A 57671-nucleotide genomic window follows, 5' to 3' on the forward strand; every position below is an offset into this window, starting at 1 on the left:
AGTTAATGTGGCAGTTTCACTCGTTGTTCAGTTTTCAAAGAACAATTTCTCTTGCTTGCGTTTCGTTCTTGTCTGCCGTATGTCTCAGCGGCGACTCATATAATATATCACAGGCGCCCAAGTAAATGCAAGTACTTTTTTAAAAAACTTTTTCAGTGCTTTTCAACACTGTATGTACCTGCCCTTGACGCGAGATATAGAATACCATGAACCAGACGGACAAGTCAACCCAAATACAAAAAAAACAGGAAAGCCCTTATTTCAGGCTTGTCCTGATCTCCTTTAGTCCATTAACACTGCCTTTCATTGCTTCCTAAACACTTAAACCATCATGTGCTGCAGACCGACAATAAGCGCAATACCCGGAACACCGAGTACAACCACCGTTGTTATCGTTGCCGGATTAATGGGGATTTTAATATCAGAAATAAGACCGGAGTAATTCAATAAATAAAGAACTGCACATGCACATACCAGATGCAAGGTGAAGCTTTTTGCCCATGACCATGAAAGACGATGTCGAACTATTATGGCAAGCAGCGCAACCGAAGAGAAGACCAGAACAACAAGTAATATGTTATTCATCATTGGACCGCCCTCCATTCCGACCAGCTCTTGCAAGCTCTTTTGGCGGTGCGGAGCAAAGAGTCATAACGCTTTTCAGCCGTAATGATGGCGTATATCGCATAATCAATCTGGTCTTTACCTAAAGCATAGTCAAAAAAGCGGTTTGCATTTTCCCATTCCAAATGGGCCTCATAAATTTCCTGGCGCAGCCGATCGGTCCACTGCAGGGCATCCATCTCCCCTTGTACCCCATTAACCGACTTTTTTTCCGCCGTCATACTGCCGCTTCTCCATTTATTGAGCTGTTTCATCCCCTCATGACCTCCCGCTTGTCCATTCAAAAGCCAAGGCTGCCTCTATTCCATATATAAGCTAAAAACCTTGCAAATAGAACTAGCGTCGATATCAATCAACCACAACAGCTTTCTAAGCGAAAAAGCAGTACGTTATTCTCGCATACCCTTACATGCTTCATATAAAAAAGCTGCCCCTATCGTTTTGAACGATAAGAACAGCTTTGCCTATCTTTAGCCCAGCTCTCTGCGGCCTTCCAATGCTTTGGACAGCGTAACTTCATCGGCATATTCCAAATCTCCACCAACTGGCAAGCCATGAGCAATTCGCGTGACCCGTATGCCAAAAGGTTTCACAAGCCGCGATATATACATCGCGGTCGCTTCTCCTTCGACATTCGGATTAGTCGCCAGAATAAGTTCCTGCACTCGCTCATCACTGAGGCGGCGCAGCAGCTCGGCAATTTTGATCTGATCCGGACCGATTCCCTCCATAGGAGAGATCGCCCCTTGCAGCACGTGATAATGCCCCATGAACTCCTTCGTCCGTTCCATCGCCACCAAATCTTTCGACTCCTGTACGACGCAAATGACGGAGTTGTCCCTGAGCTTATCCTGGCAAATACGGCAAGGGTCCGTATCGGTTATGTTGCAGCAGATGGAGCAATAAGTCAGATTGCGTTTCACGCTTACGAGCGCTTTAGCAAAATCAATGACATCATCTTCCTTCATGCGCAGCACATAAAAAGCCAGTCTCGCAGCTGTTTTCGGTCCAATACCCGGCAACCTGGTGAAACTGTCAATCAACTTCGCTATCGGTTCGGGATAATGCAACAGGTATAGCTCCTTTCAAATCAGAACGAACAGTGGCTTATTTTTAGAACAAGCCAGGGATTTTCATGCCACCTGTAAATTTACCCATGTCCTGGTTCGCAACATCGTCCACTTTTGAAAGGGCATCGTTTACAGCTGTAATAATCAAGTCCTGCAGCATTTCTACATCTTCCGGATCTACCGCTTCCGGTTTAATTGTAATATCAAGAACTTTTTTGTGGCCGTTTACAGTAACGTTAACTACGCCGCCGCCTGCTGTGCCTTCAACGGTTTTGTGGACAAGCTCTTCCTGTGCTTTCATCATTTGCTCTTGCATCTTCTTCACTTGCTTCATCATTTGATTCATATTGTTCATTATTATCACCTCTTATTTATAGTTAAAAATCATCTTTCACAACGACAAGCTCTTCACCAAACAGCTTTACCGCTTCCTCTACCCATTTAGGCTGGGCCGGCGCTGCGTCCGGCATATCCGATTGCAGTTCAAACGCTTCGTCCGGCGTACCTGAGCCACTATCGGTTGCAGACTGCCATTCTTTAATCATAACCGTCGCAAGCTGAAGCGGCTCCCCGAACACGCTTTGCAGAACCCGCTCAATAATTTCTTTATGCGTCGGCTTCTCCGTTGTTTCTCGGTGCATCGTGTTTTTGAAAGCAACCAACACAGTGCCGTCCACGACCGATACCGGCTCACCGTCCATCAACCACGCATGGACGGTGATTTTGGTTTCCTTCACCCGCTGCAGCAGCTCGCTCCACTTCATGCGGACTTGCCCCGTTTCACTGCTGCCAGCAGCGGTTAAATACGGCCCCAGCTTAACTGACGTGCGAACAGATACAGAGTTAGAACCACCGCTGCGGTTATTAAAGGCAGGTCGATTACCATTTGCCCCGGTCCGGGCTGCTGCACCGCTGGCAGCCGCACCTCCACTAACAGCCGGAACGCCATTTTGCAACAGCTGCTCCAGCTTGCGTTCAAGCTGCTCCACTTGCTGGCGCAAACGGCCCACCTCTGCGGAAGAACTCGCTGCCCCGCCAGATGGCTGGGCAGCATCCCCCGCAGACGCGACTTCGCGGCTATCGCTGATGGTGCAAATTTTCATCAGCGCGACCTCGAACAGCGTCTGCGACTGAGCGGCATGCTTCATTTCCGATTGATAGCTGTTCAGCGTATCAATCATGCGAAACAGGCGATCTGGCGTAAAAGCATCCGCCATTGCCCGGAAACGGTCCGCGTCAACGACGCGTTCCGTTGCTGCTCCGCCTTGCGGAGCAAGCTTAAGCACAAGCAAATCCCTGAAATAATAAATCAGGTTCTCCATGCACTTATCCGCGCTCTTGCCTGCTTGCGTCAAGCTTTCGACAAGCGGCATCACAGCGCCAACATCACGATCGCGAACCGCTTCCGCCAGTTCATAGTACTGGTCGGCCGCCATCCCGCCCGTTACATCGACAGCACCATCCAGCGTAATGCTTCCGCCTCCGAAAGCCGCTACCTGCTCAAGTAGGCTAATGGCGTCACGCATGCCGCCTTCCGACAGCCTTGCAATATAAGCAATCGCATCCTCTTCGGCGCTAATGCCTTCTTCCTTACAAATCTCATGAAGCCGCTCCGACTGCTCTGCAAGCGACACCTGCCGAAAATCAAAACGCTGGCAGCGGGAAATAATCGTTGCAGGAAGCTTATGCGGCTCTGTTGTTGCTAATATAAAGATAACATGTGCAGGCGGCTCTTCCAATGTTTTGAGCAAAGCATTGAACGCCTCTGAAGTAAGCATGTGTACCTCATCAATAATGTACACTTTATATCGTACTTCAGATGGGGCGTAGCGCACCTTATCCCGTATATCGCGAATTTCGTCGATGCCCCGATTGGAGGCAGCATCAATCTCCACGACATCCATAATATGACCAGCTGTAATACCGCGGCATGCGTCGCATTCATTGCAGGGCTCCACTGCCGGGCCAGATTCACAATTGACTGCTTTCGCCAATACCTTAGCTGTCGTCGTCTTCCCCGTCCCACGGGGACCGTTGAACAAATAGGCATGCGAAACGCGATCCTCTTTTATCGCATTTTGCAGCGTCTGCACAATATGCTGTTGTCCCACCATGTCCCGAAACGTCTGGGGACGCCAGGCACGGTACAAGGCAATATGAGTCACATGGACCGTTCCCTTCTTGTTTCCTTACAGGAATTCTGCAAAAATACTCTATCTCTTATTATACATGATCAAAGCCTCAAGCCAAACAAAAAACACCCGCAGCACCATTCGAATTCATCGAAAAGCGTCGCCGGTGTCTGTGAACATCCGAAATATAAAACTTTAATACCGTGCACCTGCCCTTGATTAATGTAACCCAGGCGGCACTCTTGCACCACAGCTCGAGCCAGGCACTCCCCCGGCACATGAACTAACTTACTTACGGCTGCTTCCTTCCGGACCTGACCGAGTTCACAAGCGTCCATTGCGGAGGACCCAACTGTCAACACTGCTCGCAAGCGCCAAACCCCGCATAGACATAACCTCAAACAGGAATTCAACCTCGCTAAAGCGGATTGCGAGTTACAGGGCACCGCTAACTCCCCATCTAGCACGGCAAAAATAAGTATAGCTGATAATGTTACAAAGCGCAACTTTTCTGGAGACAAGACATGATATGCAGCTTTTCAGCAAGCGTGAGCGTCATGGCCTTCTCAATAAGAGGAAGGACCTTTCAGCATAAAAACGGGCGTTACCGGCTCGTTTTTACCCGCACCTCATAGCGCGGCATATTATATTGCAAAGTTTCCTCTGCTTTATGCTGAAGCTGCTTCACCTGCGCATCGGACATGCCCGGTTTGGCGGTCAAATGAACGACCAAATGCTCCCCATTAAAATGAATCCAGCTTTTATGGACACCATCCATCTTCTTGATCAGCTCGCCGACAAACTTTCCGTCTGAGCCGTAATTTAAATACGAATGCTTATTCGGTATGTTCGGGTTGCTGTTAGACAGCCCCATATAACCGTCATGGCCATAGGATTGCATCTGCTGCTTATGATCAGGCTGACCACAGCCGACAGCACTTGTCGCTGCCAGCAGCAGGACACCTGCCAACAACAGCATGCGCGAGCTTTTTGAAAGCAATATGCTCCTTCTCATCAAAAAAACCTCCCTTATAACCATTAGAATGGCTAAGGGAGGTTCTTGTATTCTGCCAAATATAGACAAAATAGACATCACAGCAATTAGATGCCGTATTTCTTTTTGAAACGATCGACGCGGCCGCCCACATCCAGGAACTTCTGCTTACCCGTATAGAATGGGTGGCATTGGGAACAAATCTCTACACGAAGGTTCGGTTTAATGGAACCAGTCTCGAAAGTGTTACCACAAGCGCAAGTTGCTGTAGTGATATGGTATGTCGGATGAATAGCTTGTTTCATCTCTTTCACCTCTTTCTGCCCTGAGCCACAGGCGGGCCCAGAATTAAGTCATACATCTCTGCATTATAGCATAGCCCAGTCCATGTTGTAAAACACAAGGTGAAACGGTTGTCGCCGTCCTTTGGCGGCGCGGCACGTTTCAGTCCGAGAAATATAGAGAACGTATGGAGAAATCATATGCTTTCCTATATTTCAAAAGAAGGAGCTGCCCATTACTGGACAATCTGCTCCTTCTAGGGCATTAAGATTGAATTAAGCTCGCAGGCGGAACATGGGTGAACGAGCCAATTACGACATCTGGCAGCTCATCACGGAAAATTTCCAGCATCTGCTTCATCCCATAAATCTCGCCTTGTGCCGGCGGGATCAAGGATAAATAGCTTTCCGGGTCAATGTTCAGGTTCCGCATTTGGATGAGCTTGAGTCCAGTCCGCTTAACAAAGCCGATCATCGCCTCCATCTCTTCCTCACGATCCGTCACACCAGGGAAAATCAAATAGTTAATCGACGTATATACGCCCTTGTCCGTCGCATATTTCAACGACTTCTCTACATTGGCGAGCGTATAGCCACGCGGCTTGTAATAGGCATTGTAATGGTCATCAAGCGCACTGATGGTGCTGACACGCATCAGATTGAGGCCCGCATCGACAATTGCACGAATGTGATCCGTCAGCCCAGCGTTCGTATTAATGTTAATGTAGCCAAGTGATGTCTGGCTTCTTACCCGTCGCATCGCGTCGACAATAATCCGTACCTGCGTAGAAGGCTCGCCTTCGCAGCCTTGCCCGAAGCTGATGATAGAATCTTCATGGCGAAGATGCTCCAGCATAATCTCAGTCACTTCGTCCACTGTCGGCTTGAAGTTCATCCGTGTTTGCGGAGCAACAAAGCCGCTGTCGTCCGGCTGTTCAGAAATACATCCAAAGCATCCTGCATTACACGAATACGAAACCGGAACCGCACCTTCCCAGCGTTGCAGGAACGTATTAGACGACGTCAAGCATTCATAGCCAAGTGCACAGTTCGACAAATGCTTATATAGACGATTTTCCGGATATTTAGACGTAATGCGTTCAACTTGCTGCTTTACCTCATCACGGTCGCAATTCAGCGGATCCCAGCGCTCCGGGTTATCGGATTGCTCTGCTGCAACGTAGAATCCATTGTTTTTCCATACGACTGCCGTATAACCGAATAAAGGCAGTTTTTCATTTTTGTCTGCTTTGACATAGCCTGGCAGGGCAAGTCGCGTAAAGCCTTGCGGCAAAAGCGCGCCAACCGCCTGCTTATTGCCTGGAAGCAGCTGCATTTCGCCCGTATCCGGGTTCAGGCCCACTGCCTTCGTAAATGGCAAGCTTACAAGCGTCGCCCCTTCCGGCAACGGAATGAGCTCGTCCTCCATCATTTCGACAATCATATCGCCGCTGCGGCCTAAGGCTATATAGTGAGGATGATCAAAGACATTTCCTTGTTCATCAGCATATACAAGATTCATGATGTTCTCCTTTCAGGCAGCGCTAAGAGCTATGCGTCGTGCGAGGGGCTGCCGAACGGCGGCCCGCCGCTGGCGTTGATGATGACGACGAACTAGTACTGCTGCTTTTGATTCCGCTACTGCGCTGCGGCGGCTTCGTCTCAGGCATGGAATCGAGCGACATGAGAAATTCACTATTCGTTTCGCTGTTTTTCAGCTTTTTGAGGAAGCCGTCAACGAACTCAATCGAATCGTTCATATTTTTACGAACCACCCATAGCTTCTCCAGCTCTTCTTGCGTCAGGAGCATTTCTTCTCGGCGCGTACCCGATCTGCGGATATCCAGCGCTGGGAAAATACGGCGTTCAGCCAGTTTTCTGTCCAAATGCAGCTCCATATTGCCTGTACTTTTAAACTCTTCATAAATGATGTCATCCATACGCGAGCCTGTCTCCACAAGCGCTGTCGCAAGGATCGTCAAGCTTCCGCCCTCTTCCACATTCCGCGCCGCACCGAAAAACCGCTTCGGACGATGGAATGCAGCAGGGTCGATACCACCGCTCAGCGTACGGCCGGATGGCGGCACTACCAAGTTGTAGGCACGAGCCAGACGCGTAATGCTATCCATCAAAATAACAACATCCTTCTTGTGCTCCACCAGTCGCAGCGCTCTCTCCAAAACAAGCTCTGTTACCTTAATATGATTTTCCGGCACTTCATCAAAAGTAGAAGCGATGACTTCGCCCTTAACCGAACGCTGCATATCTGTAACTTCCTCAGGCCGTTCATCAATAAGCAATACGAACAGCTCAATCTCAGGATGATTGGTAGAAATGCTGTTGGCAATCTCTTTGAGAAGCAACGTTTTGCCGACTTTCGGAGGTGCAACAATGAGTCCACGCTGGCCAAGTCCAACAGGTGCAATTAAATCCATAATTCGTGTGGAAAGTTTAGAGGATGCCGTCTCAAGCACCAGTTTTTTCTGTGGAAAAAGAGGAGTCAATGCGGGAAAATGTAACCGTTCAGCTGCGAGTTCAGGACTCGTCCCATTAACTGCATTTACTTGCAGCAAACCAAAGTATTTCTCCGAATCTTTCGGAAGCCGGCATTTGCCGGATACTAGATCGCCTGTACGAAGATCGAACTTGCGAATTTGGGAAGCCGAAATATAAATATCCTCTTTGCTTGGCAAATAGTTGATAGGCCTAAGAAAGCCGAAGCCTTCCGGCAAAATTTCCAGGACGCCCTGCATGAACATCAAGCCGCTTTTCTCAGCCTGAGCCCGCAATATTGCGAAAATCAATTCCTTCTTCTTGAGTTGGCCATAATACGGAATTTGATACTGCTTCGCCAGCTTATACAAATCCGTCAGCTTCAACTCTTCCAGATCGGCGATCTGAAGATCTGTCATGTTCTCACCACTTTATTCAGTTTTATGGTACAGCATACCGCTAAAGTCCGATCTATCAGTATATACCATAGTTGGCGCCGGTTATTCCTCATCCCTATGGACCAGCGCCAAGCTCAGGTCTGCCTGCTTATTTAGGAGGTTTCCGTCTCGCGCCACACATCGGCGCCCAGTCTTCGCAAATTATCAACCAAATGATCGTAGCCACGGTCAATATATTCCACGCCGCTTATTTCGGTAATGCCTTCCGGTACGGTCAAGCCAGCAATAACAAGCGCCGCTCCTGCACGCAGATCTGCTGCTCGAACCTTAGCGGCGTTAAGCGGGCCGCCTTCAATAATGGCTGATCTTCCTTCAACACGAATGTTGGCGCCCATGCGCGCAAGTTCAGGGACATGCTTGAAGCGATTGCTGTATACATAGTCGGTTAAAATACTTACGCCGCTCGCTTGTGTCAGCAAGCTCGTCATAGGGGACTGCAAATCGGTAGCAAAGCCTGGATAAACCAATGCTTTAACATCAATAGCATTGTATTTTGGAGCGCCCACGATGCGGATAGACTCATCCATTTCGTATACGGTAACGCCCATTTCTTCCAGCTTCGCCGTCATAGCTTCCATATGCTTCGGGATGACATTGTCAATCGTGACATCTCCGCGCGTTGCCGCGGCGATAATCATGTAGGTTCCGGCTTGAATGCGGTCAGGAATAATGGAGTGGCGGCAGCCGTGCAGGCTATCCACCCCTTCAATCCGAATGGTTTCCGTGCCGGCCCCTTTAATTTTTGCGCCCATGGCATTGAGAAGAGTAGCTACATCTATAATTTCAGGCTCTTTTGCCGCGTTTTCTATTATAGTAGAGCCTTTGGCCCGAGAGGCCGCAAGCATAATGTTGATCGTTGCTCCTACACTTACCACATCAAGATAAATTTTTGCTCCCCGCAGCTCCTTGGCAGATATGCGCATCGAGCCATGCTCATTCGTTACGGTTGCGCCAAGCGCTTCAAAGCCTTTAATATGCTGATCGATAGGTCTTGGTTCAAAATTGCAGCCGCCAGGCAAGCCAATAACAGCTTCTCCAAAGCGTCCCAGCATCGCTCCCATCAAGTAGTAGGAAGCACGAAGTAGCTTAACCTTGCCATTGGGCATAGGCTTCGCTTTAAGATTAGAAGGATCAATGCGCATCATATCGCCTTGCCAGTCAATGACCGCACCAAGATCTTGCAAAATTTCGCTATAAACAGCAACATCACTCAAATGAGGCAAATTGTCCAGCACAACCTCGGACTCCGCCAGTATTGCAGCGGGAACCAACGCTACAGCGCTATTTTTAGCACCGCTGATTTGGACCGTTCCTTGCAGCGGACGTCCGCCGCGTATCATCAATTTCTCCATCAATTTTGTAGTCCTCCCGTTGTATCGAAAGAGAACAAAGGAAAAACCGCCACAGCGAGCACACGCCGCCGCATGCACACTGTTAGAAGGCGGTTCGTCATCCCGTGCTCCTGTTGTTACGCTTGATTGTTACTTCCGAACAAGCGGATTTTCTCTTGAAATACAGCTTGCTTTGCAAAGCGAGCAGGAGACAGGTATCTCCATGGATGAAAGCCTTGTCCATTCGCCGACATCATTTTCGAGAATTGCAGAGCTGCAAGCCACATGGTTCTCTGTGTTTACATTTATTTTACCAATACCTAATGCGATAGACAAATGAACAGCTTGATTCTGAGCCATTATACCATAATGGCGTCAGGAATGGTAAAGCTCTTTTGCCAAGACTCCAATAATAGAATAATAAAAAAGGGCCCGCTAATCAGGACCCTATCGCGAATCGACTGCTGGAACCGCCATCTAGCTGCATGTTCACCGCTATTCGCATTTCATCAATATCAAACGGCTTGGTGAAATGCATCAAGGCTCCGAGATCGGTCGCTTCCTTAATCATATCCAGCTCACCATAAGCCGTCATCATAATGACTTTTATGTCTTTATTAATGGCTTTCACATGCTTTAAAATTTCTAAACCGTCCATACCGGGAATCTTCATGTCAAGCAGCACCAAATCAGGGCTTTCCTTCTTCACAATTTCCAAGGCAAGCTTGCCGTTGGAGGCTTGAAAAGTCGCATAACCCTCACTGCTGAACACTTCCATCAAAAGCACACGGATTCCATTCTGATCGTCCACTATTAATAGCTTCTTTTGTTCCAAAATATAATACCTCCCACGACAGAGCGACAACAATTGGCCTGCTCTTCCATCATCGTTAATATATTCGCGGATCAAGTCGGAATATCCTTCTGCTCCAGGAAAAAAATTGGACGGTTTATACATTTATGTTACGAATACACTATCTCTCCGAAAACGCAAGCGCCGCGCGGACAAATCCGCGGAACAGCTTCTGAGGACGATTAGGTCTGGAAGTGAATTCCGGGTGGAATTGAACGGCTAGGAACCAAGGATGATCCTTCATTTCCACCATTTCTACTAGTCTGCCATCTGGGGAAGTTCCCGAAATGGTCAAGCCAGCTGCTTCCACTTGCTCGCGGAATTCATTATTGAACTCGTACCGGTGACGGTGACGCTCATATACCAGCTCATCGCCATATTCTGTAGCAGCGAGCGAGCCTGGAATAAGCTTACAAGGATATAGGCCAAGACGCATCGTGCCGCCCATGTCTTCAATGTCCTTCTGCTCAGGCAGCAGGTCAATGACAGGGTATGGCGTCGATGGGTTAATCTCCGAGCTGTTGGCGCCATCAAGGCCAACCACATGACGTGCATATTCAATAACAGCCACTTGCATGCCAAGACAAATACCGAAAAACGGCACTTGCTGTTCGCGGGCATGGCGAATGGCAATCACTTTGCCTTCAATACCACGATCGCCAAAGCCGCCCGGCACGAGAATGCCGTGAACGCCCTGCAAGCGATCTGCCACATTGCTATCCGTCAATTCTTCCGCATTTACCCAACGGATTTTCACTTCGGAATCCGCATCGATACCTGCATGAGCAAGAGATTCCACGATGCTTAGGTAAGCATCATGCAAAGCTACGTATTTACCAACAATCGCGATCTCTGTTGTTTTGTGCAGCGACTTCACGCGCTGTACGAGGCTTGTCCACTCCGTCATATCCGGCTCGTTCGTGCCGAGCTTCAAGTGGTTGACGACGATATCGTCCAAGCCTTGCTCGCGAAGCATCAAAGGCACTTCATACAAGGTGGAAGCATCACGGCATTCCACAACTGCATTTGCATCAATATCGCAGAACAAGGCGATTTTGTGCTTTAGGTCCTCCGCCATCGCATGCTCCGTACGGCATACGATTACGTTCGGCTGGATGCCGATGCTGCGAAGCTCTTTTACACTGTGCTGGGTCGGCTTCGTTTTCACTTCACCAGCCGCTTTAATGAATGGAATCAGCGTCACGTGAATGTACATTACATTGTCACGGCCAATATCGCTTTTGATTTGACGAATAGCTTCCAAGAATGGCAAACTCTCGATATCGCCAACCGTTCCGCCAATCTCCGTAATGACAACATCGGAAGCCGATTCTTTGCCTGCGCGGAATACACGATCCTTGATTTCATTTGTAATATGCGGGATAACCTGCACCGTTCCACCCAAATAGTCGCCACGGCGCTCTTTGGTAATAACGTTGGAATAAATTTTGCCTGTCGTTACATTGCTGTTTTTGGACAGATTGATATCGATGAAACGCTCGTAGTGGCCAAGGTCAAGATCCGTCTCTGCGCCATCATCGGTTACAAACACTTCACCGTGCTGATAAGGGCTCATCGTTCCCGGGTCTACGTTAATGTACGGGTCAAACTTTTGAATCGTTACTTTGAGGCCTCTGTTCTTCAACAATCGACCAAGCGATGCGGCTGTAATCCCTTTACCCAAGGAAGAGACCACGCCTCCGGTTACGAAAATATATTTTGTCACTGTGCCAATACCCTCCAAGCTCTAGTGTGTATTCCTATAGGATTCCCAATCTATCCAATAAACATAGGCGCTTTCGCGCCACAGCGGTTTATCTGTATCATCAAACGAAAAGCCAAAGCCTTCCGTCGCCGAACATGTTCTTCTACAAACAAAAAAAGTGACACCCGTAGAGTACGGGGCACTTTTCGTTTGGCGTATTATTAAGCGGTTGTCTTAACCGAATCTAAAGCCCATGCAATAGTTTACTCTGACGTATACAACCTGTCAAGTATAAACGGCGCTGCCTGTCGTACTTGGCGGCAACGAGCGTTCCACGCTGAAATAGAAGCGGCCTGAATAAGAGACCTTCTTATCCATTCTTATATTTCAAGCCTAAACGATTCATGGGTGAACAAGGACTTACTTGCTGCCCTCTTCCTCTTCATCTTCTTCAAAATCTTCCGCTTCCTCGCCTTCTTCCAGTTCCTCATCCGAATCATCATCTTCATCTTCCAGCTCTTCGCCTTCGATTCCGGTTTCTTCGTCTGCTTCGGCTTCTTCTTCAGCTTCCTCGAACTCACGATCTTCATCATAAACATCGTAGTCCTCTTCGTCCGCTGCGTAAGTTTCCTCTTCCTCATCCGCGAACAGATCTTCATCATCGAGATCGTCGTCGTCGTTAATGATTCTGGAGCGTTTGGCGTTGGAAATCGGGTCTTCGTTGCGCTCTACTGGATACCAGCGCTTAAGCCCCCACATATTTGTGCCGACGCAAGCGAAACGGCCGTCAATATTAATTTCAGTATATACTTGTGCAATAACTTGATTAATCCCATCGGTAGACAATCCGCGTATTTTAGCAATCTCCATCATGAGATCACGGTAGTAATACGGCTTATTAGTTGTCTTAAGAAATTCAAATGCCAAATCAACCATTGGCATTTCCTTAATCCGCTCAGGGTCCAGCTTCAAAGTGATGTTGCTGCCGCTCATATGGACACATCCTCTCTTGCCATCTTCATTCATTATCAAACTATAGTAAAACCTATTTCTTTCAAAAAAGCAAGCGTCAGCCTTTCCATTGTGGGACTTGTCCACAAAGCTCGCACCATGATAATGAATTTATTAGCGCTAGAGCGGTTTGAAGCGCTCTCCGCAGCTTGTACAACATGATAAAAAGCGAAGGAATCCCTTCGCTCTGACTGTATCCATCCGGGCCGCGCTGGCCGCTAACGTTCCGGAGAGGTAAGAGCCCCATAGAACTCTTACATCATCCTATGTGCAACCGTGCATTTTGACACGGTTTCACGCCTAATTATATCAAAAAAGGCAAGTGGCTCATGCAGCTTGCTCCCCTCCATCATACAATAGCTCAGCATCGTCCGTCGGGAGGGGACGCGAAATTTGGACACTACCGTTTTTCTCCATTGGTTGCAAGGCGCGATGGCCGGCTCGGAGCAGACGACACCAAAGCGCATTATCCGTTTTTACCAGCAGAGCGAGTACCAGCGGTTTATAAAAGACTGGTCGGAGCTGCCTGATGGCAAGACTGCGCTTAAAACCGTCAAACAGCTGCCCATCATACGCGCTATTTCCTGTCGTCTGCCTGTCGAAGAAACCCTCGCCCGATTCTCCACAGGGGTATGGATTGAGGATGATCGACGCATTACCGTTCATGCCGCTACACCCAAATCCTCAATGTCCGAAAAAGGAATCCCTTGGGGCGTCCAGCATGTCAAGGCTCCGCAAGCCTGGGGCATGACTACCGGCCATCGCATTAAAATTGGCGTCATTGATACCGGCGTCGATTTCAGCCATCCCGACCTGCGCCAGTCGCTGTCGCGCGGCATAAATTTGCTGAACCGCAGCATGCTTCCCCATGATGACAATGGACATGGCACCCATATTGCCGGAACAATTGCTGCCGCCAATCAGCTGCAGGGCATGATTGGCATCGCTCCGCGCGCACAAATCTACCCCGTGAAAGCGTTCGACCACAACGGCAGCGCCTTCGTCTCGGACATCATCCTCGGCATCGACTGGTGCGTGAGAAACCGGGTTAATATTATCAATATGAGCTTCGGCATGAAAACCCGCAGCAAAGCGCTGCTTACCGCCATTACCAATGCATATAACGCAGGCATTATAGTAGTCGCTTCATCAGGCAACGACGGCAAACGTCGCTCGGTTGATTATCCAGCACGTTATCCGCAAACGATTTCGGTAGGCGCTACTACCCGTCTTAGGCGTGTCGCCCCTTTCACCAATCGCGGTACTCATATCGATATTTACGCCCCTGGCGATAAAATCGTCTCCTCATGGCTGCGCGGCAAATACCATGAGATGAGCGGCACCTCCATGGCAACCTCTCATGTCAGTGGCGCTATTGCGCTGCTGCTCGCCTATAAACCGGGCTTATCGCCCGCCGACATTAAATGGATACTCAAGCGATCCAACCAGCCGCTGCGGGGCAGCAAAGCCCAGCGGCTCATCGGGGAGCTTGATATTATGCGCATGCTGCAAGCCGCCGACCGATGAGGTCAGCGGCTTTTCATTCCAGCCTTTCCGCTCAGCTGCGGCGCCTTGCACCCTTTAAGGCTTCACTGCCGCGCTGGAGGCTCCCTCAGACGCTGCAGCGGCATCAGTTGATGCATGGCCTGCCCCATCTGCTGCCGGTGCTGTGGCACCAGCTTTGCTTGCTAGGTCAGCAAGCCTGCGATTGATTTCTTTTTCAGCCTGATCCAGAATGGTCTTCGGCTTCCAACCCTTCTCAATGCCTTTGGCGAGCTGCTCGTTCCACAGCTTCTGCGCGTCAAAATCAAGCGCTGTGTATTTGCGCTCATACATCTTGCTCGCGAGCTCTACATTAAGCGGATAAACGATTTGCCCACCCAAAAATGTCGAAGGCTCAGGTTTTTGACTGCTTTTGGTCAACACGGGAGCATAGGCCGGAACCGCATTGCCAAGACCGTATTTCGCATGATCGGTTACGACGTAATTCATGAACGCCCAAGCCATCTCCTTATGCTTGCCGCCGGAAGGAAGTAAAAATACCGAACTGTTCTCCCAGCCGTTCAATTTCAGCGGCAGACGGGTTTGCCGCCACTTGCCTGCCGTTTCCGGTGCCCACTGCTCCAGAACTGAGTCTCCCCAGATGCCTAGGTACACCATAGCCAGCTTGCCATCCCGTACAGCCTCTTCACCTGAATCCTCCCAGATGTTGACGCCGGGCACATGCTCCTTCAAACGCTGCGTCAGCGCAATCGCCTGCTCGAAGGAATCATTATTGTAAGCGAACTGATTGTTATTATTAACCAAGCCCGTCCTCTGGGCGCTGGCAAACAGATTGATTGTCTCGCCGTACCACTGCGTAATCCGAACGCCCTTATTTTGCAGCGTGTTGTTCATCTTGACCCAGTTGTCTGGATCATCCATATACGTCGCCAGCTTATCCGGATCGGTAGGGAAGCCGTATTTCCTCAAAATATCCTCACGGTAGTAGGTCACCTTTGGCGATGAGGAGAGCGGCCAGCCGATAAGGCGCTTTCCGTCGAAGGAAAGGTTGCTGTCCCACAGCGACTGGCTGAAGCCAGCCTTGTATTCGCCAGCATTGTAAGGAGCGTCGAGCAGATTTTCCAGCTTGTCGCTGTCCCCAAAGTTCGGAAAGGCGGCGCTATCGAGCATAATGATATCTGGAACGCTGCCTGAGGCAAGCGCTTCGGTATATTTTTCAACCTGATCAGCGTAGGTAACCTCTGTCACCTTAATCGCAACCTCTGGATGCAGGTCGTTAAATGCCTTGATGGTATCCTCCCAGCCGCCATAATATGTCCAGAAGGACAAGCTGATTTTTTCCGCAGGCTTTACTGGAGACGCTTCCGGAGAGGCACCTTGCTGCTTCGTTTGGCCAAATGCCAAATAGCTCCCTATCACAAGCACAAGCAGCGCAAGGACCACCCACATCTTTTTCATCACAAAACCCCCATTGTAAAAACATTCTGGCTGCAGCTGTCGTTATCCCAATCAGAATACAGCTTTATTCAAGCGTTTAAGCAGTCGTTTGGCCTCCTTCCCATCGATACCGAGCCAATTTCCGCCCAGCTTGATATATTCATTTCCGGTAATCATCAGGCTAGTTTTACTGCTCCACCATTTGGCAGCGTTAAACTGAGGGCTTTCGTAACTGGCGTAGGTGAGCCGGAAATCCCCATCCTCAAACGTTTGCCCAAAAAGATATCTCGCCCGACGCATATGAAAATCAGAAGTGACCACGATAGCGGAGCTAATCCCATGCTGATCCATAAGCGCCCTTACGTAAGCCGCATTTTCTTTCGTGCTTCGCGCCTGCGTCTCCAAATAAACCCCGCTTGGTGGCAAAACAGCAAGGCGAAGCTCCTCTTGAATATAATGGTCGTTTGCATTGGAAATAATGAGTGCTTCCGCTTCATATTGCTGATAAATTTCTAGCCCCTTCGCCAGCCGCCCCTCCTCGCCGCTCAATACAATAATCGCCTGCGAGGCGGAAGCGTTCGGCGCAACCGCCAAAAAGTACCCGGCGCGCCATACGGCAACCGCCAGCAAAACGAGCAGCATGCCCAGCGTCCACAAGGTGATACGTTTCCTTCGACTCCATTGCCGATTCACGCCCCGTCCCCCTTAAAACTGAAAATAAATAAATGGTGTGGAGGCTGTAGGCATAAGCAACAGGAGCGCAAGCAGCACGAAAAATAAAATAAACAAGCCGCCAAAAGTCGTTAAATTGACGCTAGGATACGTTTTTAGCCTTACGCCCACCATATGGCCGGCCAAAACAAGCACAAGCACGAAGCCCAAGTAAGGATAGAACCACATGAGGCCGCCGGTGTCGATGAGGAACATTTTGCGCAGCACCAGCAAGGAATGCTCAAAGCTTTGAGAACGGAAAAACACCCAGGTGACGCAGACAAATACAAACGTAAGCGCCCACGCAGCGATTCGGTATAACCAGTGGTTGATTTCCTGTTTTTTAAGCACATGGTTGAAATAAAGCTTGTGAATGACGAGGGCAAGGCCATGCAGCAGCCCCCATAATACGAAATTCCAGCTTGCTCCATGCCAAAGTCCGCCAAGCAGCATTACGAGAATGAGATTGATATTGGCACGAATAGGCCCTTTGCGATTGCCGCCAAGAGAGAAATACAAATATTCTCGGAGCCAAGACGACAGCGAAATATGCCAGCGCCGCCAAAATTCTGTGACGCTGCGGGACAGGTACGGCATATTGAAGTTGCGCGGAATGTCGATGCCCATGCATTTTGCCGAACCGATCGCCATATCGGAGTAGCCGGAAAAATCGCAATAGATTTGTACCGCATACGCAATAACTGCGAGCCATACAGTAAGTGGCGAATATTCGCCGGGACTTGCAAATACCGGATCGACAAACATCGCCATATGATCGGCGATAATAATCTTTTTGACCAGACCAAAGATGAATATTTGTCCGCCCTCAATTAGATTGCTGCGCTTAATGACGATGTCACGGGCCATTTGCGGCAGAAAATGCCGCGGTTTGAGAATCGGCCCTGCGATCAAATGCGGAAAAAACACGATTAACAGCGAGAAGTCCCAAATGGACGAAGGCTTGATGTCGCGCTTGTACACATCGATCGTGTAGCTCATCACCTCGAACGTAATAAACGAGATCCCCACGGGCAGCACGATTGACAGCAGCGGAAACGTCATGCCAAACTGATCCAGCAAGCCATTTGCCGAATCTATGAAAAAATTAAAATATTTGAAGAAGCCAAGAATTGCGAGATTGGCAATGACGCTGAATATAAGCCAGCGCTTGCGCACCGCAGCTTCTGTAGCCCGGTCAATCGACACGGCACTCACATGGTTAATAAGCGTCATCACCAGCACGAGCAGGACGAAACGGTAATCCCATACGCTGTAAAAATAATAGCTGCCGATCAGCAAAACCGCTTTTTTCAGCGCATGTATTTTAATAGTAGATAACAGGATAAGCATTACGGCAAAAAACAGCAGATACTCCCAGCTTGAAAATATCATTTTCTCATCTTCCTTCGAAATAATTCGCTACTGCTTTGCTCACTAAATCATGCCCCGAGCTGTTCATATGCCCAGTTCCATATGTAGTGTTGGAGAAACCATAGGCTGGCAGCCCCGTATCCTGATAGGCGTTCACAAAATCCCGTCTCATATTCAGCATTGGAATTCCCTGCTCTTTGGCTGTGCGCTCGGCAATTTCTTCAAAATAACCAGGCTGCTGCTCGCCATCTAGCGACTGAAAGTCGATTTGGGGTAAAAAGACAAAAACAAGCTTCGGATATTTTTCCTTCAAAATACCGAATATCCAGTTGACCAGCTGTTCATCTCCCGCTTGAGGTGTGAAGTCTGGGCTCTTAGTATCCTCTGACGCAGCTTCATCCTTCTCCAGCAGCTTTTGCAAATGATCAGAGCCAACACGAACAACAGACAGCCGCAATAGGCCATAGAAGGCTTGAAGCTTTGCTGCAACCGCATTGCGGCTAATAAAGTCTTCATTAAAAACAAGCTTGTACGAGTCCCCGTCTTTCGTGGCAAAGTAGCTGGCATTTTCACCGTACAGATCCTTGAGATCATTCTCATTAATCTGGATGACAACGGCATCGGGATCGACGCGCTTCTTGTAGAAGTCAGCCAAATAGGCATAATGTGCGGGTGAGGCGGAGCTGCGTCCAGCATCATAGGTCATGACCTTGCGTGAATCCAGCTTAGGCATCCGTGTCTGGACTTGGCGAAAAAACTTCACTTGATCGCCAACTTGGAGCGCTTCCGTATAGGAATCGCCCAAAAATAATATCCGGTACTCTGCCTTGCGGGCAGCGGCCGTCTCATTCGGATCGGGAAAAGGCTGCGCGATGGCGCCTTCCGCATAAATTTTAGTGATGCCGTAGCCTTCCTGTCCGTTCACATACAGCCCCGGGTTCAAGATGCGCCCCAGTTCAGGATGCTGCAGGAAGCCTGTCGTACGAATCGTTGTAACCTCCAAAATGCCTTCCCAGGCAACCAGCGCCACAAGCAAGGCCAGCAGCGCTTTACCCGCAAGTTTGTACCTCATGATCCCCACACCCCATTATCAACTTCCACTGCGTAGATACTTTTTAAAAATAGTATGCTAGCGGACACGGACACCCGTGCCGTTATTTCGGTAAAATGCCGCCTTTTAGCCGCTAGCCGGACAGCAGAGCCGCTATTTGTCCATTTACCCTTCATTTTTCGGAGCTTTGAAGGGAATAGCGTCTTTCCTGTCCGCACAACTACCCATTCTTCTTGTATCTCTTACAATAGCGGCATCTCAGTCCGCTGCCACTATTCTTCGACCAAACAACCTTCTACCGAGTAACTACGACCGAATCTACACACAAACCCCTAACCTTTCCGCGCAGCGCAGCCCTCTCTTCACCAAGCAAAGCTCTACGATACCCCGCTATAAACCGCAGGGTAATGGACGGATTTCGTAAAGATGCCAAACGAATTAATAACCGCCTTGCCGCTGCCAGCCGTAACGCCGACCCAAATCTTTTTCACGTTGTCCTTCACGTCGAAGTAGATCGGGTCCGCCATATCGCGGGCCGACATATAAACACCGCCGTACGTATCGGCAAAATAAAAGCTGTTGTTGCTCATGCCGCGCAGCCAATTGCCCGAGCTGCTGAGCTGCTTGCCATTTTTGTCATAGCCGCGAACAATAACCCGTCCGCCAAGCTCATCCTGCGCCGCACGCTTAATAACGAACTGCTTAACGACCGAGACATCGACCATCGCCCCTACAGCGACACAGCCATTTGCAAAAGTAACAAAGCCTTTGCTGCTGCTGATGCAGGCAAAATTATTCGTCGACGTAGGCTCGCCACCCTTATTGCTCAAGAAGGACATGCCGTCAAGCGAGGCATCTGTATTCGACTTGCTCCAGCGCTCCGACAAATTAAATGATTCGCGCAGCGTGAACTGGTCAAAAAAGCTCGATTCCTGCGTCGATACAATTTGATTACCGAACTCCGATTGGTCATCCAGCTTGGCGTCGCCGTAGCTGACATTAAAGGTGTTGTTGTTGCTTTTATTTTTCAACCGGGCTATATAGACGCCATTCGTCTCATTGCGAACATAATCAAATGTATTGTTCAGCCCATGCTCAATGACAATCGGCACGCTCTCGGCAGAGCCTGTCGTATTGCGCTGGTTCAGCTCAAAGCTAGGCTTTACGAATACATTGTTGTTATTATTCGTGTAGGAGCCATCCTCCGTCGTAATCACAATGCCGTATCGGCTCTGCGACGTATTGTTGCCGCTCCATACCGCGAAGTTGCCGCCCGTATACAAATTTTCATTGTTCCAGCCCGATACTTTGGCTTTGTTTCGCTTATTGGTTACCTTTAGGCCGATTTGGTTGGAGGTAAGCTTGCCAAGGCGAATGTCATTGTAGGCAAAGCCTGTACCAATCCCAATCGTCTCTACGCCTACGGAGAAGTTTTCGGCACGCTGAATGTGAATACCCGAATTGTTGGCATTAATAATCCGAATGCCGATCGCCTTACGCGACTTGTCCTTGGACCAATCCGCCAGCTTGCCTCGCCGTACATTAAGGCCGCTGTATTCAGCTCCCGTCACTGTACTTTCCTCGCCCAGCGTCAGAAAAGGCTCATAGGCCGTTCCGGTATATATGAGCGGGGCACGCTGATCCACCGAAATATTCGCTGGAATCACAATTGCTTTAGAGGCGCGGTATTCCGTTAGCTCCGGGAAAAGCAGCGTTACTTGCCGGCCCTTATCCCGCAGCGCCTTTGCCTTGGCAATCGCTTTGGAAATCGCGCTCCAATCATCCTTTTTGCCGTCCCCTACTGCACCGTAATCCACTACATTAATAGAAGCGGCATCCGCACTGCTTGTCGCTGCGGCGGCGCTCGCCACTGGATTGCCCTCCACCTCTAGATGAAAGCCTGTGCTCCCGCCATTAGAGGAGGTTTGCACCTTATCTGACTTCAGCGACGGCAAAGCCAGCGCGGCTATAATAACAACCAATAAACTAATTCCCCAAATCCAGCTGCGTCTCATCGTGTTGTTGTTTCCCTCTCTCGTGAATCGGCTCATTATATCGTCCCATGCTTGCGCAGCGCTGCAACTTCCAGCTTGATGGTTTCATCGAAGCCAATCGGCTTGAAATCCAGCTCCTTCGCCGCTTTGGAGTAATCAAAGTTTTTATCCTCATTCAGGCGGAGAACCTTCTCATAATTAATGATCCGGTTCGGTATTTTTTCTCCGATTCGGCCTGCGAGCAGAGCAAGCTTATAAGGAATATGCAAAAATACAATCTTCTTGCCCAACGCCCCAGCGATCAAGCTAAGCAGCTCCTTGTATTTCAGCGGCGCTTTGCCTGCCACATCGTATTCTTGGCCGCGCGTCAGTTCCTCGCGATTCAGCATCGAAACGAGCACCTTCGCCAAATCATTGGCGTAGATCGGATGCATCAGGCCATCCCCTGCTCCCAAAATCGGATAAACGGGAAAACGCTTCATGATTTTGACGAGCATATGGATGTTGCCATCCTGATGATTGCCGCAAATCATCGACGGACGAATAATCGTATAGGTTAGACCGCTTGCACGCAGCAGCTGTTCATTTTGCAAATCAATATGCGAGGAGCTCTTGAACTTGCTGTAGATGCCTGTGCTGTTCACGTAATAAATGCGCTGAATACCATGCTGGAGGCAAGCATCGAGCACATTTTTCAATTGATTGCGCGGCGCAAGGTGCAATACCTCCGTAATCCCTTCATGGCCGAGAGCCTTCTGCACGCTGTCCGCATCACGCAAATTGCCGTAGACGAAACGCTCGCCGTCCTTCATCCAGGATACATCGCTTGATTCCCTGACCATGTAGCATACTTGATCGCGCTTAAAATCCCGCTGAAGCTGCTCATATAGAAATCGGCCCGTCAGCCCTGTTATGCCCGTTACCAGAATCATTGCTTTTGCCTCCTGCCTTAAGCTTTAATATCGCTTGCTTTGAAAACCTTGAAAATAGTGATGAAAATAATTTTGATGTCAAAGCCGAAGGACATCTGCTGCAAATAATGCTCGTCCAGACGGACCTTCTCGTCATCGGAGATCGAATCCCGGCCCGACACTTGGGCGTAGCCCGTCAAGCCCGGCTTAATATCATTGATTTTGCGGTCATTGCGCATCTCAATTAGGGAATATTGATTGTACAGCGCAGGCCTTGGGCCGACGACAGACATTTCCCCCTTCACGACGTTAATAAGCTGAGGCAGCTCGTCGAGGCTTGATTTTCGCAAAAATCTTCCCGTCTTCGTTATGTAGGATGCTGGATCCTGCAGCAAATCTGTTGCTACGTTCGGCGTATCCGTCCGCATGCTGCGGAACTTGTAAATCGCGAACAGCTGGTTATTTTGCCCCATCCGCTGCTGGACGAAAAACACGGGTCCCGGCGATTCCAGCTTGATCAAAATGGCCACCACCAGCATGACCGGGCTGAACACAATTAGCGCAATGCCAGCGGATATAAAATCGAATGCTCTTTTTAAAAATTGATTGTACATGCGTTTTCGCTCCTCCCCACACTATATAGCCTTTATCTCTACAATCTCTTAAACACGGCGTTCTTAACGTAATTCGTCAGGCACCATGAAGCTATAAAAGGGTTTAGCTTCTCAACATCGCGGTACAAACGCCACATTTTGTAGACGGCTTTGATTTTATTGTTCGAGATCGAGCCTTTCACGAGGCGATAGTAGCTCAGCTCGACGGGCAGGCCGTAGGCCAAATGCCCTTTTTTCAAAATCGACAGCCACATGCCCGTGTCCTGCTTTGCCCGAATGTTCGGCATCTGCACCTGGCCGAGCTTATGTCGATCCAGCATGACGGTAAGGCAGCCGATAATCGTATTTTTCAATAGCGTATCGTAATTAATAGAAGGAACCACTCCGATAACTCGCTCTGTCAGTTCCCCTTCCTCCGACATGACACGATAGCTCGTGAAGGAGAAACCGATATCCTGCGTCCGCATAAAATCGAGCTGCAGCGCCAGCTTCGTCGGGAGCCACAAATCATCGCTGTCCAGAAAGGCGAGGTAACGGCCACGCGACATATTCATCGCTGTATTGCGGGCTACCGCCGCTCCGCTGTTCTTCTGCAAGCGATGCAGCTTAATCCGGCTGTCGAGCGCAGCTTCCGCTTCAATAATCTCGCAGGAATTGTCCGAGGAGCAATCATCCACAATAATCATTTCCCAATCCTCAAACGTCTGGGCTTTAACCGAAGCAATCGTTTCCTTTATAAAACGCGAGCAGTTGTAGGACGGCGTTACAATCGTAACGACCGGGTCCATCAGATTAGACACGAATATCCCTCCAGCTTATCATTAGAGAACTTGCGGTGCGTGCAGGCATAGCTGCCTATTTCCTGAATAAATCCAGCGGCCTGCGCTCTTGGTATGCAGCATAGGGCAGCAGCCAGGCTATCGCCACATAGCAGAACAACAAGCGATTTTCATTCAAATCGCCAGAAACATTAGCGTTCAAGAATAGAAAAACGACCGAGAAAACAGTAACCAAAGTGAAGCGGTCTGTCATTTTTCCAGAAATAAAGCGTGCAGCTGCTCGAATCGCTCCCCAAAATATCGCCAGAAACAGCAATACGCCAGCAAGCCCCAGCTCGCTCCACAGCTCCAGAAAAATATTATGCGGATAATTCGAAACATCCTCATGGGCGAAGGCAATCGTAAAGCTGCCAATGCCGCCGCCGAAGAAAAAATGATCCTGAATCATTTGCCATGCCACCGCATAGCGCTCGACTCGTCCCTCCGCCGACTCTCCGCCCCCCGGCTGATTAAACAGCACCGAGATTCGATAAATGAAGGTATCCATGACGCCAGAAGCCACAAGTGGTACTGCGAGCACAGCGAGCAGCAAAATGATTGAAAAAAGCGTACCTACTCCTTTGGAGAAGGTGATTTTGCCCCGGTTCACTTTCACGGACAGGAACATGATCAGCACGATTGTTCCGACCAGCGTAATAAGCGGCGTCCGAGCCCCGCTGACAGCAACCGATAGAAAGGTCAACGCCAGAAACAGGCTGGCGAGAATTTTGGCGGGTGTCCGCAGCAGCGGATTGTATAAATATAAACCGATCAAGGCGATAACCGCGATGCCATTCGTTCGTCCAAGCGAGAGATAATCCGAGCCCAGCACTTCAATCTGCCCGATGAATTGACCAGCTTGCAGCTTCTCCAAAAACATCTGCAGGCAATAGAAGGTCATCAGCGAGGAGACGGCAATAATGCCGACGAAAAAACGCTCCAGCCCTTTTTTATCACGAATAAGCAAAAAAGGCCCGATGAAGGACCAAGCGGTCAGCAGCAAGAAACGGGATGTTTTCTGAATTGCGAATGAATAGCTTGTTGAATATGAAAAGCTGAACAACATGTAGCCAAGCAGCAGCACGAACAGCAGCAGCGGGATTAGCGCCGGCTTCGGCAGCTCTTGGGATTGCATAAGACGGATAAAATAAAGAAACATCGTGACAGCCATTAGAAAAAAGGTTAAGTCCACGGGAAACGATATGCCCGATTTAATATAGCCGGATAATAAAAATACGCCCAGCAGAAATTCCCCTGACGCGAGTATCGCAAACGGGGCAGCAAGCGCGCCCCACTTCCGCCCAGCGCCAGGCAAGAGCGTGGCCCCAAATGCATTTGATTTTAACATCAGTGACCACCCTCTCTTTCCTTCATAAAAAGTATGCAGTAAAGCTATACGGCATTGCGGCTGCGGGATGTGATCGTCCGCTTCACGAAGGCTTTAACCTCCGACAAATCAGAACGGATAATGCCTTCCAAATGCTGAAGCTCCAGCATGACCGGCTCAATATCCTGCGCCATTGGCTTGCCAATGAAAATGCGGTTGTTCAGCGTAGCCGACATGCCTTCAGCATCGGTCAGCAGCTCTTCATACATTTTCTCGCCCGGACGCAGGCCGGTGAATTTAATGTCAATATCGCGATACGGCTCGAAGCCGGATAAGCGAATCAAGTCTTTGGCCAGCTCGTAAATTTTAACAGGCTTGTCCATATCGAGAATGAACACCTCGCCGCCCTTGGCGAAGGCGCCTGCTTGCACGACAAGCTGGGAAGCTTCCGGTATCGTCATAAAATAACGGATCATCTCCGGATCGGTTACGGTAACCGGACCGCCCTCGGCAATCTGTGCCTTGAACAGCGGAATAACGCTGCCCCTGCTGCCCAATACGTTGCCGAATCGCACAGCTGCAAATTTCGTATTGCTATAAAAGCTGATCGACTGCACGATAATTTCTGCTACGCGCTTCGTCGCACCCATGACGCTCGTAGGGTTGACCGCTTTGTCTGTCGAGACAAGGACAAAGCGCTCAACGCCATGCTGGTCACAGGCTTCGGCTACATTTTTCGTACCCATAATATTGTTCATGACGGCCTGCTTCGGATTGCGCTCCATCAAAGGAACATGCTTATGAGCGGCCGCGTGGAATACGACTTGTGGACTGTATTCACCAAACAGCGCGAACAGCGTCTCACGGTCTTGTACATCGGCGATAATTGCCTCTGTCTTCAATTCCTTAAACGTCTTGCTCAGCTCCATATCAATTTGATAGATGCTGTTTTCCCCATGACCGAGCAGCAGCAGCTTGCCTGGCTTAAACGGCGCAATTTGGCGGCATAGCTCTGAACCGATAGAACCGCCCGCTCCCGTCACCAGTACAACCTTGCCTTCCACGTAATTCGCAATGCCTTCGAGATCGATTGCCACTGGGCTTCTGCCAAGTAAATCTTCTACTTCAACATTACGAATCGATGATGCCGTCACTTTGCCAAGAATAATGTCATCCAGCCGCGGCACAATCTTAAGCTCGCAGCCTGTTTCCTTGCAGAGATTGATTATCTCGGAAATATCCTTCTTGCTTGCTGCCGGAAGGGCAATAATGATGTGGTTAATCTCATGCTTCTCTACAACGGCGGCGATATCATTACGATTGCCCAATACGCGAAGTCCGCCTACACGGTTGCCCCGCTTCTGCTCATCATCATCAATGAAACCGACTGGGTAGCTGTTGTTGATGTATTTGTTTTGCTTGATTTCCTTGGCAACCATCGAGCCGCAGTCGCCTGCGCCGATAATCAATACTTTGAGGTCGCCGGTGCCTTTTTTGTTGTAGGTATCGCTTTTGAGACGCAGCGCGAAGCGCGTGCTGCCCTTTACGATTAGCGAAGACTGGAAAATAAACAGCAGCAGCGCTAGATCCACCCACTCCCACTTCAGAACGCTAAACAGCATTCCGCTGACGATAACGCCCAACGAGACCGCTTTGAAAATCGACACAAGCTCGCCGACACTCGAATACTTCCATATTCGCTGGTACAAATTGTAACGAAGCATGAATAAAATCGTTGATGCCGACAGGACTGGCGCAAAAATAAGCACCGCGTGCCAGTAGCTCGCTCCTTCGCCTTCATACATCAAAGCGAAGCAAATTAATGTGATGAGCGTACTTGTAATCATATCAACGAATAACAAGAGTGGAATTCTTTTTTTCCACATCTCTCTTCTCTCCTCCTATACCAACTTACTATAATTGTAGACTCTATTTGGTCAGCAGCTGCGAGTAGAAACCAAGCAGCTTGTTCTCTTCGTGCACCCAGTTCAGCTCTTCGCGTACGGCACGCTTTCCATTGCGTCCCATTCTCGCCGCTTTTTCCGGATCGTTCTTAAGTTCATTAATCGCTCGCAGCACCGCCGGTCCATCATTAGGATCAACCGCAATACCGCACCCATGAAGATTCACGAACGCTTCCCAGCTTGGAAAATTAGAGCAAATAATCGGAAGCCCCGCATTCATATACTCAAAAAACTTCGTCAGCTCTTTCTTCGCATAATGCTCAGTCGGTGGGAACAGCGCGAGACCCGCCAGCCAGCGGCTCTCGGCATAATAGGAGTCAATCGCATCGCGTGCAATAAACTTCTCCACGCCGTCAATCGTTACGCGAGCCGCCGCTTCCCCGGCAGCTTCTGCAACCCGGTCCGCAATCGGCTGCGCGCATTTGCCTACATAATGCACATGAATGCGCTTGTCCAGCTTCGCTATCTGAGCATGCAGCTCAGAGCCGCGATCCAGCGTGACGTTGCCCGTGTACAGCAGATGAATGGCATCATTCTGCTGCGCTGCGCCTGCTTCTGCGTTAGCAGCAGGCTTGTCCGCCATCGGCTGCAAGATCGGATAGTTCAGCACATCTACGCCGCGCAAATATTTATCCCGGTAATATTTTTCCGCCAGCACAATTTCGAACTGGTTAATGCAAAGCTTCTCAACGATGCGATAAATGCTCGCAAGCGTATTTCTTGCCCAAACGGGCAAATATTTTTTTTGCCGAATGCCCGTCTCGTAATCCTCGTGGATGTCATAAACGACATGATTGGATTTATTTTTGAGCAGCCAGCCTACCCAAATCAGCTCGGGATCGTGAAAATGATACACATCCGCCTCAAGCTGCTTCGCGAGCCGGTAAGCCTGCCAGCTGTTCTTCGTCATACGAACCCAACGGTTCGCTGCTTTCTTTAGCTTGATCAGCTTGAAAGCCGGCTTTACTCGGTCCAGATCCGGATGGTCCGTCGCAATCAGCGTCACATCATAGGCCGCATTCGCGAGCGAGGCGCATTCTTTATGGAAAATGCGGGTATCCATCGGATGGTGCACCGTTGTCATATGAACCACCTTATGTTGAACCATCGTAAACCACCTTCTGCCTGAAAAATTTAAGCTTGCCGTCTTCTGAGCACCTTGCCCAGCACCTGCTGCATTTTGCCGCGGAGCGCCGTTCTGCTCATATGTACCATCACACTAGGGAACAACAGCACAACCATCGCAAACCATACAATCGCGAACATGCCGGACACCACAAGGTTTACGAAGCTGATCCACCCTAGCGGCCTGATCGCTTCCGTCATGGCATACAAGCCAAGCAGCATCCACACACTGCCGAGCAGCGCTGGCAAATGCGCATTCCCCAGCTCGCGCCAAGTGCACGACAAAATCGATTTACACAAGTACAGCATATTGAAGTAGTGCAAGCTTATGGCAATCAAAACGCCGAAAGCGGCCCCAGGCAAGCCCCAGTGCATACCAATCACTGCGCCCGCAATAACGAACAGGACATAAAGCACCTGCCGTGAAGCGCGTTTGTACACGTACCCTCTTGCCAATACGAGAGAATTGCTGATTTTGTAAGTCGTACGGAATAACATGCCCATGCATAGAATTTGGAATGGAAAAACGACCTCTGTCCACCCGCTTCCCAGAACAACAGCGACAATCTCGGAAGCCAGCAGGTAACAGATGACGCTAATAGGAGCAACAAGCAAGGATGTATAAGAAATGCTTCTTATATAAGAGGCTTTTAGCTGCTGAAGATCATCCTGGAGCTTGGACATTGACGAAAACAACACTTTATCAAGCACTTGTCCAAGCAGCGTAGCCGGAAGCACCGCCAGCTGATAGGCTCTGCCGTACATTCCCAACGCGGCTGCGCCAAGCCCGCGGCCAATGATTAAATTGTCGCTTTGGACCGCTAAATAATTGCTTAAGCTGTCGATGGTTGCGCCACCGCCGAACCGCAGCAGCGATTTTGCCGCCTGTACATGTCCACTCGCCTTTTCCCGCAGAAACCGAGGCGGCTGCGTGGCAATGAGCATCGTAAAACGGATAGCCGTCTGTACTAAATGAGCGGTTAACAGCGCCCAAATGCCATAGCCATACACGCCGAGCGTAATGCCGACGATGCCGTAGCCCGCCGTATAAGATACAATTTGCGACAGCGATAGCTGACGGAACTTCAGCTCCCGTTGCAGCAAAGCTTCAGAAACAATGGCAACGCCATTGAGCGGAAATACGAGTGCCAAAATGCCCAACACGGCTGCAAGCTGCGGCATTTTGAAAAAATCCGCCAGCAGATCAGAGGACAGCCACAGTGCCGCTGCCACCACAATGCCAAGCATAGAGGAAATAAAGAAGGAAACCTGCAAGTCGACCGTGTGAATTTCTTTGCGCTGAATAATGGCCGGACCTACACCAATACTGGCAAACAAGGTCGAGAAGCTGACGATTACGAGCGCCAAATTAATGAGTCCAAACTCCTCGGCACCGACGAAGCGGGCAAGGACGACCAGGACGACCATCTGGATGACATTTTGCAATCCGGTTCCCGTGAATGCCCACAGAAAGCCCTTGCGGGTTCTGCGGGTCAAGCCGGCTTCCGACACATGATTATCCGAGTTGGCTGGCATAAGCGTTAATATCCGGGCGACCGATGGAAGCATAGACGAACTGCCGCTTCTCCATCTCTGCCAAATCAAATATGTTGCGTCCGTCAATCAGTATCGGCTGCTTAAGCCGCTTTTTCACTTCATCCAAGTCCATCTTCACTACCTGCGGCCATTCGGTTAAAATCACGCAAGCATCACAGCCGTCGACCGTTTGCAGCAGATCATCGGAATAAACAACGTCCGTGCCAATGACCAGCTTCGCTTGCTCAACCGCTACCGGATCATACGCATGCACTTCGGCACCGCGGCTGATAAGCTCACGAATGATTGGAATCGACGGCGCGGAGCGCATATCGTCTGTTTCCGGCTTAAACGCCAGACCAAGCACGGCGATTTTTTTGCCTGCAACAGAACCAACAATCGTATCGATTTTTTGCACAAAATGGATCGGCTGATTTTTATTCGTTGTAATAACCGATTCAATCAGCTTAAATTCGTAACCTACATTTTTGGAAATGGAAATGAGTGCCTCGGTATCTTTCGGAAAGCAGGAGCCGCCGAATCCAATACCGGCATCTAAGAATTTATTTCCAATGCGGCTATCCAGCCCTAGCCCATAAGACAAATCGACTACATTCGCACCGACACGCTCGCAAATATTGGAAATATCATTAATGAAGGAAATTTTCATCGCGAGGAAGGCGTTGCTGGCATATTTAATCATTTCAGCCGTTTCAATGTTTGTCTCGACAATGACTGTGTTGAATGGCTCATGCAGCTCGCGAATCAACTGCATCGCCTGCTTGCTTTCGGCACCAATGACAGCGCGTTCCATATTCATGCAATCCTTGATGGCTGTGCCTTCGCGCAAAAACTCCGGATTCGATACGACATCGAAGCTTGCATCGCTCGTGCCCAGATGCCCCCGAATGATCGATTCTACCCGTTTGCCCGTTCCAACAGGCACGGTGCTTTTGTTCACGACGACTTTATAGCCGTTCAGCGACTTCCCAATCGTCTCAGCTACGCCGTCAACGTAAGTCAGATCCGCTTCGCCGGTTGGGGACATTGGCGTGCCTACTGCAATATAAATAATATCCGAAGCCTGTACAGCCGCCTCCACGTCGCTTGAGAATGCAAGTCTTCCCGATTGGCGGTTCGCGTGCACTAATTCTGCGAGGCCCGGCTCATAGATTGGAATTTGACCGTCGTTCAGCTGGTCGATTTTATTTTGGTTAATGTCGGCACAAATGACATGATGGCCTTTCTCAGCGAAGCAAGCGCCGTTCACCAGGCCAACGTAGCCTGTACCAATTATCGTAACTTTCATTATGCATTCACTCCACTTTTCGCACGGCTTAAAATCTGTTCAAGCGATTTAATTAAATCTGCGGAAAACTCCTGACGTTCGAGTGCGAACTCTACATTTGTCAAAATAAAGCCTGGAATTTCACCGACATCGTAACGTCTGCCTTCAAATAGATAGGCCAGCACATCCTCGACCTGGTTCAGCTTTTGCAGCGCATCGGTCAATTGGATTTCCTGCCCCGCGCCAACCTCCTGCTGCTCGATCAGGTTGAACACTTCCGGCGTCAGCACATAACGTCCCATGATAGCAAAGTTGGAAGGTGCTGTGCCCAGCTTTGGCTTCTCTACCAAATTGTTCACTTTAATAAAACGATCATTTACCTCAGATGGATCAATAATGCCATAACGCGCCGTCTCTTTATCCGGTACATGCTGTACGCCGATAACCGATTTGCCCGTTAGCTCAAAAGCATCAATTAGCTGCTTCGTGCATGGAATCTCGCCTTTAACGATATCATCGCCAAGCAGCACAGCGAACGGCTCATTGCCGATAAACTTGCGTGCGCACCAAATCGCATGCCCGAGGCCTTTTGGTTCTTTTTGACGAATATAGTGAATATCGACCTTGGAAATTTCCTGTACCTTCTCTAGCAGATGCAGCTTTTGGTTTTTCAGCAAATTGGCTTCCAGCTCAAACGCATTGTCAAAATGATCCTCAATCGAACGCTTGCCTTTGCCCGTTACAATAATAATTTCTTCAATGCCGGATTTTACGGCCTCTTCTACAATATATTGAATCGTTGGCTTGTCCAAGACGGGAAGCATCTCTTTCGGCATTGCCTTTGTAGCTGGCAAAAACCTCGTTCCAAGTCCGGCTGCCGGAATAATCGCTTTTGTTACTTTCATCGCAAATCCCTCCCAAGTTAGATAAAACGTGGTTACATAAGGTGAAACGGCTGTCGCCGCCCTCTGGCGGCAAAGCTACCGTTTCGCGTTTTACACTTCAATAAACACGATACTATTTATCTGAACATCCGTTGCCGCGAGACGGCTTTTCCATTCCTGTGCAACCGGAGCGAGTACCCGGTTCTCCTTGATTACGAGCGTATGCCAATCGGCCAGCTCCGCAATCGTCTGCGCTTCCGAGCAATGAACATAAGAAGGCAAATCCCAGATCACAACCTCGTAGCTTTCCCGAAGCTGTGCCATCAGCTCCTCAGCCGACGTTTTCATGGAAAGACTTCCGCCTACTACACATACCTCGATGAAATCCAACTGCTTTCCAGCGGTTTTGATTTTGCCATAAAAGCCTTGGCTAATGGGCCATTCCGCATAGCCCTTTTTGCCAGAAGCCGTACTTGGCAGCTTGCCGTTCGGGTTAAACCTCACCCAAGCGACCTTGCTTTCCCCAGACAGCTTCATCGCCAGCTGCTTGCTGATATTTCCGCTCGCAAACTTACGGTCAAGCGTTCCGAAGGCCAATGTGCGCTGTCCGCTTTTTTCCATCACATGGCGGTAACGCAGTGCACGCGACTTCGCTTCCTCTGCCATACGGCGCTTCATCCATCCCCCATAGAACGGGATAGCTGTTTCCAAGCGGCTGGCAAGCTTCGTTGTTTCCATTGGAACGTCAGCGAATATCGCTTGCACCTCGGCTGCTGTCTGCAGCTTGCGCGACATCATATGCAGCAGAAGCCACAGGCATAAAAGTACAATCAACCCGCCAACAAACGAGAGCAGCATATAAAATAATGGATTGGCGCTCACATAAACCGCCTTTTCCGCGCTTGCTTTATGCAACAGGACAATGTTGTTGATTTTGAACAGCTCCAAGCTTTGCGAGCGGAACACGCTAACGACGGTGTTGGCAATGGAGGCAGCCTGCTTACGGTCACCATCGGTTACGGTAATTCGGATAACCTGCGAGAGCTCGACGCTTTTCGCGCTAACTTTGGCAGCCAGTTGATCTGTGCTGTAAGGCAGGCCAAGCGCCGCAATTACCTGCTCCAAAATCAGTGGATTTTTCAAAATAACATTATACGTATCCATCAGCTTGAGACTGCCTTGAATCGAAGTGAAATTATCACTCGTCTCTTGTGAGGTTATTACAACTTCAGCCGTTGCCTTATAAGACGGAGGACTTTGCATCTTCACATAGCCCACTGCGGCTGACAGCAGCAGTGCCGGAATAATGACAAACGGCAATCTGCGGATGATCAGCTTAACAATTCTGTGTATTTCCAAATCTCTCATCCCCTTGCAAAACAATCATTCGCCGTCATAGCTTGGCTTTCATTCGTGTTCGCCCTACTATGACTTGGAGTTCGCTTCTGCTGGCACAATGCCTGAACGAAGCTCCTTGCTTGGCGGTATGCTGCTGGACTCCCCCAGCAGCAGGCTTAAATCAAAAGCTTCATCGAAAACAATGGCCGCCGTCATCTTATTGCGCCTAGCCCATCCCACGCGGATGAGACGCCCGTTTGCCTCGAACGCTGAGCCGATAATTTGCAGCCTGACCTTCTTGCCTTCATGCATCGCCGCCTTCTGCGGGAGCTCAATTCGGCAGCCCGTGTAGCTAATATCAAGCAGCTGCGTCCGGTAACGGTCCTCTTGATCGACCAAAATCGAAGCGCGGCGCTTCAGCCTAACTCGCGGAGACTTGCGATTTATCGATTTATAGGTGTACTTGAAATTAGAAATATAACTGGTTACGGAAGTCCATACGCCCGCCTGAAAAACGCCCTTAACGAACTCATCCGCATTGCCGTATACTTCAGCAAGCCATTTGCGCTCATCATCAATGTTGCTCCAATGAAGCTTGAAGCCTACCTGGAATCCGGAGCCATGCTTATCATAAAATATTTTCTCAGCTGTCACGCGTATAGCGTCCTGTGATAATGGAATGTCCAGCTCCATGCGATCCGGAAGCGGCAATATCGTATCCGTATAAATACGGCAGCCTGTCTCACTAATATCCAGCGTCTTGACGTTTTCCATCTTCAGCTCTTCATCTTCCATATAACGAAGCGTGAGCGGCAGCTCCTTGGCGAAGCGCTCCGACTCCCGCATGCGTGGGCGTTCAAAACCGAGCAGCAGCGCGAGAATAAGAAACACTCCGTTATAACCAAGCCAGAACAAATTAATGAGCATGGACTGCAATTCATTTTCGCCCGCACCCGCAATACGCCCCACATTTATCGCCATCAACACAACGGATAGCACAAGCAGAACGAACAACGGCATCATATAGCGATAATTAATGGACGTTTTGTTCTGATAAATGCCTTTCGGCGTCACCTCAAAGGGGATAGCCTTGCGGAAGATGGTTTCCTGAAGGGCTGCGAGGAATAGCGTTGGCGTCATGGCCGTCTCGTAAACGTTGTTCCAAAACACATTGAGCTTCTTATTCGTTAAGTAAGGCACTACAGTAATCGAGAACAAGAAATAAGGCAGCCAGAAGATAAGCAGCTGTTGCAAGCTTGTTTCAAGAATAGCCACGCCAAAGGTCAAGAAGAGCATAGGTGACAGTATGTACATAAAGCGTGTAACGCCAAAGTACCAGTACAGCAGGTTGGAGAAATAAAGCAGCCGCTGCATCAACGATAAGCCCTTTGCCTCAAGCGGATTGGACATCCTCGTCGTTTGTATCGTGCCCCTAGCCCAGCGGGCCCGCTGTTTAATTTGATCGGATATGGACTCAGACGTTAGGCCTAGTGCCAGCACCTCATTCAAGCAATAAGAATCAAACCCATTGGATTGAAGCTTCATCCCCGTAGCCAAATCCTCCGTAATCGTGCCAATAACGAAACCGCCAATATGATCAATAGCGCTGCGCCGAAAAATACAGTTGCTGCCCACATAAATAACAGCATTAAAACGGTCTCTTCCCGACTGAACAAGCCGCATAAACATATCCTGCTCGTTCGGAATATTACGCCCTTGGTAGTAGTTGTATTGGAAAATATCTTCATTGTAAAAAACTTGGGGCGTTTGTACGTAAGCAAGCTTTTCATTTTCTGCAAAAAAACCTACCGTTCGCTGTAAAAAATCCGGTTTTGGCATCATATCTGCATCCAAAGTGAGGAGCAAATCGCCCTTCATTTTCGTCAGCGCATGATTCAAATTGCCCGCTTTAGCATGCTCGTTTCCGGGACGATCGAGATAATGAACGCCTAAGCCTTCGGCTACTTCTCTCATTTCCGCTCGTTTTCCGTCATCACATACCCAAATATTTAATAAATGCTCCGGATAATTCAAATTTTTACAGGCAAGGATGGTTTTTCTAACCAAGGATGGCGGTTCATTGTAGGTAGCGATTGTAACATCCACAGAATAAAGGTTGTCAGGTAATGGCGCAGGCTTTCTTTCAGTGGGTTTTAGCAGAAGAATGTGGAATAAAACGGATTGAAAAATAGAAATAATTTCAAAAAATAATAACAAAGATCCAAAAATTAATGACCAGCCAGATGGGAGTGTTTGTACAAGTCTCCATACTAGATACACGATCATGATAGCAATGGATACCGTTGTTAATATGTACCTAGCTTTTGTTTTCAAATAACCCCAATCCTTTGCGCTCTATTTATTCGCCATAATTCCATTCCTTTTCTGACTAATCTACAACATGGATTGACTATACTGTCTATTCTCGCTGTCGATATTTGTTAAATTGGCCGGAAATATGATATTTTTGGCGGCTAAGGCTCAAATTCAAAGTTATCTTATCACAATCCTTGCCCCTTTAAAAGTTAATTTTTATTCTTAACATCTTAATCTTCTATGCAAATGTGTAGAAAAAAAGCGAAAAAACTCTAATTTTACGCGGTTTACGCGAAATTAGAGTTTTTTCAGAATACCTATTTGGTACTATATCAACTAGTGATTTAAAGAAGAGGTTAGACCTAGGCCTTTACTACCGCCCAAATCTATTAAAGTGTTTTTTGCAGCGTTTGGTAAGCGCTCAGGCTATCAGCCGACGAATCGATATGCCAGTCCAGTTCTTTGTTTTCATTGAACCAGATCAAACCTTTGATTTGGCTGTACGCTGGCGATTGCACTTGGTTCATAGCGTCAATAACCCATTCTTTTTTGCTGCCGCCGCTTTCGGTTGTGCCTGTTTCAGCGATGATGATTGGCTTGCTCGACATGCTTGTCAGCGCTTGGTAAGAAGCATAGAATACATCGTTAAACGTTCTCCACGAGCTCCACGATTCTTTCGTTCCAAAATTGTAGCCATCGATCGAAAGCATGTCCACATAGGCATCGCCCGGGTACATAGCTGTAAACGAAGCGTTTTTGCCAACATTTTCAGCGTTTACGTTGTACATGAATTTGATGTTTGTTGCGCCTTGCTCCTTGAAAATGGTAACGACACGTTGGAATGCCGCTTTGTAGGTTTCGTTCGTGTTCACTGTGCTGTCGCCAACGCCCCAGCCGTACCAGTTGCCGTTGCCTTCGTGGAAAAGGCGCAGCCAGATTTCAGGGTTTTTATTAGCCGCTTGCCAGTTCATCAATTGTTTAGCTGTTTGTTTCAGGTAAGCGTCTACTACGCCTCTATTGATATCAGCAGTCGAATATTCTTTGTAATTTTTATTTTTAAATTCAAGGGTAAGTAGGTTAATCGAACCATTACTATTTACATAGTCCATAAAACCCTTCCACTCATTGATCCCTTGATTCGAATTGACAAAAGTATGTACAACATCTTGGTGTCCACCGATCAGTTGCTCGTAGGCAGCAATGTTGTTCAAGCTTTGGTTCGGCCAAGTGCCAATCCATGCTCCATTGTAAAAGTTCGTTTGTGCGCTAACAGGGAGTGCCCAGAGTAATGTCGAAGCGAGCATAAGGAGTGTAAGTGCGAATTTTGTCTTTTTCATTGTAAGTTCCTCCCCCGAGCGAATGATGGTACGTGGTCCGAAGAACACGCCACACCTTCATCAGGCAAAGGAGGCTATGTTGGGCTTCGGCAGCTGGCGAGCATATTCCGTTAGGAATGAAGCCCCTGTAGCTTTGCGCACATCAGGTTTCCCTGAGTTTGCCTTTTCGTGTTTGAAGCAATAAAAAAAGATAGTCCCTGCTCCCGAAAGAACAAAGTCTACCTTGATTAATAAAGGAAGAAGCGATGTTGAATTCGGCAGCTGGCGAGCATATTCCGCTAGGAATGAAGCCCCTTTAGCTTTGCGCACATCAGGTTTCCCTGAGTTTGCCTTTTCGTTAAACATAATAGGTATAAAGTATGAGCCAATGTAATATGGTGTTATTGTACACCTTGATCGCAAATTTCGTCAAATTATTTTTCCATAAATTTATACAACGAAAAAATATCCATTAAAGTAGCAGATCGCGTACACAATATGAAGCAGGAAAAACATCATGAAATAAAACATTTGCAGCGGCTTATTATTTTTCAGCACATCCGCAAAATAAATATAGAAGGGGAACGCGACCATGACATAGCGTGGAATGCTTTGCAAAAATTCGGCGCTGGCGAACGGAATGAGCATAAGCAGCAGACCATATGCAAAAAACAGCCATTCATGTGCATTACGGCGAATATCTTTCCAGCGCATAATAAGAAAGGCAACAAAAATGACGAGGACGGCATTGGCAATGATAAAGGCAAGCAGACCATTTTCCCAGCCGCCATTTCCTGAGAAATATGGTTTTTGGATAAAATGAATGTAGTTTGAAAATGGAGCAACCGTCTTGCGATACCAGTTGATGCTTTGCTCGGTAATCGGAGCCAGCAAATCGCCCGTGAGCCATTTCATATACAATAGATAACTGGCCAGCGGCAGTGCTGAAATAACAGCATAACCTAAATATTTCGCGTCCTTCCACTTGAAACGGTACAGCCTGTGTTCAATCAACAGCGTCCCCACAACGAAAAACAAGTTGACGAAGCCCAAATTGCGCGTCACAGCGGACAAGCCCCCGAACAGAAACGCGAGAAAATATCGCTTTTGCATCGCATAATATACGGTTATAAGCGACAGCATGAGGAACAGGCTCTCCGTATAAGGCACGGCATAGAAGATGGCGGTCGGAAAAATAAGCAGCAGCAGCACCGCAACTTGGGCGTGCTCCTGTTTCAGCCCTCTTTTCAAACAAATGCCATAAAAATATAATAGCGATACGAGCAAAAACAAATTCGATAAAACCGATCCCACGACCGTCGAATCATATTTAGAAATAGACTCCACCAGGAAGACTAACAAAGGGTATAAAGGGAAAAACACCCAATTTGCACTAGGATGCGGTTCATTGATGTTATACGTATCGTAGCCATTTTCGGCAATACCCAAATACCATACGCTGTCAAATTTCCTTAAATCCTCAAAGCTCGGCTTCTTCAGCTGTGAAATATCCGTCTGGATCGAGAGCTGGCTCGATGTGAAATCATGCCCCTGTACGACCGTATAGTCTGGCGGCACTTGATAGTTCGGAAACAGATTCATGCCGAGAAAGCCTGCAAAATAAAGCAATATTCTCGTGATGACAAACAAGGAAAGCAGGAAGATCAAAACTTGTGTGTTCGATTTTGCTTTAAGCAGCAGCGATTCCATTCGTCACCTCGTCTCTTGTAATTGCTGCGTTTTCGTTTTCGGCTCCGCCAATACAACGTTATGCAGCTCTGTTTCAACGAAGTATTTCGGCCTTTTCTTCGTTTCAATGTAAATTTTGCCGATATATTCGCCAATTAGTCCAATGCATAGCAGCTGAATGCCGCCAATGAACCAAATCGAAAGAATCATCGAGCTCCAGCCGGATACCGTGTTACCCTGCAAATGCCGTACGAATACATAAAGGGCGAACAAAAGGCTCATCACCGACATGAAAAAGCCGACAACCGATACTGCGCGGATAGGAGAAACGCTGAAGGAGGTAATGCCTTCCCATGCGAAGATGAGCATTTTTTTCAGCGGATATTTCGATTCGCCAGCAGTTCGCTCCAGACGATCATAATACACGCTGTCGGATTTGAAGCCGATGGTGGGAATGATGCCGCGCAGGAACAGATTGACCTCCTGGTACTCCTCCAGCTTATCAACGACCTTCCTGCTCATCATCCGGTAATCCGCATGATTGTAAACGACGTTGACACCAAGCTTAATCATTAATTTGTAGAAAAATTGCGCGCTGAACTTTTTGAACATCGTATCGGTCGTCCGCTTGTTGCGTACGCCGTACACGACCTCGTAGCCCTGCTTGTACTTCTCAATAAACTCGTCGATCACCGTAATATCGTCCTGCAAATCGGCATCGATGGAAATTATGCAATCCGCATATTCCTTCGCCGTCAACAAGCCCGCCAGCAGTGCCCGCTGATGCCCAACGTTACGAGAAAGCTTCAGCCCGCTCACAAAACGGTTGCTCCGGTGGAAGGAATCAATAAGCGACCACGTTTTATCGCGGCTGCCATCATCTACAAGCAGCATTTTGCTCTGCTCGGACACCTTTCTTTCCTTCACCAGCCGTTCCAGCAGCAGGGACATTTGTCTTACCGTTTCCGGCAGCGCTTCTTCCTCGTTATAGCAGGGCATGACAATCGATACAATAGGCAAATCGGACTCATCGCCTCTCATGACTTTTCCCTCGCTCTCTATGATGTTGTCCATTTTCGACAATTAGTATAATAGCATACCTTGGTTAAAGCAAGGTGAAACGGCTGTCGCCATCCTCTGGCGGCACAGCGCGTTTCAGTCCGAGAAATGTAGAGAATGGATGGATAATCATATCCTTTCCTATATTTCAAGGTGAAACGGCTGTTGCCATCCTCTGGCGGCACAGCGCGTTTAAACCGTATTATGCTCCATTTCTTTGAAAAAAAAGCCCTTGCGGCACGAGTAGCTGTCTGCTACCGCTGCCGCAAAGACTGATCTTTGTCTGCATGGGTAATATTACATTTGTTGTGGAGCCGAAACACCTACGAGGCGAAGCGCATTTGCAATGACGGTGCGAATAGCACCAAGCAGCGCAAGGCGTGCTTGAGTCTGCGCCGCGTCTTCGGTAATAACGCGTTCTGCTCTGTAATAGCTGTGGAACTGGGAGGCCAGTTCATATACATAGCGAACGATGCGGTGCGGCGCATACTGCTCCGCTGCTTCCGCCACTTCCTGCGGCAGCTCTCCGAGCTTGCGCAGCAGGTCATATTCGGCTTCCGACGTCAGCTTGCTGAGGTCGATCTGCTCAAGCGGCAGCAGCGCAAGGCTTTGCTCCTGTGCCTGACGGAAAATGCTGCAAATCCGCGCATGCGCATATTGCACATAAAACACCGGATTCTCGTTGGATGTCGAAATCGCGAGATCCATATCAAAATCCAGATGCGAGTCCATGCTGCGCATTGTGAAGAAATAACGAATGGCGTCTACGCCTACCTCATCCATCAAATCCTGCATCGTTACCGCTTTGCCGGTACGCTTGGACATTTTCACCTTTTCGCCGTCCTGGAACAGGCTGACCATCTGGGCAATCAATACGACCAGCTTGCCTGAATCGTTGCCAAGCGCCTCCATCGCCGCTTTAACGCGCGGAATGTAGCCGTGGTGGTCTGCACCCCAGATATTGATCATCCGGTCGTAGCCGCGGCTGTACTTGTCCATATGGTATGCGATGTCGGGCGTCAAATAGGTGTAGGAGCCGTCATTTTTGACGAGCACGCGATTTTTATCGTCGCCGAAAGGCATCGTATCGAGCCAGGTTGCGCCTTCTTCCTCGTATACATGACCCTTTTCCTTGAGCACTTCCAGCGCCTGCTCAACCTTGCCGTTCTTGTAAAGCGACGTTTCGCTGTACCAAATATCGAAGCCGACGCGGAAGCGATTAAGATCATGCTTGATCTTGTCCAGCTCGCGCTCCAGGCCGAAGCTGCGGAAAAACTCCAGACGGCCCTCCGTGCTGAGGCTCAGCAGACGATCGCCTTCCTGCTCAGCAAGCAGCCCTCCGAAACCAATAATATCCGCGCCGTGGTAGCCGTCCTCCGGCATCTCCGCTTCCTTGCCCAGCGCCTGCTGGTAGCGCGCTTCAATCGACTTTGCCAGGTTGTTCACCTGATTGCCGGCGTCGTTAATATAATATTCGCGGGTCACTTCATAGCCCGCATATTCAAGCACGTTGCACAGCGCATCGCCAACCGCCGCACCGCGTGCATGTCCAAGATGAAGGCTGCCCGTTGGGTTCGCGCTGACGAACTCCATCTCTACGCGCTTGCCTGCGCCGATTTGCGTACGCCCATAGTTGTCCCCGCCTGAGACAACCTCGCCAACAACACTGTACAAATAGCTTTTGTCCATACGGAAGTTAATGAAGCCTGGTCCCGCAATTTCAGCCGATTGGATCGATGCTTTCGCATAGTCGAGATTCGCGATAATCGTTTCGGCGATCATCCGCGGATTTTTCTTCGCCAGCTTAGTCAGCTGCATCGCTGCGTTGGTCGCCAAATCGCCATGCTCTTTATCCTTAGGCACCTCCAGCACGAATGCCGGAAGCTCCTCCCGTGCTGCGAGCCCGCCCGCTACTGCCGCATCGGCAATAGCCGCTTTTACCTGCTCATACAATCGTTCTAATACATTTCCACTCATCGTTACTGTTCCCCCTGAATATGCAGCCGAATATGAAATCGGCCAGATAAATGCTCGTCGATCCACAAATCATACTTCCATTCTATTGTAAAAGGAGGCTCCGCCAGCTCTCCCGCAGCAGCGCCCTCCGCCTGAAGCGCGAGCTGCCCCGTCTCCGTCTCCATTTGAAAAGACGTAAATGGGGACCGATAGCGTCCAGCCCGCTTGCCGCCAATAGCGAAAAGCTGCTCCGAATCTACCGCTCCCCGGCGCGTAATAAGCAGCTCGCCTTGGCGATAGCGAATAAGCGACCTGATTGGCTCCGAATTCGCTTCGCCTTCGACCGTTTCCTCATAGCGGATATAAAGCGAGCGGTCCTTGCGAAACAGCTCTCCGCGGTGCTCACCCACCTGAACAGCGCCATCCTGCCTGCTTTCCAGCTTAATGCTGACGTTCATTCTTTCTGACATGCTCGTGCTCCTGTATTTTCAGTCTTAACGTATGCTTCTACTATATACACGTATCCCTGCAATTTCAACGCTTAAGGGCGATTACTGTTTTTCCAAAAAAGGAATAATGCCGCGCCACGCTTCGATCCGGTCCTCAAGGTTTCGCATTTTCTGCGTCGGAATCGGGCTCGTTGACGGCATCTTGAGCAGCGCGAGCGAGTCAAACGCCGGATGCTCGCGAAAATATTTTCGAAACGTATCGTACGCCTTCGTTCCATTAAATGCAAAGCAGCGCAGCCCCGGATATTGCGCCAGCAGCGCTGGCAGATCATTGGGCTTCTCATCTTTAATGTTCACATCAAGGCTGCCCTCGCGCTCGCAGGATTCAATGACGTCGAACACCGCCAGCCGATGCTCCTGCAAAAAAGCGAGCCGCTTCGGATAATCCTCTTCCGGTGCTCCAGCGTCAAACAACCCATACACCATTCCCCAAAAATAGTTCCGCGGATGACCGTAGAACTGGCGATGCTCCAGCGATTTCACGCTCGGCGCCGTCCCCAGCACCAGCACGCGGGCCCGCTCATCAATGACGGGTGGAAAAGAATAAACACGCTCTGTCATCGCTCTGTCACCCCCTGCCAGCTTTTTTTCTATTATGGCATTTTTGAAGGGAAATATCTCGCGCGCAAATAAAGACACGCTAAAAAGAAGTACTACACAAAGTTAGTACTTCTTCAATCCGCATTATTTTTCTAAAATAAAAGATAAGGAGCTGATCAAATGAGCAAAGCACGCAGCACACTTACCTTATTAGCCGCATGTATGGCACTTTTAACCGTCTATTTTTTAATAACAAAACAACAGCTGTTCGGCTCGCAGTGGCTTATTGGGTTTGCAAGCAGCCTAGCAGGCTCGATCATAAGCTTATTCGGCCCATTCCAAGCTAGGAAACAATCCAGTTGGTGCGCAGCTATCGCAATGGTCAACTTCCTTCTGCTCAGCTGGTATATTTTTATATTTTCACCGCTCGCTGTGCTTTTTTTCGGACCCTGAGCTGGGGCAAGCATAGCTTCTCCGCTTCCCCCTCCAATTACCACCAGACCTCACTTATCCATGCATAAACAGCCCCGGAGCCTCAATCGTTTATTTGCTGACAACCGGTGCTTTCTTAACCATACCCGGAGCCTCAGCCACCACCTTGCGCTGCATGGCCTGCTGCGCAAGGCCCTTATCGAGCAGCCCCTCCCAGCGAGCAATTACAAACGTCGCGACCGAATAGCCAATAATGTTGACCGTCGTCCGGAAGTTGCCCATAATGCGGTCAGGCGCCAGCATGAGCGCAACCGCAGCCATCGATATAGAGCCTGTGCTTGCCGCAGTAGCGGATAAGGCTACAAATGCCGAGCCCGGAATGCCCGCCATCCCTTTCGAGGTAAGCAATAGCACGCCAAGCAGCACCAGCTGCTCCTTCAAACCGAGATCTACGCCTGTCGCCTGCGCCAAAAACACTACAGCAAGCGAAAGATAGATGGAGGCGCCATCCAAATTAAACGAATAGCCTGTCGGCACAACTAGTCCCACTACAGCGCGGTCACAGCCCGCTTTTTCAAATTTGTTCATGAGCTGCGGCATAACCGCCTCCGTCGAGCCTGTGGCAAAGGCAAATACGATTTCCTCCCGCACCAGCATGATCAGCTTCCATAGGCTAATGCCCACGAACACTCGCATGACAACAGCCAGCAGGAGCAGGAACAGCACACACGCGACCGTCATGGCAAGGAAAAGCTTGCCGAATGCCATCAGCGTCTGAACGCCATATTGGCTGACCATAAAGGCCATCGCGCCAAATGTAGCTAGCGCAGTAAGCTTCATAATATAGCCCATAATTTGAAAGATAACTTTGCTTACATGGTCTAGAAAATCGACTAGAACCTCAGACGTACGGCCGCCGATATGTACAATGGCAAAACCAACGAAGCAGGAAACCAGCAATACCTGCAGCATAGTATTCGTTGAAAATGCCGCTACAGCACTCTCTGGGATAATGTTGAGGAAAAACTCCGAGCCGCTAGGCAAATGGCCGTTTTTCGTCGCCTGCTCAACACCGTCAGTCGATAGCGTTGCCGGATCAATGTTCATGCCAGCGCCGGGATTCATTAGATTCGCAATGACCATCCCGATAATGAGTGCAAGCGTCGTGATAACTTCAAAATAAAGCAGCGTCTTCCCGCCGATCCGCCCTACCGTCTTAATGTTGCCCACCTTAGCAATGCCCAGCACAACAACAACGAAAACGAGCGGCGCAATGACCATTTTAATAAGGCGGATAAAGCCGTCCCCGACAGGCTTCAGGGCTACGCCGAACGTAGGCCACAAGTATCCAACCGCAATACCTGCCACAATTGACAGCATAATTTGAAAAAATAGTCCTTTGTAAAATGGCTGACGCGATTTTTTAGTTTGTTCCATCCTTTAATCCCCCTATTATGTTATGTTTCATAACTTATCAAGTATCATTTACTAACATCATTATAAGGGGAATGCAGATTTTTTACATTGTCTATAGTAACCAAAAAGAATGCCTCGTTTTTAGTCATGTTAGATAACAACACATTTTATAACAAACCTTCAACAAACCTACCCCACTTGTCCGCTAGCCTCAGCACAAACGCAACCAGCTTCATACTGTCCAGGTAGAAAAAACTCGCTAACACAATCAAATAGAAAAAAGCCCGCCACAATGGGCGGACTCCTACTCTATTCACTATGCCAAGCGATTGCAATTACACGGGCAGGAGCCCCTGCCCCCAACGGGACAAATGCTCTCCCAGCTCAGCAGGCACCGACTGGAAGACTTAATGCAAGCCGCTGCCAGCTTCCGCTTCCCGATAAATAGCGAGTGCCTTCTGCACAGCAGCGCCTTTTGCAACACCCACACCATAATAGGTCAGGACAGCTTCAAGCGCGCCGAGAACCTGCAGCACATTTTGCTTGCGGCAGCTATAGCCCATCGTGCCAATCCGCCATATTTTCCCCTTCAATACACCGAACGAGCTGGCAATTTCAATACCGAACTGCTCCAGCAGCATCGCTCGGACTGCTTCACCATCCACGCCGTCCGGAATAACGACGCAGGTGACAACAGGCAGCTTGCATGCCGGATCGCCATAAAGCTCCAGTCCCATTCCCTCAATGCCGGAGACGAGCGCACGCTCATTAAGCAGATGGCGGGCAAAACGCGCCTCCAGCCCCTCCTCCAGCAAAATCCGCAGCCCTTCGCGCAGCGCATACAGCATCGATGTCGCTTCCGTGTGATGATTCAGCCGCGCTGCACTCCAATAATCCTGAAGCTGGCTGAGGTCAAAATAGTTGCTCCGAATCGTCCGGCCCAGCTGGGACAGCGGTTCGCCCGGATCACGCAGCCCACGTTCAATACGCTTGCGCTGCATGATATGCCGCTCAATTCGGCTGTTATACGTAATTGGCGCCATGCCCGAAGGGACGGACAAGCATTTCTGCGTTCCGCCAATGACAGCGTCAATACACCAGTTGTCCGTCTCTACCGGAACGCCGCCAATCGTCGCGACCGCATCTACAATGAACAGCACATCCAGCTCCCGGCACGCTCGGCCGATTTCTGCCAGCGGCTGTATGCGCCCCGTCGACGTTTCGCCATGCACCATCGCCACGACAGCAGGCTGCTCGCGTTTAATCGCTCTAATGACCTCATCAGGGTCAAACACCTGACCCCACTCCTGCTCCAAGATCACTAGATTTGCCCCACAGCGCTCGGAAATTTCCGCAAGCAGATGACCGAAGCGGCCATAGATCGGAATCAGTACCTTCATGCCCGGCTCAATGACGCTCGTCAGCACCGCTTCCAGACCGGAGCGCGATGTGCCATCGATCGGGAACGCCCACTCATTTTCCGTCTGGAATAGCTCGCGAAGCATGCCCATCGTTTCATTCATCAGACCTGTAAATTCGGGGTCAAACTGCCCCAAAATCGGATAAGACATCGCCCGAAGCACACGCGGGTCAACCTCTACCGGACCCGGAGTCATAATCGTACGCGGCGTAGGGGATAAATCTTTATATTTTTTCATAGCGAACCCTCTCCATAGGCAAGTTGGTATAAAAGCTCTATCAGCACGGCCGTCCCTTCTGCAAGCTGCAGCGAATCGGTATGCTCAAGCGGCGAATGGCTAACTCCACCACGGCTTGGAACAAAAATCATTGCTGAAGGGCAAATGCTTTGCAGCTCCTGCACATCATGCCCCGCTCCGCTGACCATGCGGCGGTGAGCAATGCCATTTCGCTCGCAAATTTGCTCCACCTGCCTAGTCAGCTGTTCATCCATACCGACCGGAGCCGTATTCATCCAATGCTTAATATGCAGCTCAAGCCCCAGGGAGGCGGCGATTTCGCCAAAGCGCTCATGAAATTGGCCGCAAAACAACGCTAGAACCTGTGCATCCGTATGCCGTATATCAACGGTAAAGGATACTTCCTGCGGTATGACATTCGTTACATTTGGACGAACCTCCATATAGCCTGCCGTCGCTACGAGCGGAGCCCCTTGCTGAGCAGCGGCATCCAGCAGCCAATCAATCATTTTGCTCGCGCCGCGCATTGCATCCTTGCGCCAAACCATCGGTGTCGTTCCCGCATGATTGGCTTCGCCCGTCACCGTTACCGTATAGCGCTGCTGGCCTACAATCGCCTCAACGACTCCGATTTGCAGCCGCTCGCGTTCCAGCACAATTCCCTGCTCCACGTGAATTTCCACGAAAGCCGCGATATCGCGCCGCTCAGCTTTGCTCGGTCCAGCCTCTCCTCTGCCAGCATCGCTTCCCTCAGCACCGAAGCCAGCCTGCCGCATTGCATCCTCCAGCCGCATACCATCCGTGTCGGCTACGCCCTCCGCATCACTCAGCTTAAAGCGGCCCGTCACACTGCCAGAGCCCCAATAAGCAATGGGGAAACGGCTGCCTTCCTCTTCACAAAAGGATACAACCTCCAGGCTGCGCTTAGGTGCTCCATAATGCTTTTTCAAATAATTCAGCGCTATAATCCCTGCCGCTATGCCAAACGCGCCATCGTATAGGCCGCCGTTTTTGACCGTATCGACATGGGAGCCAGTCAGGATAGAGGGTAGGGTACCGCCAGTTCCCTCCAGCCTGCCATACAAATTGCCCACCTGATCGAAGGAAGGCATAAGCCCGCTCACACGCATTCGTTCAGCAAGCGCCAACTGCGCTTCCTTCCACGCTTCGGAATACAACAGCCGCGTCACCCCGCCGCCTTCCTGCTTCCCGTAACCGGACAACCATACCAGCAGCTGTTCCAACTCTTCAGCAAGCGAAGAAATTAACGCTTCCCGCTCTTTTACCGTTCCCAATCCGCTGCCACTCATGCTGCCACCTCCTCCTGACGCTAATCCGCTTCCTATCCTCTTCTAATCGCACAGTTTATCTAACATACCTTCATTATAATCACCGACACACGAGCAAGTCATTGTTCAACTTAACTAATGATATAACCGTTCATTGGTTACATTAACTTATTTTCATTGTTTTTCAGCTGCAAAAATGATATATTCGCGTTATCTATTCTCACATGAAGAGAGCGAGGAAGCGGAACCGATGATTTTAGCCGATCTATTGAAAATACCTTCCCTCTCCGGCTCGACGGTCGCTGCCGGGCACGCCGGACTAAACCGTAAGGTCAGCACCGTCAATTTGATGGATGCCCCGGATATCATTCATTATATTAAGCCGCATGAGCTGCTCGTCACGACTGCTTATGCGCTTAAAGATACGCCGCAGGATCTCGTCGCGCTAATCACTTCAATGGCCGCCGTCGGCTGTGCAGGCCTCGGAATCAAAACGAAGCGTTTCCTTGCCGAAATGCCGGAAGCCGCTATCGCCCGAGCGAATGAGCTGCAATTCCCGCTTATTGAATTGTCGCTTGATGTGTCGCTTGGCGATATACTCAATCAATCGCTGGGCTTTATTTTGGAGAAGCAGACCGATGAGCTGCGATACGCACTGGAGAGCCATCGCCACTTTTCCAATATTGTGCTCAAGGGGCAGGGGATTCGTGAAATCGTTCAGGAACTTTCGGCGCTGCTGGGCAGCCCTACGCTGCTGTTTGATTCGAGGCTTACGCTAGTTTCGGCTTCGTCCCATTTTCAGAAAGAGCCGTATTCCCGCATGCTCCCTCAAATCTCCTTGGCAGTAGGCTCGCTGAGCGCACAGGACAAGGAAGCCATCTTCTGCCTGACTGCCCCCGAGCCCGGCACCTTCAACCATGTTGCCGTGCATCCAATCAAGACGTATCAGCCGCAAGGCTTTCTCGTCTCACTCCAGCATTCGTACCAGCTCCAGCAGCTTCCGGCGCTCGCTATGGAACAGGCTGCCAACGTCATTAGCTTTGAGCTGCTGAAGACGCAGGCGGTCAAGGAGCGGTCGCGGCGCTACAAAAATGATCTGTTTTCGGATTTTGTAGACGGCCTCGTCACCTCCGAGCAGGAAATGCTGCGCCGCGGCAAACGGTATGGCCTGAACGCTGGAACCACTTCCTCCTTGTGTATTGTGGCAAGGCCAGATAGCAGCGCTGATGAACCCGCCACCACCACCACAGCATCCAAAGCCGTTTTCCAAGCATCATTCAAAGCAAAGCCGTTTGAAGAACAGCAGCTAGCCGACTATGAGGAGCTGTATGACAGCCTCAAGGTCGCTTTCAAGGAGCAGGGGCTGTCCTTTATCATTTTCAGCAAGAAAAGCTGGCTTGTTCTCCTGCTCACCTTCCAGCCCGAGGAAGCACAGACGGTGGCACCAGAGCTGCTGGCTCGAATCAGTGATCAGGTATTCGAAAGCACAGGCATCGCCGTCTCCTTCGGCATTGGCAACCCGGTCAAGAAGCTGACCGACATTCCAGCGACCTACAAGGAAGCGGTTGACGCCTGGGAGACAGCATTCACCAGCCGCAAGCGCCGGTTCGTGCAGTTTTACCATGCCAAGGAGCTTACGGATCTGCTTCGCTTGCTGCCGGCTCAGGAGCTGAGAAAATTTCACAACGACATGTTCAAGGAGCTGAACCGGCTGGAGGACAAAGAGCGCAGCGAGCTGATGCGAACGCTCGTCGTTTACCACAGCAACAACTGCCAGATCGCCGAAACGGCCAAGCAGCTGTTCGTACATCGCAATACCGTCATTTACCGCTTGGAAAAATGCGAGCAGCTTACAGGCCGCAAGCTGCGAAATGACAACGACAATTTGCGCTTCCGTATTGCTTATCTCATCGGCCAAATTTTAGAGCCGCCGGGATCGTAATTTTTTACCAATTTATTGAATATTAACATAGCGACTACTTCTATAAAGAAGGATTCGCACGATTTTTGTCGAATGTTATCCTTCATAAATGTAAGACTTTATAAGCGATAGGCTTATAGAAGCCTTATATTTTCATACGGAGAAGGAGGCGACAGGCTATGGCTGGACCTTATATCTTCATTTTTACCGGTACTAGCGGATCTGGAAGAAAAACGATGGCTCACCGGATTGGCAAGGAACTTGGCATCAAGCATGTCAGCTCTTACACAACACGCCCTCCAAGAGATTCTGAGCCGCCTGACCGCGACTATCATTATATTGAGCAAGAACGCTTTGACCGCATGAACGCAAGCGGCGATTTTATTGAAACCGCCGTTATCCATAAGCATCATTATGGTATCCGCACTCATGAGCTCACTGATTTACTGAGCGAGGGCAAGCATGTGTACATGATTCTCAACAGCGATGGCGCTTCGCTAATCAAGAAGCTGTACGGCGAGCAAGTTGTCCGCATCTTCCTGTACGTAGAAAAACGCACGGTCATTGAGCGGCTGGAGGCGAAGGGACTTCCTGCAGAGGTCATCAACAGCTACATGTCGATTTACACCGAAGAGGTCGTCTACCGCAAGCAATGCGAGCATGTGCTGGAAAATCTTGATCTGAATCGCACGATGATGAAAATTCGCGAAGCGATTCAATCGCATTTATAATCAAAGAACGGGTACTGCTCTACAAAAATAGCAGTACCCGTTTTGTGCTTCGAAATATACCTCTTATTAATTAGTGAGAAGTATACTCTCTCATTTCACTCCCTTATGGTTAGCCACATTCTCAAAAATTCTTACTTTCACAAAAATTCTCTTCATAACAACTGTGAAATATTTTGTAATTTTCCTCATCGTATCCGCGAATAAGTAGAATCTCTCCGTTGAAAAATAAGGATTCACTCTCAATATTCTTCACCTCCCAGGTTGTTCCACTGGAATCGGTAACTTCTAGATATTTAATCTTCTCATCATTTATATCAATCACATTCGTATAAAAGCCTTCACCTAGCTTCAACACATCAATTGTTGAATTATTATTTTGATAAATACTTTCAAGCGATACATTATATCCATCTTCATTACGTGTAACCAATGATAATACCTTTTCATTCTTCTCTTTATTCAACATAAATGTATAAAAATAAAGCTTATCAGGCGTTAAATAATTAGAAATATAATCGAATTTTTCCGAATTATAATTTTCTTGAATAAAAATAGATGCAGCAGCAGAATCAATTTTAGCAGGCTGATTTATCGGAATTCCTTTGTAAATCACAACAACAACCATTAAACATAAGATCGCAAGAAACAAAGCCATTTTCTTCCTCATCAATTGCTCACCTTCCTCTTATATTGTTTAATACGTATTACGGCTAATTAGATAGTTTTCCGTTAATTTTTCAAAATAATATAAGTCAGCTAGATTCAAAGGAGTATCCAAAGAAACAATCATTTTTTCTAATTCTATTGTTTTTTGTTTCAATTCTTTTAATAATGAATCATACAGATCTTTATCAGAAATTTCCTCTCTTTTTATATTTAAAAGCAAATTACTAATAAGAAACATCCCTTCTGTACCTTCCATAGATCTTTTAACATCTAAATTATTTTTATATAAAACCCTCATCACTTCTTCTGGATTTATAGATTGAAAAGATAATTTTATATTTTCAACAACTAAATAAATGTTTAAATTAAAATTATCTTTAATTGCATCCTCATTCATATATTTTTTTATATTTTTTTCAAAATAAAGGTCTTTCTCCTTATATTCCGAAAGAATCTCCGAATAATAAAAAGCTGATATTAACGTTTCATCAGAAACACCCTCGGATAACCCCCATTTTTGACTGTTGATATATTCAGTATGAGGAATATCGAATTTTAAAATATCACTGATTAATAATATTCTATTTTTATCTATAGAAGATAATTCTTGATAATTCTTCAAACCTTTAATTACTAATCCCTTTATTTTTTCGGTATCTTCATTTTCCACACCATACTTATTATTTAGATACAAAATATAAAAAGTACTATTAATATCAAATTCACTTTTAAACATGGGGGAGAATCCGCCAAAAAAACTTCTTTGTTCTAAAAGAAAGTCCTTTATAGTTTCAATGTTTTTTACCTCTCTGTTGTAATGATCATGAATTTTAACTACTATATTCGTTGCCTGTTCATCAGAAAATCCGCTTAGATCATAACCCCAGCCACCATCTCCATTTTGACTTCGATTTATTTTACCCCAAAAAAACTCATCCGGCTCATACTCTCTGTCTAAATGCCCCGCTAATTCAATAACCACATCCATTTCAAGTAACTGATTGCTCTCTAAAAGTATTTGAGAAATATCATCTTTATATAAATCCTGAATCGATCTCTTATCATAATCGATTTCTAGTTCATCCCCTAATTTAAGCAAAACTGAAATGAACCTAACATCCACTTTATTCTTCAGCGATTCATTTAAAATATTTTCACTCCATTTAATTGTTTGTATGTCTGGTTTCATATTTAAATATTTTTCGATCTTCACTGCGTAATATGTAGCGGAAATTTTATTGATCTCTGGAAAATCATCCACCTCAATATCTGAATATCCATAATAATAACTACCGCTTTTAGATTTCAAATTCTTCAATAAATTCAAAATTTCATTTTTATGATTATTGTTTTTTATATTAAATATTGAGTTCAACGCAACATAATAATATAAATCAAAGATAAGATTAGTATTACTTTCATTCAATAAATTGTCATACTCTTTATCAAGAAATTGATTCATTGACTCTCTTTCGTTTTCAGAAAAATTATAATTTATTTTCATTAGTGTATCCACAATAAAATATGTTGAGTAAAGCGATCCAAATTGGTTTTGAATTGGCTGCGCTGAATAACCACCACTATATAAATTCATTTTCCCTGCCAAATTGTTCAGTTTACTTATTTTAATTCTGGTACTTTGATCATTCACTTCCTTAATATCATCATGATTAACACATCCAACAACAATGCTAAAAGAAAAAAACAAGATTAATATTTTTTTCAATACAGTTCTCATCATATCTCCTATTTCGTTTTAAGATTGTAATGAAAGAGAGCTAACAGTACATCTGCTAGCTCTCTTATTATTAATCTATTGTAACAGAGGCCATTGGCCTTAAATCAGAACCCCATGGGGTTCTGACGAATACAGAGCCCTCATGTGTTGCTGGCCCTAAATATAATAAGCTCGATGCACTTGTACCTGCAAAACTAGATTGATGATAATTTTTATTAATCACAGCCACACCTGTCAGCGTGCTTGTTGAACCGCTCCCAGAGAAGCCAGGAGAAGTAGATAAATTAATTGATGCACTTGAGAAAGACAGGGTATGATCAATTCTCATCATTTGAGCTGTACCGCCCCCTTCCCAAAATCCTGCTGTTGAACCACCAACGCCCGTCCAATGAACAGCTCCAAGAAGATTATTCCAATGATACCCATAAAAAGTACTAACAGCCAAAGCATCTCCTTGTCGTTGTGAAAGAATACCTGTTCGATAAGATTCTTCACACTGGGACATACAATAACTAGCAGATTTGAGTGAGACTTTGTTTTCTGCGTTATAATCCGAAACAGCTTGTTCTAAGTCATAACTGGTCGTTTTGAAATATTGTTCTTTTAGTATGGTATCAAGTTTAGTAACCTCTATAAACGGATCTATATTAGTTGCATCTTCATAAGAAATAGTAACTAGACCCTCGTTGACAACTTGAATCTCAGCATTCTCAGCATAAACAGGTGTAACAACAAAAACCAAACAAATTATAGTTAGAACAATCATAAATATTTTATGCTGTTTCATAAATATCACCCCTAGTTTTTATTAATGAAAGCTGGCCAGCGTTTCATAGAAATTAAGAGTTACTATCTTGATCTTCAAACAATTCTCTTGCTTTAAGAGAGATACTTTTCAGCCAATTTACTTGAGCCTATTCATATAATTGTTTAATAATTAGAAATTAGACGGTTATCCAAACTTAAAATATAGCATCAATCTAATTAATCATATTATTCCCTTATATAAAATTAAATCCCTTTAAACAGAAAAGAAAACGCTTAAATTAGACAGCAACTTTATAACTCCATAATTATACAATGTAAATTTTCACATGTCAAATAGTGTAACTATTTAAATTGATTAAAATTTGGTTATATAAATTTTAATTACCTTTTTATATAATTTCCTAATAAAAAAATAAAGTAAAATAGGAAATTTTTATAAGTTTGACCTCTAACTTTAATTTTATCAAATCGCCACTTTCCAGAATCTATTAGCTATTGGATCTCAGTCAACATAAAAGAGCCTGTATTGCGATATAGATATCGCAATACAGGCTCTTTCATTTAACAATACCAAACCAAAACATACAAAGCGAAGCTAAAAATGCTACTTAATAAAACCAAGCAGCATTTCGCGAATGACCTTCGCAGCAACGATTTGCGTTTGCTCCGTTGGGTCATAAGCAGGCGCTACCTCTACAAGGTCGCAGCCAACAACGTTTACACCGGAAGCTGCGATAGCGTGAACTGCCTCGATCAGCTCTTTCGATGTAATGCCGCCTGCTTCTGCCGTACCTGTGCCCGGCGCTGCCGAAGGATCAAGCACATCGATGTCGATCGTCAAGTAAACCGGACGTCCTGCCAGCTCCGGAAGCACTTTTTTCAAAGGCTCCAGCACCTCGAACGGGTGGAAATTAATGTTCTCGCGGGCATATTGGAACTCCTCGCGGGAGCCCGAACGAATACCGAATTGGTAAATGTTTTTGCCGCCAAGCAGTCCTGCTGCTTTGCGCAGCGGCGTGGAGTGCGACAAAGGCTCGCCTTCATAGCTTTCACGCAGATCCGCATGCGCATCAAAATGAATGATCGCAAGATCCGGATATTTCGCATATACCTCTTGGAAAATCGGCCACGATACGAGATGCTCGCCGCCCATTCCAACTGGCATTTTGCCATCGTTCAGAACGCCGCGAACAAATTCGCCGATAATTTCGAGGCTGCGTGCCGCGTTGCCGAATGGCAGCAGCAGGTCGCCTGCGTCGAAGTATTCAATCTCTTCCAGACTGCGGTCGAGATACGGACTGTATTCTTCCAGGCCAATCGATACCTCGCGAATACGCGGAGGACCGAAGCGCGAGCCCGGACGGAAGCTGACGGTAAAATCCATCGGCATGCCGTAGATTACCGCTTTGGAAGCCGCATAATCCTCAGAGCTCAGGATGAAGACGTTGCCGGAATATTTTTGATCGAGTTTCATGAGGGCTTGTCCTCGCTTTCTGTACGTTTGCTTATTTAATCAGGTCTTCCACAAATTTAGGCAGCACGAATGCCGCTTTGTGAAGGCGCGGAGTGTAATATTTCGTATCGATCTCGGCGATTGACGCTTCGTCAACCTCAAGCGGATCGTATTTTTTGCTGCCCAGCGTAAATGTCCACAGGCCGCTTGGATACGTAGGAATGTTCGCACCGTATACACGCACGATTGGAAACACTTCTTTCACATCTTTATTGACGCTTTGGATCAGATCAGCTTTAAACCAAGGGTTGTCTGTCTGTGCAACGAAAATGCCATCTTCCTTCAGCGCTTCGTAAATACCTTGATAGAAGCCGCGTGTGAACAGGTTAGCTGCAGGGCCAACTGGCTCTGTGGAGTCAACCATAATGACATCATACGTGTTTTTGTGATCGTGGATATGCATGAAGCCGTCATTCACGATAACTTCTACGCGCGGGTTGTCCAGCTCGCCAGCAATGGTTGGCAAATATTTTTTCGAATATTCGATAACTTTGCCGTCGATGTCAACGAGGACTGCTTTTTTCACCTTAGGGTGTTTCATGATTTCGCGAATAACGCCGCCGTCGCCGCCGCCCACAACGAGCACATGCTCAGGGTTCGGGTGCGTGAACAGGATCGGGTGCGCCACCATCTCGTGGTAAACGAACTCATCCTTAACTGTCGTCATAACCATGCCATCCAATACGAGCATCGTTCCGAATTCTTCCGTCTCAATCATATCGAGCTTTTGAAAGTCCGTTTGTTCCGTAACATAAGTTTCTGTAATCTTCGCCGTAATGCCGAAGCTGTCCGTTTGTTTCTCCGTGTACCACAATTCCATAGCGTGATATCCCTTCTTTCCGTCAATGGTTCAATCTGTATTATAGTAGAACGAGGTCAAAAAGCAACCTTTTACACCATATCCGCCCAAAAAATTAACACTCCGCTAACATAGGATGAATATAGCCTCCCTGCTTTTTCCATACTAAAGAGGAATGATCGTTCATCCGAAGGGAGCACGCTCCATGAACAAGCACAAAATCAAGCCCGTCAAGCCGTCCTTAAGACGCAAGCTTTCCGCGTTTTCTGAGCGGTTTTTCCCTAAACTCCACCAGCGTCCAAGCATGAACCGAATGAGGCGCCCACAAGCGGCCCAAGCATCCGCACAGCAAGTATCCCGGCAGCAAACGCCTGGCATGGTCCAGCAGCCTACGGCCTTTCATCGATTTAAAAAATGGGCGGGGCGAATCGCCGCGCTGTTTCTGCTGCTGACCGCCTGCCTTGTAGGCGCTCTGCTGTATTTAAGCATGCAGTCGCTGCCCGCAGCATCCATTAGCCAAACCTCTCAAATGCTCGACCTGCATGGTCAGGTTATCGATACATTCCATACTGGCGAAAATCGCCGTTCGGTTCCGCTCGATCAAATTTCCCCCAATCTAGTGAAGGCGACCATCGCTATTGAAGACAGGCGCTTCTACGACCACCCCGGCTTCGATATTAAAGGATTGGGGCGCGCCATTGTAGCAAATACCGTTTCGTTATCAGCCAAGCAAGGGGCCAGCACGCTGACGCAGCAGCTCGCCCGCAATTTGTATTTGACGCATGAGAAAACGTGGCAGCGCAAATTCAAGGAAGCGATCTACACCATGCAGCTGGAGATGCATTATTCCAAGGATGAAATTTTGAGCCTTTATTTGAACCAAATTTATTACGGCCATGGCGCTTATGGCATTGAGGCGGCAGCTTCGCTCTATTTTAATAAGAAAGCATCGGAATTGACGCTCGCCGAAAGTGCCATGCTGGCGGGCATACCGAAGGGGCCCAAATATTATTCCCCGTACATGGATATGAAAAACGCCAAGGACAGGCAGCTTACCATTTTGTCCATTATGGCGGAGGATGGCGTGATTTCGAGGTCGGAGGCGGATAAGGCTTATGAAGAGCTGCTGCAATTTCAGCCTCTTGGAGCCGGCAACCAGAGCGGATTCGCGCCGTATTTTCGCGACTATGTGAAGTATTTGGCCGTGGACAAGCTTGGCATCAACGAACAGCTGCTGAACGAGGGCGGAATTACGATTTATACAACCCTTGATCCTGTGGCGCAAAATGCTGCCGAAACCGCCATCGACAAGGAATTGTCGGGCAGCGAAGGGCAGCAGGCAGCTCTCATCTCGCTCGATCCGCGCAATGGCTACATTAAAGCGATGGTTGGCGGGCGCGATTACAAAAATAATCAATTTAATCGTGTATTTGCCGATACACGCCAGCCCGGCTCTTCGTTCAAGCCGATTGTTTATTTGACCGCGCTCCAAAGCGGCCTCTTAACGCCTGCTTCACGATTCAAGAGCGAGCCCACTTCCTTCATCTACGATGAGGGACGCAAAGTATATAAGCCCAGCAATTACAATGACAAGTACACCAACGACTTTATTACGATGCGGCAAGCGATTGCCAGCTCCGATAACATTTACGCTGTAGATACCATTATGACGGTTGGCGCGGACAAAGTAATTGAGACGGCGCGCAAGCTGGGCATTACGAGCCCCATGAGCCCGCTGCCTTCACTCGCTCTGGGCACCTTCCCGGTCAGCCCTTACCAGATGGCCTCCGCTTTCGCTGTGCTGGCGAACGGAGGCAAGCGGATAGAGCCGATCGCCATCATGCGAATCGAGGATCGCAGCGGACACATTTTATATGAAGCGAAGCAGCAGGCCCAGCAGATTGTTGATCCCGCAAATGCGTTCGTATTGACCAGCCTGATGGAAAGCGTCTTCGAGAGCGGAGGCACCGGAAATCGCGTGGCCGCCATGATCAAACGGCCCGTTGCCGGCAAAACGGGAACGACTGCTAATGATGCTTGGCTGGTTGGCTATACGCCAGAGCTTGCTACCGCGGTGTGGACAGGCTTTGACAAAGGCCGCAAGCTGACCGTGGCCGAAGCGCACCACGCAGCGCCGATTTTCGCAGCCTATACGGAGCAGGCGCTATCAGCGGTTCCGCCAAAAATTTTCCCAATACCCGCAGATGTCGTCAGCGTCTACGTCGATCCAGCCAGCGGCAGAGTTGCAGAAGCCACCTGTTCGGGGAAACAGCTCGAATATTTCGTCAAAGGCACTGAGCCTGTTGAAGTGTGCGGCGAAGCCTCTGGCGATCCCGGCGACTCCTCCGTTCAGGGAACAGATGAGAGCAAAACAGCCGAAGAACGAAAACCATGGTGGAATGATTTGAAACGCTGGTGGCAGCACAACTAAGACGAAAACCTAAAAGTAAAGCTACTTCACCTAATTTTGTCGAAAATTTGATCAAATCGTGAATTTTCTTTGAACAAATTGCATAAAGTGTGTTATAATA

General features: G+C 48.3%; 48 protein-coding genes, 1 other RNA gene and 2 riboswitches. Of the genes, 5 read left to right on the plus strand and 44 right to left on the minus strand.

All coding sequences use genetic code 11. The annotated features are described in order from the left end of the window. Positions 1-321: 321 nt before the first annotated feature. From AC50YG_RS27320 to rpoE, 14 genes are all read right to left on the minus strand, one after another. Complete coding sequence (locus AC50YG_RS27320; protein WP_494831561.1) at positions 322-585, minus strand: pro-sigmaK processing inhibitor BofA family protein; 264 nt, start codon at positions 583-585, stop codon at positions 322-324. Next, complete coding sequence (locus AC50YG_RS27325) at positions 585-878, minus strand: DUF2508 family protein (protein ID WP_341280478.1); 294 nt, start codon at positions 876-878, stop codon at positions 585-587. Before AC50YG_RS27325 ends, AC50YG_RS27320 begins: the two co-directional genes overlap by 1 nt. Positions 879-1094: 216 nt before the next feature. Continuing rightward, positions 1095-1694: a recombination mediator RecR gene (recR, locus tag AC50YG_RS27330; protein WP_046229552.1), complete on the minus strand. Its 600-nt coding sequence runs from the start codon at positions 1692-1694 to the stop codon at positions 1095-1097. Positions 1695-1737: 43 nt separating this feature from the next. Beyond that, on the minus strand, positions 1738-2049 hold the full coding sequence (locus tag AC50YG_RS27335) for a YbaB/EbfC family nucleoid-associated protein (RefSeq protein ID WP_056037661.1): 312 nt from the start codon (positions 2047-2049) through the stop codon (positions 1738-1740). Positions 2050-2071: 22 nt separating this feature from the next. Next, entirely contained in the window at positions 2072-3859 is a 1788-nt protein-coding gene (dnaX, locus tag AC50YG_RS27340; RefSeq protein WP_494831564.1) for a DNA polymerase III subunit gamma/tau, read from the minus strand. 168 nt (positions 3860-4027) lie between these two features. Next, positions 4028-4295, minus strand: an RNA gene (ffs, locus tag AC50YG_RS27345) — signal recognition particle sRNA large type. Between the two features lie 135 nt (positions 4296-4430). Continuing rightward, positions 4431-4841 carry a hypothetical protein gene (locus tag AC50YG_RS27350; protein WP_473758703.1) on the minus strand — a complete coding sequence of 137 codons (411 nt, stop codon included), beginning with the start codon at positions 4839-4841 and terminating at the stop codon, positions 4431-4433. A gap of 86 nt (positions 4842-4927) precedes the next feature. Beyond that, positions 4928-5125, minus strand: coding sequence for a 50S ribosomal protein L31 (gene rpmE / locus AC50YG_RS27355; protein ID WP_046229556.1), 198 nt, complete (start codon positions 5123-5125; stop codon positions 4928-4930). Positions 5126-5366: 241 nt separating this feature from the next. Further along, positions 5367-6623, minus strand: coding sequence for a radical SAM family protein (locus tag AC50YG_RS27360; protein WP_473758702.1), 1257 nt, complete (start codon positions 6621-6623; stop codon positions 5367-5369). A gap of 22 nt (positions 6624-6645) precedes the next feature. After that, a complete protein-coding gene (gene rho, locus AC50YG_RS27365; protein ID WP_473758701.1) occupies positions 6646-8013 on the minus strand; it encodes a transcription termination factor Rho in 1368 nt (455 codons plus the stop codon). 131 nt (positions 8014-8144) lie between these two features. Then, positions 8145-9404 (minus strand): UDP-N-acetylglucosamine 1-carboxyvinyltransferase, encoded by a 1260-nt coding sequence (gene murA, locus AC50YG_RS27370; RefSeq protein ID WP_473758713.1) that lies wholly within the window; start codon positions 9402-9404, stop codon positions 8145-8147. A gap of 418 nt (positions 9405-9822) precedes the next feature. Then, positions 9823-10218 carry a response regulator gene (locus AC50YG_RS27375; protein ID WP_046229561.1) on the minus strand — a complete coding sequence of 132 codons (396 nt, stop codon included), beginning with the start codon at positions 10216-10218 and terminating at the stop codon, positions 9823-9825. A 139-nt stretch (positions 10219-10357) separates the two neighbouring features. Continuing rightward, positions 10358-11962: a CTP synthase gene (pyrG, locus tag AC50YG_RS27380; RefSeq protein ID WP_046229562.1), complete on the minus strand. Its 1605-nt coding sequence runs from the start codon at positions 11960-11962 to the stop codon at positions 10358-10360. A gap of 399 nt (positions 11963-12361) precedes the next feature. Beyond that, on the minus strand, positions 12362-12934 hold the full coding sequence (gene rpoE / locus AC50YG_RS27385) for a DNA-directed RNA polymerase subunit delta (protein ID WP_473758700.1): 573 nt from the start codon (positions 12932-12934) through the stop codon (positions 12362-12364). Between the two features lie 411 nt (positions 12935-13345). Between rpoE and AC50YG_RS27390 the strand changes: the two genes are divergently transcribed. After that, on the plus strand, positions 13346-14479 hold the full coding sequence (locus AC50YG_RS27390) for a S8 family peptidase (RefSeq protein WP_473758699.1): 1134 nt from the start codon (positions 13346-13348) through the stop codon (positions 14477-14479). A 54-nt stretch (positions 14480-14533) separates the two neighbouring features. On the opposite strand, the gene AC50YG_RS27395 is transcribed toward AC50YG_RS27390, so the two are convergent. The 22 genes from AC50YG_RS27395 to AC50YG_RS27500 all read right to left on the minus strand — a co-directional run bounded on the left by AC50YG_RS27395 (position 14534) and on the right by AC50YG_RS27500 (position 42230). Then, entirely contained in the window at positions 14534-15913 is a 1380-nt protein-coding gene (locus tag AC50YG_RS27395; protein ID WP_494831569.1) for an ABC transporter substrate-binding protein, read from the minus strand. A 51-nt stretch (positions 15914-15964) separates the two neighbouring features. Then, complete coding sequence (locus AC50YG_RS27400) at positions 15965-16585, minus strand: YdcF family protein (protein ID WP_494831571.1); 621 nt, start codon at positions 16583-16585, stop codon at positions 15965-15967. A 12-nt stretch (positions 16586-16597) separates the two neighbouring features. Continuing rightward, on the minus strand, positions 16598-17995 hold the full coding sequence (locus AC50YG_RS27405) for an MBOAT family O-acyltransferase (protein ID WP_494831573.1): 1398 nt from the start codon (positions 17993-17995) through the stop codon (positions 16598-16600). Between the two features lie 4 nt (positions 17996-17999). Further along, positions 18000-19046, minus strand: coding sequence for an SGNH/GDSL hydrolase family protein (locus AC50YG_RS27410; protein WP_494831575.1), 1047 nt, complete (start codon positions 19044-19046; stop codon positions 18000-18002). A gap of 356 nt (positions 19047-19402) precedes the next feature. Continuing rightward, positions 19403-21076, minus strand: a complete 1674-nt coding sequence (locus AC50YG_RS27415) for a pectate lyase family protein (RefSeq protein WP_494831577.1) — start codon at positions 21074-21076, stop codon at positions 19403-19405. Continuing rightward, a complete protein-coding gene (locus tag AC50YG_RS27420) occupies positions 21076-21951 on the minus strand; it encodes an SDR family oxidoreductase (RefSeq protein ID WP_494831582.1) in 876 nt (291 codons plus the stop codon). Before AC50YG_RS27420 ends, AC50YG_RS27415 begins: the two co-directional genes overlap by 1 nt. A 17-nt stretch (positions 21952-21968) precedes the next feature. Further along, positions 21969-22544 carry a sugar transferase gene (locus AC50YG_RS27425; protein WP_494831587.1) on the minus strand — a complete coding sequence of 192 codons (576 nt, stop codon included), beginning with the start codon at positions 22542-22544 and terminating at the stop codon, positions 21969-21971. A gap of 38 nt (positions 22545-22582) precedes the next feature. Beyond that, on the minus strand, positions 22583-23332 hold the full coding sequence (locus AC50YG_RS27430; protein ID WP_473758712.1) for a glycosyltransferase family 2 protein: 750 nt from the start codon (positions 23330-23332) through the stop codon (positions 22583-22585). Positions 23333-23399: 67 nt separating this feature from the next. Next, positions 23400-24710 (minus strand): O-antigen ligase family protein, encoded by a 1311-nt coding sequence (locus AC50YG_RS27435; protein WP_494831589.1) that lies wholly within the window; start codon positions 24708-24710, stop codon positions 23400-23402. Positions 24711-24754: 44 nt separating this feature from the next. After that, positions 24755-26575, minus strand: a complete 1821-nt coding sequence (locus AC50YG_RS27440) for a polysaccharide biosynthesis protein (RefSeq protein ID WP_494831591.1) — start codon at positions 26573-26575, stop codon at positions 24755-24757. Between the two features lie 43 nt (positions 26576-26618). After that, the gene (locus tag AC50YG_RS27445) at positions 26619-27761 is read right to left on the minus strand and encodes a glycosyltransferase (RefSeq protein WP_494831594.1); all 1143 of its coding nucleotides are present in this window, start codon (positions 27759-27761) and stop codon (positions 26619-26621) included. A 26-nt stretch (positions 27762-27787) separates the two neighbouring features. Continuing rightward, on the minus strand, positions 27788-29401 hold the full coding sequence (locus AC50YG_RS27450; protein ID WP_494831598.1) for a lipopolysaccharide biosynthesis protein: 1614 nt from the start codon (positions 29399-29401) through the stop codon (positions 27788-27790). After that, a complete protein-coding gene (gene tuaD, locus AC50YG_RS27455; protein WP_341280459.1) occupies positions 29295-30623 on the minus strand; it encodes a UDP-glucose 6-dehydrogenase TuaD in 1329 nt (442 codons plus the stop codon). Before tuaD ends, AC50YG_RS27450 begins: the two co-directional genes overlap by 107 nt. Next, positions 30623-31507, minus strand: a complete 885-nt coding sequence (gene galU, locus AC50YG_RS27460) for a UTP--glucose-1-phosphate uridylyltransferase GalU (RefSeq protein ID WP_341280458.1) — start codon at positions 31505-31507, stop codon at positions 30623-30625. The genes tuaD and galU overlap by 1 nt, the downstream gene beginning before the upstream one ends. 90 nt (positions 31508-31597) lie before the next feature. Further along, positions 31598-32845, minus strand: coding sequence for a Wzz/FepE/Etk N-terminal domain-containing protein (locus AC50YG_RS27465; RefSeq protein WP_473758686.1), 1248 nt, complete (start codon positions 32843-32845; stop codon positions 31598-31600). A 66-nt stretch (positions 32846-32911) separates the two neighbouring features. Continuing rightward, positions 32912-35110 carry a glycosyltransferase gene (locus AC50YG_RS27470; protein ID WP_494831760.1) on the minus strand — a complete coding sequence of 733 codons (2199 nt, stop codon included), beginning with the start codon at positions 35108-35110 and terminating at the stop codon, positions 32912-32914. A 419-nt stretch (positions 35111-35529) separates the two neighbouring features. Further along, complete coding sequence (locus AC50YG_RS27475) at positions 35530-36477, minus strand: glycoside hydrolase family 26 protein (RefSeq protein WP_473758685.1); 948 nt, start codon at positions 36475-36477, stop codon at positions 35530-35532. An 85-nt stretch (positions 36478-36562) separates the two neighbouring features. Further along, positions 36563-36650, minus strand: a riboswitch (cyclic di-GMP riboswitch). 80 nt (positions 36651-36730) lie between these two features. Continuing rightward, positions 36731-36818: riboswitch (cyclic di-GMP riboswitch) on the minus strand. Positions 36819-36906: 88 nt separating this feature from the next. Continuing rightward, positions 36907-38166, minus strand: a complete 1260-nt coding sequence (locus AC50YG_RS27480; protein WP_494831603.1) for a mannosyltransferase family protein — start codon at positions 38164-38166, stop codon at positions 36907-36909. Between the two features lie 3 nt (positions 38167-38169). Next, positions 38170-39186 (minus strand): glycosyltransferase family 2 protein, encoded by a 1017-nt coding sequence (locus tag AC50YG_RS27485; protein ID WP_494831607.1) that lies wholly within the window; start codon positions 39184-39186, stop codon positions 38170-38172. Positions 39187-39501: 315 nt separating this feature from the next. Continuing rightward, entirely contained in the window at positions 39502-41181 is a 1680-nt protein-coding gene (gene argS / locus AC50YG_RS27490; protein ID WP_494831609.1) for an arginine--tRNA ligase, read from the minus strand. Between the two features lie 2 nt (positions 41182-41183). Beyond that, positions 41184-41630, minus strand: coding sequence for a YwiB family protein (locus AC50YG_RS27495; protein WP_473758681.1), 447 nt, complete (start codon positions 41628-41630; stop codon positions 41184-41186). 81 nt (positions 41631-41711) lie between these two features. Continuing rightward, positions 41712-42230, minus strand: coding sequence for a DNA-deoxyinosine glycosylase (locus AC50YG_RS27500; RefSeq protein WP_494831611.1), 519 nt, complete (start codon positions 42228-42230; stop codon positions 41712-41714). A 159-nt stretch (positions 42231-42389) separates the two neighbouring features. Between AC50YG_RS27500 and AC50YG_RS27505 the strand changes: the two genes are divergently transcribed. Further along, a complete protein-coding gene (locus AC50YG_RS27505) occupies positions 42390-42662 on the plus strand; it encodes a hypothetical protein (protein ID WP_494831613.1) in 273 nt (90 codons plus the stop codon). Positions 42663-42752: 90 nt separating this feature from the next. On the opposite strand, the gene AC50YG_RS27510 is transcribed toward AC50YG_RS27505, so the two are convergent. From AC50YG_RS27510 to allC, 3 genes are all read right to left on the minus strand, one after another. Further along, positions 42753-44078, minus strand: coding sequence for a cation:dicarboxylate symporter family transporter (locus AC50YG_RS27510; RefSeq protein WP_494831616.1), 1326 nt, complete (start codon positions 44076-44078; stop codon positions 42753-42755). Between the two features lie 386 nt (positions 44079-44464). Continuing rightward, on the minus strand, positions 44465-45715 hold the full coding sequence (locus AC50YG_RS27515; RefSeq protein ID WP_494831618.1) for a pyridoxal-phosphate-dependent aminotransferase family protein: 1251 nt from the start codon (positions 45713-45715) through the stop codon (positions 44465-44467). Then, complete coding sequence (gene allC / locus AC50YG_RS27520) at positions 45712-47025, minus strand: allantoate deiminase (protein WP_494831620.1); 1314 nt, start codon at positions 47023-47025, stop codon at positions 45712-45714. The genes AC50YG_RS27515 and allC overlap by 4 nt, the downstream gene beginning before the upstream one ends. Before the next feature lie 229 nt (positions 47026-47254). On the opposite strand from allC, the gene AC50YG_RS27525 reads away from it, so the two are divergent. Together AC50YG_RS27525 and AC50YG_RS27530 are read left to right on the plus strand one after the other, a co-directional pair. Continuing rightward, entirely contained in the window at positions 47255-48946 is a 1692-nt protein-coding gene (locus AC50YG_RS27525) for a PucR family transcriptional regulator (RefSeq protein WP_494831622.1), read from the plus strand. Positions 48947-49104: 158 nt separating this feature from the next. Beyond that, positions 49105-49656 (plus strand): guanylate kinase, encoded by a 552-nt coding sequence (locus AC50YG_RS27530; RefSeq protein WP_056035029.1) that lies wholly within the window; start codon positions 49105-49107, stop codon positions 49654-49656. A gap of 121 nt (positions 49657-49777) precedes the next feature. On the opposite strand, the gene AC50YG_RS27535 is transcribed toward AC50YG_RS27530, so the two are convergent. The 5 genes from AC50YG_RS27535 to speE form a co-directional block, all read right to left on the minus strand. After that, complete coding sequence (locus AC50YG_RS27535; RefSeq protein WP_494831624.1) at positions 49778-50323, minus strand: hypothetical protein; 546 nt, start codon at positions 50321-50323, stop codon at positions 49778-49780. A 27-nt stretch (positions 50324-50350) separates the two neighbouring features. Beyond that, positions 50351-52060 (minus strand): hypothetical protein, encoded by a 1710-nt coding sequence (locus tag AC50YG_RS27540; protein WP_494831626.1) that lies wholly within the window; start codon positions 52058-52060, stop codon positions 50351-50353. A 70-nt stretch (positions 52061-52130) separates the two neighbouring features. Beyond that, complete coding sequence (locus AC50YG_RS27545) at positions 52131-52847, minus strand: hypothetical protein (RefSeq protein WP_494831628.1); 717 nt, start codon at positions 52845-52847, stop codon at positions 52131-52133. A 585-nt stretch (positions 52848-53432) separates the two neighbouring features. Continuing rightward, positions 53433-54302: an agmatinase gene (speB, locus tag AC50YG_RS27550; RefSeq protein ID WP_046229589.1), complete on the minus strand. Its 870-nt coding sequence runs from the start codon at positions 54300-54302 to the stop codon at positions 53433-53435. 31 nt (positions 54303-54333) lie between these two features. Continuing rightward, positions 54334-55161: a polyamine aminopropyltransferase gene (gene speE / locus AC50YG_RS27555; RefSeq protein ID WP_341280444.1), complete on the minus strand. Its 828-nt coding sequence runs from the start codon at positions 55159-55161 to the stop codon at positions 54334-54336. A gap of 355 nt (positions 55162-55516) precedes the next feature. On the opposite strand from speE, the gene AC50YG_RS27560 reads away from it, so the two are divergent. Further along, positions 55517-57571, plus strand: a complete 2055-nt coding sequence (locus AC50YG_RS27560; protein ID WP_494831762.1) for a transglycosylase domain-containing protein — start codon at positions 55517-55519, stop codon at positions 57569-57571. Positions 57572-57671 lie beyond the last annotated feature (100 nt).

It is taken from the genome of Paenibacillus sp. J31R34 (genome assembly GCF_059383715.1).

What these genes read in the sequence shown, in the direction of transcription:
- AC50YG_RS27320 (WP_494831561.1), bottom strand. Translation starts at nt 585, where the DNA reads ATGAATAACATATTACTTGTTGTTCTGGTCTTCTCTTCGGTTGCGCTG.
- AC50YG_RS27325 (WP_341280478.1), bottom strand. Translation starts at nt 878, where the DNA reads ATGAAACAGCTCAATAAATGGAGAAGCGGCAGTATGACGGCGGAAAAA.
- AC50YG_RS27335 (WP_056037661.1), bottom strand. Translation starts at nt 2,049, where the DNA reads ATGAACAATATGAATCAAATGATGAAGCAAGTGAAGAAGATGCAAGAG.
- AC50YG_RS27350 (WP_473758703.1), bottom strand. Translation starts at nt 4,841, where the DNA reads ATGAGAAGGAGCATATTGCTTTCAAAAAGCTCGCGCATGCTGTTGTTG.
- rpmE (WP_046229556.1), bottom strand. Translation starts at nt 5,125, where the DNA reads ATGAAACAAGCTATTCATCCGACATACCATATCACTACAGCAACTTGC.
- AC50YG_RS27360 (WP_473758702.1), bottom strand. Translation starts at nt 6,623, where the DNA reads ATGAATCTTGTATATGCTGATGAACAAGGAAATGTCTTTGATCATCCT.
- rho (WP_473758701.1), bottom strand. Translation starts at nt 8,013, where the DNA reads ATGACAGATCTTCAGATCGCCGATCTGGAAGAGTTGAAGCTGACGGAT.
- murA (WP_473758713.1), bottom strand. Translation starts at nt 9,404, where the DNA reads ATGGAGAAATTGATGATACGCGGCGGACGTCCGCTGCAAGGAACGGTC.
- rpoE (WP_473758700.1), bottom strand. Translation starts at nt 12,934, where the DNA reads ATGAGCGGCAGCAACATCACTTTGAAGCTGGACCCTGAGCGGATTAAG.
- AC50YG_RS27395 (WP_494831569.1), bottom strand. Translation starts at nt 15,913, where the DNA reads ATGAAAAAGATGTGGGTGGTCCTTGCGCTGCTTGTGCTTGTGATAGGG.
- AC50YG_RS27405 (WP_494831573.1), bottom strand. Translation starts at nt 17,995, where the DNA reads ATGATATTTTCAAGCTGGGAGTATCTGCTGTTTTTTGCCGTAATGCTT.
- AC50YG_RS27410 (WP_494831575.1), bottom strand. Translation starts at nt 19,046, where the DNA reads ATGAGGTACAAACTTGCGGGTAAAGCGCTGCTGGCCTTGCTTGTGGCG.
- AC50YG_RS27415 (WP_494831577.1), bottom strand. Translation starts at nt 21,076, where the DNA reads ATGAGCCGATTCACGAGAGAGGGAAACAACAACACGATGAGACGCAGC.
- AC50YG_RS27420 (WP_494831582.1), bottom strand. Translation starts at nt 21,951, where the DNA reads ATGATTCTGGTAACGGGCATAACAGGGCTGACGGGCCGATTTCTATAT.
- AC50YG_RS27425 (WP_494831587.1), bottom strand. Translation starts at nt 22,544, where the DNA reads ATGTACAATCAATTTTTAAAAAGAGCATTCGATTTTATATCCGCTGGC.
- AC50YG_RS27430 (WP_473758712.1), bottom strand. Translation starts at nt 23,332, where the DNA reads ATGGACCCGGTCGTTACGATTGTAACGCCGTCCTACAACTGCTCGCGT.
- AC50YG_RS27435 (WP_494831589.1), bottom strand. Translation starts at nt 24,710, where the DNA reads ATGTTAAAATCAAATGCATTTGGGGCCACGCTCTTGCCTGGCGCTGGG.
- AC50YG_RS27440 (WP_494831591.1), bottom strand. Translation starts at nt 26,575, where the DNA reads ATGTGGAAAAAAAGAATTCCACTCTTGTTATTCGTTGATATGATTACA.
- AC50YG_RS27445 (WP_494831594.1), bottom strand. Translation starts at nt 27,761, where the DNA reads ATGGTTCAACATAAGGTGGTTCATATGACAACGGTGCACCATCCGATG.
- tuaD (WP_341280459.1), bottom strand. Translation starts at nt 30,623, where the DNA reads ATGAAAGTTACGATAATTGGTACAGGCTACGTTGGCCTGGTGAACGGC.
- galU (WP_341280458.1), bottom strand. Translation starts at nt 31,507, where the DNA reads ATGAAAGTAACAAAAGCGATTATTCCGGCAGCCGGACTTGGAACGAGG.
- AC50YG_RS27470 (WP_494831760.1), bottom strand. Translation starts at nt 35,110, where the DNA reads ATGATCGTGTATCTAGTATGGAGACTTGTACAAACACTCCCATCTGGC.
- AC50YG_RS27475 (WP_473758685.1), bottom strand. Translation starts at nt 36,477, where the DNA reads ATGAAAAAGACAAAATTCGCACTTACACTCCTTATGCTCGCTTCGACA.
- AC50YG_RS27480 (WP_494831603.1), bottom strand. Translation starts at nt 38,166, where the DNA reads ATGGAATCGCTGCTGCTTAAAGCAAAATCGAACACACAAGTTTTGATC.
- AC50YG_RS27485 (WP_494831607.1), bottom strand. Translation starts at nt 39,186, where the DNA reads ATGAGAGGCGATGAGTCCGATTTGCCTATTGTATCGATTGTCATGCCC.
- argS (WP_494831609.1), bottom strand. Translation starts at nt 41,181, where the DNA reads ATGAGTGGAAATGTATTAGAACGATTGTATGAGCAGGTAAAAGCGGCT.
- AC50YG_RS27495 (WP_473758681.1), bottom strand. Translation starts at nt 41,630, where the DNA reads ATGTCAGAAAGAATGAACGTCAGCATTAAGCTGGAAAGCAGGCAGGAT.
- AC50YG_RS27500 (WP_494831611.1), bottom strand. Translation starts at nt 42,230, where the DNA reads ATGACAGAGCGTGTTTATTCTTTTCCACCCGTCATTGATGAGCGGGCC.
- AC50YG_RS27505 (WP_494831613.1), top strand. Translation starts at nt 42,390, where the DNA reads ATGAGCAAAGCACGCAGCACACTTACCTTATTAGCCGCATGTATGGCA.
- AC50YG_RS27510 (WP_494831616.1), bottom strand. Translation starts at nt 44,078, where the DNA reads ATGGAACAAACTAAAAAATCGCGTCAGCCATTTTACAAAGGACTATTT.
- AC50YG_RS27515 (WP_494831618.1), bottom strand. Translation starts at nt 45,715, where the DNA reads ATGAAAAAATATAAAGATTTATCCCCTACGCCGCGTACGATTATGACT.
- allC (WP_494831620.1), bottom strand. Translation starts at nt 47,025, where the DNA reads ATGAGTGGCAGCGGATTGGGAACGGTAAAAGAGCGGGAAGCGTTAATT.
- AC50YG_RS27525 (WP_494831622.1), top strand. Translation starts at nt 47,255, where the DNA reads ATGATTTTAGCCGATCTATTGAAAATACCTTCCCTCTCCGGCTCGACG.
- AC50YG_RS27530 (WP_056035029.1), top strand. Translation starts at nt 49,105, where the DNA reads ATGGCTGGACCTTATATCTTCATTTTTACCGGTACTAGCGGATCTGGA.
- AC50YG_RS27535 (WP_494831624.1), bottom strand. Translation starts at nt 50,323, where the DNA reads ATGAGGAAGAAAATGGCTTTGTTTCTTGCGATCTTATGTTTAATGGTT.
- AC50YG_RS27540 (WP_494831626.1), bottom strand. Translation starts at nt 52,060, where the DNA reads ATGAGAACTGTATTGAAAAAAATATTAATCTTGTTTTTTTCTTTTAGC.
- AC50YG_RS27545 (WP_494831628.1), bottom strand. Translation starts at nt 52,847, where the DNA reads ATGAAACAGCATAAAATATTTATGATTGTTCTAACTATAATTTGTTTG.
- speB (WP_046229589.1), bottom strand. Translation starts at nt 54,302, where the DNA reads ATGAAACTCGATCAAAAATATTCCGGCAACGTCTTCATCCTGAGCTCT.
- speE (WP_341280444.1), bottom strand. Translation starts at nt 55,161, where the DNA reads ATGGAATTGTGGTACACGGAGAAACAAACGGACAGCTTCGGCATTACG.
- AC50YG_RS27560 (WP_494831762.1), top strand. Translation starts at nt 55,517, where the DNA reads ATGGTCCAGCAGCCTACGGCCTTTCATCGATTTAAAAAATGGGCGGGG.